Annotated in this window: 44 protein-coding genes, 1 tRNA gene and 1 pseudogene; 3 read left to right on the plus strand and 43 right to left on the minus strand. The window is 42.4% G+C overall.

The window, feature by feature from the left end; translation table 11 throughout:
* The 29 genes and pseudogenes from PGY05_RS12025 to PGY05_RS12165 form a co-directional block, all read right to left on the minus strand.
* On the minus strand, positions 1-1679 hold a 1679-nt coding region (locus tag PGY05_RS12025; protein ID WP_270475988.1), incomplete at its 3' end, for a CD3337/EF1877 family mobilome membrane protein.
* The gene (locus tag PGY05_RS12030; RefSeq protein WP_003060327.1) at positions 1679-4129 is read right to left on the minus strand and encodes an ATP-binding protein; all 2451 of its coding nucleotides are present in this window, start codon (positions 4127-4129) and stop codon (positions 1679-1681) included. The genes PGY05_RS12025 and PGY05_RS12030, both read right to left, overlap by 1 nt.
* Complete coding sequence (locus PGY05_RS12035) at positions 4107-4505, minus strand: conjugal transfer protein (RefSeq protein WP_003061368.1); 399 nt, start codon at positions 4503-4505, stop codon at positions 4107-4109. Before PGY05_RS12035 ends, PGY05_RS12030 begins: the two co-directional genes overlap by 23 nt.
* Positions 4506-4612: 107 nt before the next feature.
* On the minus strand, positions 4613-5116 hold the full coding sequence (locus PGY05_RS12040) for an antirestriction protein ArdA (protein WP_002323345.1): 504 nt from the start codon (positions 5114-5116) through the stop codon (positions 4613-4615).
* Between the two features lie 17 nt (positions 5117-5133).
* Positions 5134-5637: an antirestriction protein ArdA gene (locus PGY05_RS12045; protein WP_003062492.1), complete on the minus strand. Its 504-nt coding sequence runs from the start codon at positions 5635-5637 to the stop codon at positions 5134-5136.
* Positions 5556-5852 (minus strand): hypothetical protein, encoded by a 297-nt coding sequence (locus PGY05_RS12050; protein WP_008687105.1) that lies wholly within the window; start codon positions 5850-5852, stop codon positions 5556-5558. Before PGY05_RS12050 ends, PGY05_RS12045 begins: the two co-directional genes overlap by 82 nt.
* A gap of 90 nt (positions 5853-5942) precedes the next feature.
* A complete protein-coding gene (locus tag PGY05_RS12055; protein ID WP_003060053.1) occupies positions 5943-6362 on the minus strand; it encodes a nuclear transport factor 2 family protein in 420 nt (139 codons plus the stop codon).
* A 67-nt stretch (positions 6363-6429) separates the two neighbouring features.
* On the minus strand, positions 6430-6651 hold the full coding sequence (locus PGY05_RS12060) for a hypothetical protein (protein ID WP_003060793.1): 222 nt from the start codon (positions 6649-6651) through the stop codon (positions 6430-6432).
* Position 6652: 1 nt separating this feature from the next.
* Complete coding sequence (locus PGY05_RS12065) at positions 6653-6787, minus strand: DUF3789 domain-containing protein (RefSeq protein ID WP_003061156.1); 135 nt, start codon at positions 6785-6787, stop codon at positions 6653-6655.
* A gap of 13 nt (positions 6788-6800) precedes the next feature.
* On the minus strand, positions 6801-7997 hold the full coding sequence (mobT, locus tag PGY05_RS12070) for a MobT family relaxase (RefSeq protein WP_003062030.1): 1197 nt from the start codon (positions 7995-7997) through the stop codon (positions 6801-6803).
* Between the two features lie 183 nt (positions 7998-8180).
* Positions 8181-9575: an FtsK/SpoIIIE domain-containing protein gene (locus PGY05_RS12075; protein WP_270475989.1), complete on the minus strand. Its 1395-nt coding sequence runs from the start codon at positions 9573-9575 to the stop codon at positions 8181-8183.
* Between the two features lie 208 nt (positions 9576-9783).
* Positions 9784-10371, minus strand: a complete 588-nt coding sequence (locus PGY05_RS12080) for a helix-turn-helix domain-containing protein (protein ID WP_003061262.1) — start codon at positions 10369-10371, stop codon at positions 9784-9786.
* Positions 10372-10539: 168 nt separating this feature from the next.
* Positions 10540-10923, minus strand: a complete 384-nt coding sequence (locus tag PGY05_RS12085) for a YdcP family protein (protein WP_003062614.1) — start codon at positions 10921-10923, stop codon at positions 10540-10542.
* Positions 10924-10938: 15 nt separating this feature from the next.
* On the minus strand, positions 10939-11265 hold the full coding sequence (locus tag PGY05_RS12090) for a YdcP family protein (RefSeq protein ID WP_003059926.1): 327 nt from the start codon (positions 11263-11265) through the stop codon (positions 10939-10941).
* A 235-nt stretch (positions 11266-11500) separates the two neighbouring features.
* The gene (locus tag PGY05_RS12095) at positions 11501-14551 is read right to left on the minus strand and encodes an SrtB-anchored collagen-binding adhesin (protein WP_003060618.1); all 3051 of its coding nucleotides are present in this window, start codon (positions 14549-14551) and stop codon (positions 11501-11503) included.
* A gap of 574 nt (positions 14552-15125) precedes the next feature.
* On the minus strand, positions 15126-15587 hold the full coding sequence (locus PGY05_RS12100) for a DUF2752 domain-containing protein (RefSeq protein ID WP_270475990.1): 462 nt from the start codon (positions 15585-15587) through the stop codon (positions 15126-15128).
* A 19-nt stretch (positions 15588-15606) separates the two neighbouring features.
* Positions 15607-16197 (minus strand): hypothetical protein, encoded by a 591-nt coding sequence (locus PGY05_RS12105; protein ID WP_270475991.1) that lies wholly within the window; start codon positions 16195-16197, stop codon positions 15607-15609.
* A gap of 249 nt (positions 16198-16446) precedes the next feature.
* Positions 16447-17238 (minus strand): RnfABCDGE type electron transport complex subunit B, encoded by a 792-nt coding sequence (locus PGY05_RS12110; RefSeq protein ID WP_008375116.1) that lies wholly within the window; start codon positions 17236-17238, stop codon positions 16447-16449.
* Positions 17239-17256: 18 nt separating this feature from the next.
* Complete coding sequence (locus PGY05_RS12115) at positions 17257-17832, minus strand: electron transport complex protein RnfA (RefSeq protein WP_055155598.1); 576 nt, start codon at positions 17830-17832, stop codon at positions 17257-17259.
* Between the two features lie 14 nt (positions 17833-17846).
* Positions 17847-18548, minus strand: a complete 702-nt coding sequence (gene rsxE / locus PGY05_RS12120) for an electron transport complex subunit RsxE (RefSeq protein ID WP_022220472.1) — start codon at positions 18546-18548, stop codon at positions 17847-17849.
* On the minus strand, positions 18541-19143 hold the full coding sequence (locus PGY05_RS12125) for an RnfABCDGE type electron transport complex subunit G (protein ID WP_022220471.1): 603 nt from the start codon (positions 19141-19143) through the stop codon (positions 18541-18543). The genes rsxE and PGY05_RS12125 overlap by 8 nt, the downstream gene beginning before the upstream one ends.
* Positions 19143-20114, minus strand: a complete 972-nt coding sequence (locus tag PGY05_RS12130) for an RnfABCDGE type electron transport complex subunit D (protein ID WP_022220470.1) — start codon at positions 20112-20114, stop codon at positions 19143-19145. The genes PGY05_RS12125 and PGY05_RS12130 overlap by 1 nt, the downstream gene beginning before the upstream one ends.
* A gap of 25 nt (positions 20115-20139) precedes the next feature.
* Positions 20140-21459, minus strand: coding sequence for an electron transport complex subunit RsxC (rsxC, locus tag PGY05_RS12135; RefSeq protein ID WP_022220469.1), 1320 nt, complete (start codon positions 21457-21459; stop codon positions 20140-20142).
* 325 nt (positions 21460-21784) lie between these two features.
* Positions 21785-22864, minus strand: a complete 1080-nt coding sequence (gene rpsA, locus PGY05_RS12140; RefSeq protein ID WP_008375104.1) for a 30S ribosomal protein S1 — start codon at positions 22862-22864, stop codon at positions 21785-21787.
* Complete coding sequence (gene ispH, locus PGY05_RS12145; RefSeq protein ID WP_055155600.1) at positions 22845-23699, minus strand: 4-hydroxy-3-methylbut-2-enyl diphosphate reductase; 855 nt, start codon at positions 23697-23699, stop codon at positions 22845-22847. The genes rpsA and ispH overlap by 20 nt, the downstream gene beginning before the upstream one ends.
* Positions 23700-23746: 47 nt before the next feature.
* The gene (locus tag PGY05_RS12150; RefSeq protein ID WP_156330618.1) at positions 23747-23884 is read right to left on the minus strand and encodes a hypothetical protein; all 138 of its coding nucleotides are present in this window, start codon (positions 23882-23884) and stop codon (positions 23747-23749) included.
* A 41-nt stretch (positions 23885-23925) separates the two neighbouring features.
* Positions 23926-24681 (minus strand): metallophosphoesterase, encoded by a 756-nt coding sequence (locus PGY05_RS12155; RefSeq protein ID WP_270475992.1) that lies wholly within the window; start codon positions 24679-24681, stop codon positions 23926-23928.
* Between the two features lie 2 nt (positions 24682-24683).
* Positions 24684-25224 (minus strand): annotated as a pseudogene (locus tag PGY05_RS16700) (RNA 2'-phosphotransferase).
* Positions 25225-25379: 155 nt separating this feature from the next.
* A complete protein-coding gene (locus tag PGY05_RS12165; RefSeq protein ID WP_211133263.1) occupies positions 25380-25766 on the minus strand; it encodes a site-specific integrase in 387 nt (128 codons plus the stop codon).
* Here PGY05_RS12165 and PGY05_RS16800 point away from each other — a divergent pair.
* Positions 25760-26116 (plus strand): zinc-ribbon domain-containing protein, encoded by a 357-nt coding sequence (locus tag PGY05_RS16800; RefSeq protein ID WP_211133262.1) that lies wholly within the window; start codon positions 25760-25762, stop codon positions 26114-26116. The genes PGY05_RS12165 and PGY05_RS16800 overlap by 7 nt on opposite strands.
* 181 nt (positions 26117-26297) lie before the next feature.
* Here PGY05_RS16800 and PGY05_RS12175 read toward each other — a convergent pair whose 3' ends face one another.
* The gene (locus PGY05_RS12175) at positions 26298-27482 is read right to left on the minus strand and encodes a C40 family peptidase (RefSeq protein ID WP_270475993.1); all 1185 of its coding nucleotides are present in this window, start codon (positions 27480-27482) and stop codon (positions 26298-26300) included.
* 242 nt (positions 27483-27724) lie between these two features.
* Between PGY05_RS12175 and PGY05_RS12180 the strand changes: the two genes are divergently transcribed.
* Complete coding sequence (locus PGY05_RS12180; RefSeq protein ID WP_117556070.1) at positions 27725-28093, plus strand: VOC family protein; 369 nt, start codon at positions 27725-27727, stop codon at positions 28091-28093.
* Between the two features lie 104 nt (positions 28094-28197).
* Here PGY05_RS12180 and PGY05_RS12185 read toward each other — a convergent pair whose 3' ends face one another.
* From PGY05_RS12185 to PGY05_RS12210, 6 genes are all read right to left on the minus strand, one after another.
* A complete protein-coding gene (locus PGY05_RS12185; protein WP_270475994.1) occupies positions 28198-29697 on the minus strand; it encodes a glutamate synthase subunit beta in 1500 nt (499 codons plus the stop codon).
* Between the two features lie 12 nt (positions 29698-29709).
* Positions 29710-34245 (minus strand): glutamate synthase large subunit, encoded by a 4536-nt coding sequence (gene gltB / locus PGY05_RS12190; protein WP_195412869.1) that lies wholly within the window; start codon positions 34243-34245, stop codon positions 29710-29712.
* Positions 34246-34392: 147 nt separating this feature from the next.
* A complete protein-coding gene (locus PGY05_RS12195) occupies positions 34393-35172 on the minus strand; it encodes a CPBP family intramembrane glutamic endopeptidase (protein ID WP_173689826.1) in 780 nt (259 codons plus the stop codon).
* 19 nt (positions 35173-35191) lie between these two features.
* The gene (locus PGY05_RS12200; RefSeq protein WP_195487905.1) at positions 35192-36337 is read right to left on the minus strand and encodes an alanyl-tRNA editing protein; all 1146 of its coding nucleotides are present in this window, start codon (positions 36335-36337) and stop codon (positions 35192-35194) included.
* 51 nt (positions 36338-36388) lie between these two features.
* On the minus strand, positions 36389-38155 hold the full coding sequence (gene argS / locus PGY05_RS12205; RefSeq protein WP_195487922.1) for an arginine--tRNA ligase: 1767 nt from the start codon (positions 38153-38155) through the stop codon (positions 36389-36391).
* 252 nt (positions 38156-38407) lie between these two features.
* On the minus strand, positions 38408-39031 hold the full coding sequence (locus PGY05_RS12210) for a hypothetical protein (protein WP_270475995.1): 624 nt from the start codon (positions 39029-39031) through the stop codon (positions 38408-38410).
* Positions 39032-39289: 258 nt separating this feature from the next.
* Here PGY05_RS12210 and PGY05_RS12215 point away from each other — a divergent pair.
* Positions 39290-39361: transfer RNA gene (locus PGY05_RS12215), tRNA-Arg, on the plus strand.
* Between the two features lie 198 nt (positions 39362-39559).
* On the opposite strand, the gene PGY05_RS12220 is transcribed toward PGY05_RS12215, so the two are convergent.
* The 7 genes from PGY05_RS12220 to efp form a co-directional block, all read right to left on the minus strand.
* Positions 39560-41956: an FtsX-like permease family protein gene (locus tag PGY05_RS12220; protein WP_270475996.1), complete on the minus strand. Its 2397-nt coding sequence runs from the start codon at positions 41954-41956 to the stop codon at positions 39560-39562.
* Positions 41953-42618: an ABC transporter ATP-binding protein gene (locus tag PGY05_RS12225; protein WP_270475997.1), complete on the minus strand. Its 666-nt coding sequence runs from the start codon at positions 42616-42618 to the stop codon at positions 41953-41955. The genes PGY05_RS12220 and PGY05_RS12225 overlap by 4 nt, the downstream gene beginning before the upstream one ends.
* Before the next feature lie 69 nt (positions 42619-42687).
* Positions 42688-43848, minus strand: a complete 1161-nt coding sequence (locus PGY05_RS12230) for a sensor histidine kinase (protein ID WP_172676443.1) — start codon at positions 43846-43848, stop codon at positions 42688-42690.
* A complete protein-coding gene (locus tag PGY05_RS12235; protein WP_008375063.1) occupies positions 43835-44548 on the minus strand; it encodes a response regulator transcription factor in 714 nt (237 codons plus the stop codon). The genes PGY05_RS12230 and PGY05_RS12235 overlap by 14 nt, the downstream gene beginning before the upstream one ends.
* Positions 44549-44895: 347 nt before the next feature.
* A complete protein-coding gene (locus PGY05_RS12240) occupies positions 44896-45273 on the minus strand; it encodes a PBECR2 nuclease fold domain-containing protein (protein ID WP_022220388.1) in 378 nt (125 codons plus the stop codon).
* 15 nt (positions 45274-45288) lie between these two features.
* Positions 45289-46122, minus strand: a complete 834-nt coding sequence (locus PGY05_RS12245) for a DUF5688 family protein (protein ID WP_008375058.1) — start codon at positions 46120-46122, stop codon at positions 45289-45291.
* A 251-nt stretch (positions 46123-46373) separates the two neighbouring features.
* Positions 46374-46931: an elongation factor P gene (gene efp / locus PGY05_RS12250; RefSeq protein ID WP_022220387.1), complete on the minus strand. Its 558-nt coding sequence runs from the start codon at positions 46929-46931 to the stop codon at positions 46374-46376.
* Between the last annotated feature and the right edge of the window lie 159 nt (positions 46932-47090).

The following is a 47090-nucleotide window of genomic DNA, read 5'->3' on the forward strand; positions in this document are numbered from 1 at the left end:
CTGGACTTTGCCTTTTCCTTTGCGGAATACACCGCATAAGCGGTCTGTGTCGGCATATCCTTGATATTCTCTTTGACAGCGTTTGCCTTGTCTTTCACTTTATTTTTCGTATCTAAAACAGCACCGACTTTTGAACCTGCACGCTGTCCCATGCTGGAAGTGGTATTGCCCCGATTTTCTTTAGAAGCCGTATTTTTTCTTTCGGCTCTCTTGCCAGCAACGGCACTTCCAGCCACCGCACCAGCTACACCGCCCGAAATACCGCCAGCACTTACCGCCCTTGCAATACGGTGTTCCATACGCCTAGCCCGATGTCGCATAAACAGATACGGTCTGCGGAATATGCGTCGTCCCATGCTTTGACTGTCGCCAGCATTAAGTGAGAACATACTCATTAAGTCGCCCAGCTTCATGTAGATACCAGCGAAACATACTATCTGCAAGAACGCCACCATAAAGAATGGGTAGTCTGTGGAAATGTTGTAAAACATACTGGAAATACTAAATGCCACCGTTACAATGAGCGTTATTCCTGCCCGTGTCATTATGGTATTAAATACTCTCACGATTGCCTGCTTTGCCATGCTTTCATAGCTCGGTATCATGGAAAGTAAAAAACTGATAGGTAAAAACATTGCAAAGATAATAAAAAGTATCTGGCTGAACAACATCATGCCCGTAAGCAAGAATACAAATATCGTGATACCCAAGTTAAAGAACAAGAGGAAGAACACCATACCCAAACGGTTCACGACCTGCGGTATTGTCAGATTGTTATTGTCGTTGTCCTCGATTTCTGTTTTCACGACTTCCTCTCTGGTTTTCCCGTCCTCGTCCTCTGGACTTGCCGATACGAGAGCTTCTACACGGTCTGTCCCGATTTCTTCTGCGTTGCTGTTCCCAAATTGAAGCAAGAGCCACGGCTGTTCCACTTGAATAGAAAATAGGCTGTCCCGTATCAAGTCCACGCTGTCCTTACCCTCGCTGTCGGAGTTAGGGAGCATGATTTTTGTTCCCAAATCCAAAGAAGCGGTACTGATGTCTGATGAAAATTCATTTATCTTCTTGATATAGTCGGGAGCATAAGCAATAAATGAAGCGGACAGCACGAACACCACCACAAAGTTGATAACAGCGTGAAGTGCTTTGCTGGTTTCCCGTTTTATCAGTCCCGTATAAGCAACGTACATTCCCACCACTAAGATAATGAGAAGCAGGAAACCAACATAGAAGCCCGTAGAAGAAAAGCCGTTCTCGGTAACGCCTGCAAGGGTCTGTATGCTTTTTCCGATACTGTCTGCCATATCATTGATGAAGTCCAGCTTATAGGCTTCCTGCACCACATAGCCCGTTGCATTACTCAAATACAAACTGATAGTCCAGACAAAGTTGGTAATGCAGTACAGCCCGTATTGTACCGATTTTCCGATACCGTCGAGCCAGTTCCACGGAAGCCACGACCAGCTATTATCGACGAAAAAATCAAGCTGGTAGTTGGAAAGGGGATATTTTGAATAAAGATTTTCTGCGTTTATGGTATCGTCTACAAGCCCCGTCGCATGAGCCACCGTCCCCAAAAGTGAAAGCAGGATAAGGGAGAGTGCCACCACGAACAGAGCCATTTTGAGAAAGTGGAAAATCTTCTTTTTTGTGAACACACCTTTTATCCTTTCTTTCATCACTCCACCTCATTTCTCTGTACGGGCGGTCTGGTATCAAAGGCGTGTAGCAGTTCTTCAAAGACTGGGTGTATCTGCACCACACCGACACGCCCGTATAAGTCCTGCAATAAGCATTGTCCGTTCTCCAAATCACGCAAGCGTTTCTGGTTGTTCTCATCGTCCTTGTCGATACCGAAAAACTCTAAGGTCTGCTTTATCTCGTTTATATCCGTGCTTCTAAATGCAAACTTTAAGCCGATATTGTTTTTCAGACTTTCCTTTGACACGTCATAGGCAGACTGGGTAACGAAATAAACGCCTGCCTGCATAGCTCGCCCAGCACGAACCAGCTTATTTGATAAGGTTTCTCCTTGTGCCACATTTAAGAACGCCCACGCTTCGTCTAAATCGACAATCTTAAAAATGCTTCTGTCCGAATGGATAAAATCAAGGGCAAAGGTACTAATCACAATCAGCATAGACACAGACAACAATTCAATGGTCGTGTATTCTTCAAAAGTGGTATCTTTATCTGGCAGTACAAGGTCGGCTACTTGAATGATATTGAGCTGATTATCCAGACTGATAGCATTTTCTACCGTACCGTCTGAAAACAGCAGGTGTGCAAAGTCGTAGTCCGTGAAGCTGTCGATATGGTCTGCGATATTTCTTGATATGGGCGTATCTTCACGGCGTAGCTCGTCTATCACATGGAGCAAGCCCCGACTGTCGCTCTGGGTAACGGAGCGTACTGCCTTACGAAGTACGGGGAATTTTTCGCCGTCCCTTGAAGAAATACCCGTAAGGAATGTTAAGATGTCGATTGCCAGACTTTCAGCGTCTTTTACATTCTTCATAATCACAAACGGGTCAAGAAGCCCTGCATTGTCCTTATCGCTGGTAAGATTTACGATATTGATTTCATGTGCAATCTCTGGGAGCGTTTCTTTCCAGTTACCACGCTCACTTTTAGGGTCTAACAGAAGTGCTTGACCGCCAAACAGCACCGCATAATATACCAGAAGATTGTTACAGAACGATTTCCCACCGCCAAGCGAACCGACAAAAGCAGACGCTAAAGCGTTGGTAACTGTACCTTTTACACCTTGACTGGCAAGGGACGGTTGCAGGTACACATTTCTTCCCGTATCAACAGAATAGCCCATATAGATACCCGTAGTTTCTCCTAACTGCTGTGTCGCACCAAAGCCAAGCCCAGCTAAAAAATCTGATTTTACATACTGCACATAGTCATTGATATATCGCTTGCTGGCTGGTAAAAATTCAGAATGAAGCCCCAGCATATCCCCAGCAGGACGCACCAGCTTTACATTGAGGTCGTCGTAAAAGTCCTTGACTTCATCACAACGGCGTTTCAGCTCGTCAAGATCGGGTGCAGACACCCGTATGACGTAGCTTAACTTATACATACTTTCTTTTGTCTGGTCTAAATCAGTTTCCAGCTCGTCCACGCTGTCTAAAGCGTCCACCACATTTGAGCTGGTTTCACTTCCTGCTTGATAGGCGTGATTATCAAGGTCTTTCAGTTCCTTTTTCTTGTTGCGGACGGTCGTTAATGCTTTCCGATTTTCCACGATTTCTACATTCATGCTCGTATCAACGGGGAATGTGAATTGCTGTTGCTGGAAATAGAAGATTTCAGACGACGGAAAATCAAGCTCTCCTACAATCGCATTGACGGTAAAATAGGACACATAGCTTTCCTTGTCCTCATGTTCCAATCGTAAATACCGCTGGCTTTCCTCAATCACACACCTTGTCGGACGGATAAGGTCGTAGTATTTTATCAGCGTCTCTTTGTTCAATTTTTTCTTTGGTAGCTGGTACTCATAATCTTCATAAGCGATACCGTCCCTGCCGTAAAGATGTTCCATGAGATACCCAAAATCATGGATTTCCAAGCGACGCACCTTAAAGCGACGGGAGATTTTATTTTCCAGTAACTTTTCCATTTTTATGTAACGGTTGATTTCATCATTCGGCATGGAAACAAAATCATTCATCAGCGTGTGGTTCACTTCATGGAGAAATTCTGTGAACGTCAGCCACACCGATTTTTTGATGTTCTTCAGATTGAGCTGTTCTTCCGTAACCATGAGCTTAAAGCCAAGAAAAAAGCGGTAGTCCACTTGATTGTCCCCAATCATAGATACTAACGCTTCGGTCTGTTCGTCTATCTTCTGGCAGGCAACTTCCTTTAATTTTCCAGTTACCAGCTTCTTTGACTGTTCCTGCATACTGCGGATTGAGCTTTCTGTGGCAATCTGCAACGCATGAATTTTACCCTCACGGGACTGTGCGATAAGCTGTCGGAAACTGTCATGCACGATAAATTTCTGCTCTGCGGATAGAAAAGAATAGTTGTATGGTATCAGCTCATAGTAGGCGAACACCTCATTGTCCTTGTTCCAGACAAGGTTATTGTCAATATATTTTATCGGGAACATAGTTCACACTCCTTACTGCCGTGATTGTTTCATTCAATATCTGCTTATGCAGTTTTACGGCTTTTCCTGCATAAGTGATTTTTGGTCGCAGGGCATAGGTTATCTGTGATTTCAAAAAGCTGTACGGCTTCTTTCCGTCAAAGGTTTTCTGCGACATGAACCAAGTGAGAGCAACGGGAATACCAAAGTATTTGAGAAATGCTCCCTCAATCATGGAAAGTGGGGGAATATCCCCAAACAGAATGATGATAAATTCCGTAATCACAAACCATGTAATCTGTGTAAAAGTAACGGGAAAGGGTAAGTTAAAGTCATTGATTGCATACAAGACTTTTTCCACGTTCCAGATACCCGTGTAGCTTTTAATCTTTTTCAAGTTCTTTCAGCTCCTTTCAAAATAGAAAAGGACAGCCATTTTCAGACTGTCCCTTAAAGAGAAATACGCTGTCAGTAGCAACAATGCTTGTCGCTGATCTTCCAGCGTTAATATGGTATCTCGCACATACCTCGGCTTGTTTCAATAAAGCAACCGCCCATATCCAAATCTCGCCCGTAGGCTTCATAGTCAATGTAATTCTGTAAGCTGGGTGGAATGTCCCCAAGTGCCTGCAATTCGTCTATGTAGTAGTAGGCAACATCTGTCATGGTTTCACAGTCGGGATAATAGTAAATATCGTCCTTATGTTCCACGACTTCTTCCAGCGTCCCATAGTGGCTGATAAATTCGTCCAGACACTCTACAATATAGTCGGGAAGTTCCTCTATCATTTCATACATCTCATTGAGTTCTTCAATGGAAACATACTCGCCAATCGCAATGGGAAAGTTGTCGGTATCATGGATAGCGTATTCCTCATACTGTTCATTCAAGCCGATTTTTTCTTTCACATCTTCCTCGTCAATGGGGAACGTGAACCAAGCACCGACTAAATAGCCCTCATTGTATTTGCCAAGATTAGCAATATAAACCGCCATATCATCAATCATAAGCACCACCTCATTTCCTACTCTGGCAGTTCAAAGATACCGTGTTCTGTTACTAAAAATTTCCCGTGTTCCTGCAAGTGAGAAGCGTAGGCTTCAAAGTCAAAGTAGTATTCTTGACAGTCCTCGGATAAATGCTTGAACATCGGGTCGTTCATCAGCTTTTGCCTTGCAACATCTATCATGCTTTTACAGTCGGGATAAACAATAATCACGTTCCTGCAAATATAAAGTGCTTCTAAATTTTCAAACACCGTAAGTAGTGATACATATTCTTCCTGCATATCACTTGAAAGCTGGCGGTACATAAAATCTAATTCGTTGAGCTGGTACACGCTGGTGTGTTCGTGGACTTCATCAGCATAAGGCAACACCTTTTCGATAATACGATAATCCCCACTTTCTGCACCGATACCTAACTTTTCTTCAAACTCGGCAACATCTATCGGCAGGTCGAACCAGTATGATATTGTTTCTTCGCCAGTTGTTCCTCTCGTTTCCACCAGCACCCTTGTTTCCTGCATTGTTCCTCACGTCCTTTCTGTTGCTTCATCACATCTTTTAAGCTCTGGTACGACATACCAAACACATACTTTGAAAAATCTTCTAACTGTTTTATATCATAATTCGTAAGCGGTAATCGCTTCATTTCATGCCACACTTTACGCTTGTAAGAGGGCAGGTTAGAAATATAATCACAGCCGACGTTTGCCTGCATATCCTTAAAAATATCGCTCATTTCATCACTCCAATCTGATTTTAGGTAAGAAAAAAGCAGTCAATCCTAAGACTAACTGCTTTATGTATATGGATATAATTTGATTAAGTTTTAAAACCAGTTTGTTTTTTCATCTCTAAATTGAGGGTTATCGCTGTGTTGATATGGATTATAGTTATTCAGATTGCAACCATATTCTTTTAATGATTTGATTTTGTTATCTTCTGTCCATTCAATTAAGGAAATACCGTCAAATTCTTCAACGCTTCCCGTATTCATTTCATTTTTAAAATACCATTCTACGACAGTTTGATTTTCTTTATGAAAGAACTGTTTAATATCCCAAATAATGACTTTACCACGAGTATTCCATTCATTAAACCAATGTTTTACTGTTTTAAGATTTTCATATTTAGGACACCAGCTTTCCGTATAAACAACATCTTCTGTAAAAATTTTATCTATTCCTAAGTCTTGCTGTTTCAACCACATATCAAACCATAAACGAATAATTTTTTCTCTCTCATTCAAAATAGAACACCTCGATTACTTCTTTTTTCACATTATAGCACCCATACATCAGCCCCACAATAAAATTTTATGCACCGATAATCTTATTGAACAGCTCTAACAGTACATCTTTCACACCGCCAGCATTGAATACCAAGCCGACAGCAATCAAGGCAACTACCAAGAAACCGATAAGTTTTGAAAACTCACGCTTGAACCCTAAGTAGATACCGATAACCACAATCGACATAAGCACTAAGCTCTGTGCGTTGCTTAAAAACCATTGATACAAATTTTGCCCGAAATTCATGTTATTTGTCCTCGCTTTCTTTTAATTTCTTCATTTCATAGTCAGCTCCTTTGCCAACACTTAAAATACACATCAAGGCTACGCCGATACCCGTTCCAACAGATACCAGCAGGAAGTCTTTCAATAATTCCCACATTTTTTCATCACTCCTAACTTTCTACTAAATCTTTTGCAGGGGTCGTCTGCTGTTTGATTATCATTTCATGCTTTTCTGTGAGCTTTGCCTGCTGTTCGATAGTTTTCATGTAGTCTGTTCCGTTTCCCTTATCAATCCTTTTCAGCATTTTCAAGGTCGGTGCTACCTGCCGTTGTACCCACCGCAATGTACGGTCTAAGGTGTAAGGCTCTGGCTTTGTCGTCAGCTTCAAGCTCTGTCTGTTATCGCCGATAAACCACGCCCAGCGGTCATTGAGTTTCCAGTCATTTTTTCGCTTGTCTGCTTCTTCATCAACAAACCGCACATACTGGTTGATGATAGAAAAGGCAGTCTGCTCTGCGTCATAATAGGTCAGCAAATCTCGTACTGCATAATAGGCACGTTCATTTCTAAGCCGTATCTCAAAACGGTTGATAATGTCGGCTTCTTCCAGCGGTGTCCCTAACTTGACGTACTGCTCATAGTCCTTTTCATAGATACAGAAATACACATCTGATTTTAGCGAACCAAGATAAAGGGTGCGTCCCATATATTCTCTGTCGTCCTCTCTATGCTTGATAAGCTCGCCCGACTGATAAAACTTATAACTTCTGGACTTTCCGATATATTCCCGTTTCCTGCATTTTTCCGCAAGCTCTGGAATATCCAAAATACCCGTATGGTCGTTGATAGCAAGGTCGATACGCTTCATCACGCCACCGTCTATGAGTGCGTCCATGAGAAAGTCATACCAACTTCTTTGTTGTGCCAGCAGGTAACTTTCAAACTGTCGGCAACCACGCCCCTTTAACTCTAAAAGGACACCTTTTTCTTCGTCAGCCGACGTATAGATAAAGATGTCCCCTAAAGAATAATGCTCCGTATAACTGTAATGTCCGTAATCTTCATGGAGCATATAATTGATATTCAGTTTTAATATATCTTTGATGATGTGCTGTATATCCAGCGTGGGAAAACGAATTTTCACATAATCAAACAGCATGGTAAGCGGTACTTCTGGATTGAACCTTGCCAGTTCCTTATGCAGAGTTTCCAGAAGTTCCTTTGACGGCTTCATTTTTCCACTTTCTATCTTGTTGAAATATTCCCTTGTGATACCAGAAGCCACCGCCAGCCTGCCTTGTGAGATACCGTAAGCAATCCGTTTCTCCCGTAATTCTTTTATCCGTTGTTCTTCATTCAGAACCATACCCCCAATCTGTAAAGTGTGAAGTTTTTTAAGGCGACTTCACAGCCGATTTTTGCTAGAAAACCATGCCAGAAGCCTTATGTTTCCTATGTTTTTTGTCTATTGTCTATTTGCAAACGTACCCCTCTGTTAGATACCGAGGGGTTTTACCTGCTGGCGTGGCTGACGCCACACCAGCAACGGCTAGTCCGTGCCGTCGCCTTTCGCTTCGCACGTCGCCGTCCCGTCCTGCCTTGCTTGTGCAAGAGAGCTGATAGTCTGTAAAAAATCATGTCCTTTTGGGACTAAAGGCGTGTAAAACTCACTTATGACGCTTGTTCCCACATCACAATAGCCACGCCCCTTGATACGCTTCTGGAAAAACTGCTTTTTCACATCTGAACCACCCAGCATACCGTAACCTAATTCGCTGATACGCCCAAGTCCCACACGGAAATTGAAGTTATCTCTGATACCATCTGAAAAATACTTTGCGTCTGGACGCTGGCAGGCAACAATAAGGAAATAACCTGCTTGTCGCCCTAACATAACGATTTTCTTTAACTGGCTAAGTAAGCTCACGCTTTCTTTTGTCCCCAACATTTCAAAAAACGCTACATATTCATCAAAGATAAGAAAGCAGGGTGGAAGTCCCAGATAGGCGTAGTTTTCGCCCGTCTTATAGTTCGGGTGTTGCTTCATTTCCTCACTTCGCCGTACCATGCCCTCATAAAAGGCATTGACGCAATCAATCATTTCTTCTTTGGTGTGATAGACATTAGGCATGACTGTTCCCAAGTCTGCAAGGTCGCTGTTCTTTGGGTCTAAGATATAAAGGACAGCGTTGGTATGCAGTAAGGCTTCAATGAGCGTCAGCAGAAAATAAGTTTTACCGCCACCAGTCCCACCAGCAATCAAAGCGTGAGGGAGTGCGTCATATTCCCACACAAGATTTTTCATCAGCCTAAGACAGCCGTTTTCTGCCCATACTTCATCAATGGTAATGCGGTTTGCTATCATGTCATAAAGCAGGGTGTATTCAATATAGCCGTCATGTAAGGTCTTGTCGGTCAGCTCGCAATACAAGCCACTTTCCAATTTATCCTCTAACCGTAAAAGCTGGTCTTGATATTTTCCTAACGTGATTTCACAGCGGATATGGAGCAATCCCTTTTCCATTTGATAATAAATCTTTGGAAACCAGACGATTTTTTCCCTTGATCTGCTTTGCAGGTCAGTAAAAAAACCGCTGTCTTGTACGGTATCGGCTTCATACCACTTATTTTCCAGTATCATTCGTGCCAGCTTTTGACGGTGCAATAGCTTCTTGAAACTGTCGTAACAGAAGCGGTAATACAGAAAAGCGACCAATGCACAAACACCAGTCGCTATCAGCACAGTTATGAAGTTGTAAGGGGAAAGCGTCAAGCCGTTTTCTAACAAGCTGAAATGTTCCCAGTCGGTACGCATGAGCTGTTTGATGTTCAGTAGCAGAAGAACCGCCATGAATACAAACAGAAGCGTCCCTATGGAAAAGTGGTAGACAAGGTGCTTGTCGCTGGCTCTGATACGGTGTCCTTTGTTCCAAATCATACGCATAAATCAATCCTTTCTAGGTATGAAAAAAGCAGTCAATCCTAAGACTAACTGCTTAATCAACAATAAAGTGTAAATTTTATTGTTTCTTTTCTTCTTTTTTATCTTTTTTATTTTTTCTATCCCACCAAGTACCTGCTAATGAACAACTTCCGCCCATAACTATAAAGCCAATCATAATAAGCCAAAATTCCATGATTTCTCCTCCCTTTTAATTTGTTAAATGCTGGCAAATAAAAATTACAACAAAACATATAATAAGTGCGATTACACCTGCAATGAATGCAAATATGATTTTTTGATAATTTCTTTTTCCTATTTCTTGTTGTGTTTCATCATGCGTTAATTGCTTTCCGTCAATAAATGCCAAAATTTCTTTATAGGTTTGAATGTCATGGCTCTTTTTGAATTTTTCAATCTTACTTGCCGTATAGAGCGTTATTGCAAACAAGCATAACCAAATAATAATTCCTATATTTCCCTTAATACTAAATAAAGGATAGGCACTTATGGCTACGACTATCAATTCAATTAGGAAAACTACACTTATCACATTAAACTTTTTAATAGTTGCTTTTTCTACAATCTCCCTCATCTCCTTTATATCTTCTTTTATAAAATTATCTAAAGACACATTGAAGATATTAGATAAAGTAATTAAACTTTTAACATCTGGACAACTTTTATTTGTTTCCCAGTTAGAAATTGTTTGTCTTGAAACAAATATTTTAAGAGCCAGTTCTTCTTGAGAAATTTTTTGTTGTTCCCTAAATTTTTTGATTTGTAATCCAATATCCATCTTGAATCTTCTCCTTTATTGTATATGAATATAGCTATTTTGTCTGTCAAAAGCCTTTGACATTGCCATTTTCCCTTGTCAAAATAGTTTTACATGGCTTAAAACAGAACTTTTCAACTAATTATATCGGTTCTATATATAAGTTACAAGAAAAATATGGGCTCACATTTATTTTTTCATCTGTCCTTGCGGTACATGGTTCTGTGGATTGCCTGCGTTCTGATTGCCTTTATTCTTCAACACAATATCCTCTGCCTTTACATACCAGTCCACATCTGCACCCGTATAGGTTTTTCGTGATACCGTATCGGCTACTGGATTGACAAGCTCCACAACTGCATTGTACGGAAATTCCCTTACTGGTACTTCTGGCGGTACAGACACGGGGATAATTCCACCATGCAGACTGCACTTCAAATCATAGATACGCTTTTTAAGCTGGGTACTCGGTGTCCCGTCCTCATTCTGCAAGAATACATCACGCACTGCTGTAAATTTTAATTCTCCAAATGTTTTCTCTTTGTCAATAACAAAACCGTTTGATAATCTCATAATATTTTCACTCCTTTACTTTTCTTCAACTGCTACAATATCATCAGCAAGTAACACATAATCGGTATGTCCCATATCCCCAATTGCGTAACCTCTGCCGTATAATTTCGGATTGACAAGTTTTACTTTCTGTTCATACTTGAAATGCTTTTCGCCAGCCTGCACGGGAATTTCCACGACAACATTTTCGCCTTTCTGCACATCAGAATAAAGGTTGTAGCTTCGTCTGGCTAAGACCCTGCGGTTATTTTTATCTCTTTCAAAGATAGGCTCGCTTTCGCCTGCAAATTCAAGTGTTCCAAAAGACTGTGCCATATCTGGCACGACATATTTCATTTCCATATTGTTTTACCTCGTTTCTTTCTATATTTGATAAGTTTTTGATAGTGATTTCTTATTCTGGCGGTTAGGGAAGTACCAGCAAGTCCCCAGATAGTAAAGGGTAAAATAAATGCTTACGCACCCTTGACTATCCGTGTTCTTGCAGGTAAGTAGCAGACAAGCCAGAATAAGCGGAAGTCTGCCGACACGGTATCGGCGGAGAACGTGATTTTTCTTTTCTCATATCGTTACCGCCTTATGATTTCTTCATTTTACGGCGTTTGCAGAAGAAGATACCTGCCAGTCCAGCACCAGAAGTTAGTAATAATGCAAGCAGTCCGTAAAGGTTCGTGTTATCGCCCGTTTTTGGACTGTCTGTTTTATGCGGTGTATCTGGTGTCTGTGGTGTTTTGGGTTTCTCTGGTTCTTCTGGGACTTCGGGTTTTTCCTTAAAGGTAATCGTCTGTCCCTCGTTGTCAATGTCTTTATGCTCGGTAACTTTCTTCGGCTCGTCTGGATTGCTTAAATCGTACAATTCTTCAAAAGTTACAAGCTGTTTGCCGTCAAGAGAAGTAGCGTCAAAGGTAAAGGCAACTTCCGCTTTCATAGTTTCGCTGTCTGCGGTAAAGGTGTAATCACTTTCCACACGTTTTCCATTGATAAGAAGCTCTGCATTTTCTTCTTTCAACATCTGCCAGCCTACAAGTTTGTACTGTGTGCCGACTTCTAAGCCCTCTAAGGTTATGGTATCAATGATTGTTACCTCTTTTCCAGCTTCAAGCTCTTTGTTGCCGTCCTTATCGGTAGCAGTCGTATGAATTTTGATGATACGCTCTGTGATAAGTACCGTCTGTCCGTCGTCCTCAATGTCTTTATGTTCCGCAACTTTTACGGGTTCTTCTGGATTGCTCAAATCGTATAATTCCTCGAATGTTACCAGATTTTTACCGCCAAGCTCGGACGCATTGAATGTATAAGTAATTTCCACTTTCATAGCTTCATCATCAGCGATAAAGGTATAGTCATTTTCTACACGCTTTCCATTGATAAGAAGCTCGGTGTTTTCTTCCTTTAACATCTGCCAGCCTTTGAGCTGATATTTTGTGCCTTTTGTAAGTCCGTCTAATTTGACGGTATCAACGATTGTTACCTCTTTTCCTGCAAGGATTGTCTTTTCGCCGTCCTTACTGGTCGCTGTGGTATGGATAGAGATTTCTTTTTCGTATTCATCAGTCAAAGTACCTAAATCAATCACAAGGTTATTTCTTGATACCACGATTTCAAAAGGTGGGATAAGCTCAAAGCCTTTGTTACTATCGCAACGCATTTCTTCAATGATGTAGGTATCATAAGGCAACGCCCCTTTGCTGTCGTCTGGTTTAGAAGTTCCAAACCATACACCGTCCTCGCTGGTCTTTCCTGCGTTGGTATTATGCTTATGAGAAGCCCAGTCAGAAGAAGTGGAGAATTGCCCGTTATCATCAGTTACCACAACATGACTTTCGCCCGTTGTCTTGCTTGTGATCCTAAAGGGAACATCAGCAAGACGCTTGTGTGTGCCTGCTCCGATTTTTACGCCCTCAATATCTCCACGCTTAATCTGATTGTAGATAGAATGGGCTTCGTCGGTTAAATCAACGATTTTTCCATTCTCTGTGATTGCAAAATCAATCGGTTTTGCACCGTCTGTCAAATATCCGTTTGGAGCTTCACTCTCAACGATACGGAATTTTCCATAAGGTAAAAGGTCAGCAGACGTAGAAGCGACACCCTCAATGTCTGTATGGATTGTCTTTACCACTTCATTTTTCTTGTATAGCTTGCCCTCAACCAGTACCGCATTATCATTTAAGGAAATGATGTCAAAGGCAGTATCTTTCAAAGTGGCACTTCCTTGTGGTTTTGTATCGCCCGTTTCTAAATCTCGTTTCTGAATTTTCACACCGCCACGGATAACCTTGTCTGATACAGAAAACTGGTTACTTCCAGTCAATACGGCAAGGTCGCCGTCCTCGGTAATCTGTGTTACATATAAGCCCTTAATCTGTTCGGACTTATCGCCAGCCTGCATATATGCACCGTCCAGCAAGTAACCGTTTGGAGCTTTTGTTTCTTCTACGGTTAGTGTTCCAAGTGGAAGAACGGCTTTGCCGTCCTGCATATAGAAACTGTCGCCAGATACCTTGTATGCGTCCGCTAATTTTGTAACATAGTGGATTGTACCGTCGCTGTCTGTTTCGGCGATTGTCTTTGTAACCCATGTTCTTGTAGCTTCGGCAGGGAGATTGTCTTTATTGTAGAAGCCAGTATAATACTTCCATGTAAATTCCGCACCTGCTAAAGAAGCGTTCCCCTGCGGATTGTCTTTCTGTGTTTCCATATCAATCTTGAAGAGTTCAATCAAAGTGTCTGTTACCTTTGGTGTATCTGATACGTTCAAGGTCGCTGTCTTTCCAGCTTCAACCTTTAAGGAATATATATTTGTATCAACCTTATATCCTGCTGGTGCGGATAATTCCTTGATATAGACTGTGTCAGCCGTTACCTCTACGACATCTGTATTTCCGTTTTCATCAGTCGTAAGGGTGGCAAGCTGTTTCGTGCAGTCCTTATCAGCAAAGACACCGTATGTCGCACCAGCGATAGAGTAATTCCCGTTACCGTCTGTAATGCTGGTATTACTGGAAGTCTTTTGAAGTTTCGCATTTCCAACATTGAGTTTCGCCCAGAATTGTCCCAATTCCTGCCCCTCGCCAGAGTAGATATAACCGCCACATTCATAGCGTCCTTTATTCTCTTTGACAAAGGCTTTTGCACCAGCGAAAACTTCGTCCTGCGTTGCCTTTGGAATTTCATCATAAGAAGCTCGCACGTTATCGCATTGCCAGCCAAGATGTACGCTTAATCTCTGCCAGACAACAAGCTGTCTTAAAAGGTAGGCGTGGTTTTTGCTTATTCCGTTGTGGCTGTCTGTGTACTGTTTTACATATTCGATAGATAAGGCAACGTCGCTTATCTGGTCGGCACTCATACGGGTGCTTGCGTCAGCTCTGGTCTTGTAGCCATTCTTAAAGTCTGTGTTAATGTCGATACAGTAAGCGTCCTCGCCCTCAACGGTCAAATGTCCCTCATTAAAGGTAGAACCAATCGAACCGTCATTCATTACTTTTTCAACGATACCGACACGCTCTTTTGACTCCGTCCAGTATTGCTTACTTTCTGCATGAACGGGTGTAGTCGGCAAAGCAGTAACGACAGTTGCAAGAGCTAAGAAGCCCGTACACAATCGTTTTAACATCTTTTTCATAAATCTAATGCTCCTTTCATTTTTGGTAATAAAATAACCGTCCATAATGAACGGCTGAAAATAGAAAAGGAACGTCATTTTAGGCGTTCCATAGTCTATGAGTTATTCAATTTTTCTTGTTTCAATACTGATGTGCTGTACCATATCTTTGCATATCTAGGAAAACTTGCGTATCAAGGCTCATTCAATGGTAGTAAATAAGTAGTAAATTGATGTGTTTGTTTCCTTGAAAATGCTGATAGATACTGTGTTTTAGCGGATAATCAGATTTTTATTGTGTTTTTATACGAAAAACTGAGAAAATTTGAAGGAAAAACTGCCTAGAAAAAAATGCGGCTGAAAAAATCCAAACAAGGATTTTTTGCGGCCAAAAACAGAAAGTATTTATCAAAATAAAAATATCCTGAACAAGTTGCAGAGTCAGAAAGCTCTGTAACTGTCAGGATATTTTGTTTGGTACTGTCAGCTCTAAAAAACGTTATTTACCGACAGCTCCATTTGTTTTTATGATTAATCCAAAAAAGTGCCGCTCCATCATCGTTTTGATGACTTCGCGGCACTTTTATATACTCTACTATAAATAATTTCTTCCACTTCTAATTATCTCCCACACCCGGTATCCCACGCTTCCATAGTAATAACTCATCGGAGCATCTCCCGGAAAATACCTTACCATTCGGTACACATAATATAGAATCAGTCCTACGCACAGAAGAATCACCCATTTCCCAAGACTCTTCGTTTCTTTTCTCTGTATGTATCTCCGCACGCCAAACCATCCCACCAGAATAATCACACCATAAATAAACGGATGCATTTTCCATGCCCCGGCAAAGTCCCCTCGTAGCACCATAAACATCGCTCTTGTAAGCCCGCATCCCGGACAAGGAAATCCCGTCATGATCACCATTGGACACAGACTGTATAAAAACTTTCTTCCTATAACAAAATAAATTGCAAATACAAGAATCGCAATGCGGATATTCCATAAGTCCTGTAAAAGCATCTTTATTCCTGCTATTAATCTATTTTTCACAAAAGTGTTCCCAACTTTCTTATTGAGGTGCATCTTTTTTCAAAATATCCTGCACATAATCAATCGGTCTTTTTACTGCTTCCGAAATCATTTCATCTGTGCATTTCATTTCATGTAAACTCCAGATAAATTTAACCGTTGTCTCCTCCTGTCCTATCTCTCGCCCTTCTATTCTACCTTCTTCTCTTCCCTCTTTTCTTCCTTCTTCTCTCCCTCTTCTAACTAATATATCACTAAACCCTGTCATCGTCATAGCCACATCCTCCTTAAATTCATCTTCCCATTCAATATGTGAATATGTCTCTATTTCTTCTATATTTCCCACAAATATCTGATTAAGATAATCAAATATCCCTGCATCTTCGCCCCGTATCCGATATTCATCCGTCTCCGAAACCGGTGCGTCACTGACAACCTCATCCGATGTAATCGATGCAAGGTCCAGACAATTCAGGATCTCTTCCTGCGAACACCCTTCAAATTCCGGAATCACCATCTCCATAATCGGCACAATGATCTCTTTGCTCTTAAAGAGTTTCTTCACGCCCTTGTCATACTCTGCGCCAATATTTACAGATGATGCAATGTCGTATTTTGTCTCTATTTTCATTTCTATTTTGGATGATTTTCCACCTAACCGTCAACCAATAAATTTTTTTCTTCTCCATTTTTTCTATTATAACATACCCCACGATATTCTAAAAATTAAATTTTCCTAACTTTCTCTTTCCATCCTTTCATCCTTCCACAGTCGAATGAACTCAATAAAAAAAAGAATCCGGATGCATTTGCAGAAGCCTAAGAAAAACTTGTTCTTAGCCTCCGAAACAGCATCCGGATCCTTTTTTTCATTATTTATTTACTTAATGATCTTCTTCGGACATTTCTCCGCACATTTTCCACAGTTTGTACATTTTTCCGGATCAATGTGTGCGATATTATCTACTACATGTACTGCATCAGATTCACATACTTTTTCACACATCTTACATCCGATACATCCTACGGAACATACGCTCATAACGTCTTTTCCTTTATCTTTTGAGCTGCACTGTACAAGATGCTTCTGTTCATAAGGTACAAGCTCGATCAGATGTTTTGGACAGGTGGCGATACATTTACCACAGGCTTTACATGCTTCTTTGTCAACTACTGCAATTCCGTCTACGATATGGATCGCATCGAACGGACATGCCTTTACGCAGCTTCCGAAACCAAGACATCCGAAAGAACATCCTTTTGGTCCGCCATTCTGCATCATGGCTGCCATCTGGCAATCTGTAATTCCTGTATAATCATATGCCTGTTTTGCTTTTTCGCAGGTTCCTGCACATTTTACAAATGCAACTTCGTGTACGCTTTCACCGGCTTCTTCGCCCATGATCGCTGCGATCTTTGCTGCTACCGGAGCACCGCCGACCGGGCACTGTCCGACCGGAGCTTCTCCTTTTGCGATAGCTGCTGCAAGACCGGAACATCCGGCATATCCACATCCACCACAGTTGTTACCCGGAAGTTCTGCGAGAATCGCTTCTTCTTTTTCATCTACTTCAACTGCAAATTTCTTACCTGCAATTCCAAGGAAGACACCGATGAATACGCCGGTACCGCCTACGATAAGTGCAGCAATCAATACTCCTGTTATACTCATAACACGGTCCTCCTTCTGTTAAATGATTCCTGAGAATCCAAAGAACGCGATGGACATCAGTGCTGCTGTAAGCAGTACGATCGGAGTTCCCTGGAAAGACTCACTGATATCGTTGTATTCGATCTTCTCACGGATACCAGCCATGATCACGATCGCGATCGTGAATCCGACTGCTGTAGAGAATCCGTATACAACACCTTCAAGAATGTTATATCCTTTTGTTACACAGTTCAGTGATACACCAAGTACTGCACAGTTTGTTGTGATCAACGGGAGATATACACCAAGTGCATTATAAAGCGGAGGCATAACCTTCTTGAGGAACATTTCTACAAACTGAACGAGTGCTGCGATAACCAGGATAAATACGATGGTCTGCAGATACTCAAATCCTGCCGGATGTAAGATGAACTGGTAGATTGCACCGGTAATAAAGGATGCAATCGTGATAACGAAAACAACTGCGCCGCCCATGCCGGCTGCTGTCTCAATTTTCTTAGAAACACCAAGGAAAGGACAGATACCGAGGAACTGGCTGAGTACGACGTTGTTAACAAGCGCCGAACCAACTGCTATAATAAGTAATTCTTTCATCTCTTATCTCCCTCCTATTCCTTTTCCTGACCTGTCGGGAACACGTGTCCGTCGCATCCGCCGCATGAAGCACATCCGCCTTCACAGCATCCCTGCGCTTTGACAACTTTCTTTCCTTTTGCTTCCAGTTTCTTCATGATCTTGTTACGTGCCGCAACAAGGAATGCAAGGACAAGGAATGCACCAGGAGCAAGGATGAAAATAGTAACAGGTTCGTAGATATCAGGCATAACCTGAAATCCGAATAATTTTCCGGAACCAATCAGCTCTCTGACGATACCGATGCAGGTAAGACCAAGTGTGAATCCAAGTCCCATACCAATACCATCAAATACAGATGGAAGGACCGGGTTCTTTGATGCATATGCTTCTGCACGTCCGAGGATGATACAGTTAACTACGATCAGAGGAATATATACACCAAGTGATGCATAAAGACTAGGTACAAAACCTTCCAGAAGGAACTGTACCACGGTAACAAGTGTTGCTACGACTACGATAAATGCCGGCATACGAACCGAATCCGGAATAATCTTACGCAGCATGGAAATCAAAAGGTTTGAGAAAATCAGTACCACTGTGGTAGAAAGTCCCATACCAATACCGTTGATTGCGGATGTTGTAACCGCCAGTGTCGGACACATACCAAGCATCATAACAAAGGTCGGGTTTTCTTTTACAAGACCGTTATAAAGTCTTTCTGTACATTTATTCATTTCCACTACCTCCTAACGCTGTCTGGTAATATCCAAGTGCTGTGTTGACAGCTCCTGTGACTGCACGGGAAGTGATGGTTGCACCACTCAAAGCATCGATCGGCTGTCCGTCTCCGCCGTCTTTGGATACATAGAATTTTTCAGCCTGCTGTCCTGCAAACTGATTGTAAAAGCTTGGTTCTTTCGCACGCATACCAAGACCTGCTGTCTCGCTGATGGAAAGGAAAGAAATGCCATTTACCGTACCGTCACTCATGATACCGACTGTAATCTGGATATCTCCGCCGTAACCATCTTTGTCGGTTACTGTTATAACATAACCAGCTTCGCTTCCATCCATAACAGCAGAATAGACTTCATCTACTGTTGCATTCGTTCCCATCTTTTTGATTGCTTCTTTGGCAGCTTTCTGATCTACGTCCATTGCCTCAAAGGAATCTGCTTCCGGATAAACGGCCTGACACGCTTCCTGTTTCTGCTTTGCCTGTGTCTGTGCGATTGGACCTTTTGTTACTTCGTAAGCAGCTCCAAGTACCAGACCGGATACAACGGTGATTGCTGCAAGGATCAGTGTATTTTTGATAATCTTATTCATTATTTTTCTCCTCCTTTACCGAAAGGCTTTGGAAGAGTAACTCTCTCGATCAGCGGTACAAGAAGGTTACTGAAGATGATCGCATAAGATACACCTTCTGCTGAACCACCGAACAGACGGAACAGACCAGTCAGACATCCAAGAAGGATACCATATACGATCTGCCCTTTTTTGGTGATCGGGGAAGTTACATAATCGGTTGCCATAAACCATGCTCCAAGCATCAGACCACCACCGCAGAGTTCTGCTGTCATGTACTGAACATTGAAGAATCCAATTCCATCTACAAATCCACCGAAGATTCCGATGAAAAGCGCAAATGTCACAATATATGTACCCGGGATACGAAGATCAATGATTCCTTTGAGGATCAGGATGATCGCTCCGATCACGATTGCGATAACGGATGTCTCACCGATGGTTCCGGCAATATTTCCGATCAGCATGTCCATGCTGTTCACACCGTCAAGTGCTGCATTTCCTGCTTCGATATTAGCACGGATCGTTGCCAGTGGTGTTGCACCAGATACGCCGTCATATACGAAGCTTGTCATTCTTCCTGTGAAGGAAATAAGAAGGAAACATCTTGCTCCAAGTGCAGGGTTCATGAAGTTCTGTCCCAATCCGCCAAAGAGCTGCTTTACAACCAGGATCGCGAATACACTTCCGATGATTCCCATCCAGATCGGGGCTGTCGGCGGAAGGTTGAGTGCAAGCAGAAGTCCTGTAACTGCGGCACTGAAATCCTTGATCGTAATCTTTTTATGCATCAGTTTTTCGTAAATGTACTCCGTAAGAACTGCTGCTGCTGTTGTCACAATAACAAGCAGCCATGCATGTGTGTCACGGAAGTTGTAAATTCCAAAGAAAGTTGCCGGTAACAGAGCGATGATAACCCACAGCATGATATTGCCGGTTGTCTCTTTAGAACGGATATGTGGTGAAGATGATACTTTTAACTGTTCACTCACTTTTGTTCACCTCTTCCTCTCTATTCTATTTTTTCTTTTTGTTGGCAAGTGCGGTTTTTCTCATCGATCCGATTGCCTGCTTCAGTTGTCTCTTAGCCGGACATACATAACTGCAGGATCCACATTCTACACATTCAAGACCATTGAATTTGAGGAACGCTTCTTCGTCATGGCGTTCTGCAAAATCAGCCAGTCTTGACGGAATAATGCGGCTTGGACAGGCGTCAACGCACCGTCCGCAGTTGATACATGCTGTCGGTTCACAGGCTGATACTTCATCTTTTGACATGCAAAGAATAGATGAAGATGTCTTGGTGATCGGTGTATCTGTCGTATACATCGCAAATCCCATCATCGGTCCACCTGAAATAACTTTTTCACAGCCTTCTTTGAGTCCGCCGGCGGCTTCGATCAGTTCGTTCTGGTTGGTTCCGAAAAGTACTTTGTAGTTACCAGGATTTACAACTCCATCCCCTGTTACAGTAACGACACGTTCCATAGAAGGAATGCCTTTTACTACTGCATTGTAAATGCTGATGATGGTCTCTACGTTGTCTACTACACATCCAGCATCTGCCGGAAGCATGGTAGAATTGATCGCACGTCCTGTATTTGCAAAAATCAGCTGACGTTCTGCGCCCTGTGGGTACTTGGTCATCATCTCTCTGACTTCCATACGAGGCTCGTCCTTGGTCAGCTCTTTTAATTTTGCGATACAGTCCGGTTTGTTATCTTCGATTGCAAATAAACCTTTCGCATTGTCAAAAAGCTTCAGGATCACACGCATACCTTCTACCAGAAGTTCCGGATTCTCCAGCATTCTTCTGTAATCGGCAGTAATATACGGCTCACATTCCGCACAGTTTGCAATGATATAATCAATCTTGTCTGGCTCTTTTGGTGAAAGCTTCACTCTGGTAGGGAAACCTGCTCCACCCATACCTACTACGCCAGCCTCTCCAATGATATTCAGAATCTCTTCTTTTGTCAGTTCAGAAAGAGGTTTTGGCTGTGGATATTCTACTTCTTCGTACTGACCGTCATTTGCAATGATGATACTGTTCACTTTAGAACCTGTTGGATTCACACGTGGTTCAATCGCTTTTACAGTACCTGATACGGATGCATAGATCGGCGCAGACACGAAGCCCCCCGCTTCGGCAATTTTCTGCCCTTTAAGCACATGGTCACCTTTTGCTACTACTGGCTTAGCCGGTGCTCCGATATGCTGGGATAACGGGTATACAAGATCACCCTGTGGCAGAAGTTCTACGATTGCCTTGTCTTTCGCAAGACTTTTTCCGTCGTTCGGATGAACTCCGCCTTTAAATGTCAAAAGTCCCATTTTGATATCCTTCCTTCCTATTTTCTCTCTTATAAATATACTAAAATAAATCCTACACTTCCAGTAACTTTCGTCATTTTATTGTATATTTTCCAGTACATCTTGTCGTTTTTTTAACACAATAGTCTCCTTACGCAAAAAAGAGAGGCTACTACGACCTCTCTTTGTGAATTTTCTGATTATTCGGTAAAATTTTTCATCTTACTTATCGAGATCACTTATGGATCCGAAAACATTTTTCAGCTGTAGTTAGTTATATCTACCAGTTTTTTCAAACAAAAGATAGAGACTTCAATCAGTCTCTATCCTTGTATATCTTATTTAATTATTCTTCAGTTTCTTCCTGAGCTTCTGCATTTTCAAGTGCTTTCATGCTAAGGCTGATCTTCTTGTCAGCTTCGTTAAGATCTACGATCTTAGCTGTAATCTCCTGACCTACAGAAAGTACGTCTGAAGGTTTTTCAACATGTGCTCTTGAGATCTGTGATACATGAAGGAGTGCATCTACTCCAGGAGCAAGTTCTACGAATGCACCAAAGTCTGTCATTCTTGCAACTTTTCCTGTTACAACTGTACCTACAGCGTACTTCTCAGCTGCGTTAGCCCATGGATTTGTCTCCGGGAATTTTAAGCTGAGTGCAACTTTTGTATCATGGATATCTTTAACAAGAACTTTAAGAGTTTCACCAACTGTGAATACTTTCTTCGGATTGTCAACTCTTCCCCATGACATCTCAGAGATATGAAGAAGTCCGTCTACTCCGCCGAGATCGATAAATGCACCGAAATCTGTTACGTTCTTAACTGTTCCTTCGATCACATCACCGACTTTAAGTTTAGCGAAGAGTTCTTTCTGCTTTTCTGCTCTTTCAGCAACAAGAAGCTGTCTTCTGTCACCGATGATACGATTTCTTCTTGGATTGAATTCGCTGATAACAAATTCGATTTCCTGATCTTTGTACTTAGAAAGGTCTTTTTCGTAAGTATCTGATACAAGACTTGCCGGGATGAATACTCTTGCTTCATCTACAACAACGCTTAATCCACCGCCAAGAATCTGAGTAACCGGTGCTTTCAGGACTTCTTTGTTCTCGAATGCTTCTTTTAATCTTTCGTTACCTTTTTCTGCAACAAGTCTCTTGTATGTAAGAAGAACCTGTCCTTCTCCATCATTGACTTTCAGTACTTTAACAGTCATCGGATCACCAACAGAAACAACAGTTGTAAGATCTACACTGTTATCATTGGTATATTCACTTCTGGTGATGATACCGTCTGCTTTGTATCCTATATTTAAGATGATTTCATCTGGCTTAACATCAATTACAGTACCATCTACGACCTCTCCATTATGAATTGTTTTAAATGACTCGTCTAACATTTGTTCAAAAGTTAATTCTGACATTATTTTGAACCTCCTCAATTATATTGTTGGGCGTGGATGCCCCTGCTGTAATACCTACTGTTTCCACGGACCTTAATTGATTCATATCAAAATCGTCAAGTGTCTGTATATAGTACGTATTGTGACATTCCCTGCTGCATATTTCATACAGTTTCTGGGTATTGGAACTATGTTTGTCTCCGATTACAATCATAGCATCCACCTCTTTTGCAATGCTCCTTGCTTCTGTCTGACGCTCTCTGGTTGCATTACAAATCGTATTTAAAACACTTATATCATAACCCTTTTCTGAAATAATTTCAACTAAATCTTTGAATTTATTGTAATTAAATGTCGTCTGAGACACAATACAAATTCTTTCGGATGTAGTATTTTCAAATTTTTCTGCTTCTTCTGCATTTTTTATAACGGTTACATTTTCTCCTGCCCAGCCCCGGATTCCTTCAACCTCAGGGTGATCCGGATTACCAATGATAATGATCCGGCTGCCTTTTTTACTTTCTTCGGCAACAATTTTATGGATTCTTTTCACAAACGGACAGGTTGCATCTACATATTCGATGCCTTTTTCATCCATTAGATCACAGATTCTCTTTGGAACACCATGAGAGCGGATAATCACCAGTCCTTCTTCCAGACCTTTCAGTTCTTCCTCACCGCGCAGGACTTTTACACCATGTGCTTCCATGTCCTTTACAACCTCTTCATTATGGATGATCGGACCATAAGTATAGATCTGTTTTCCCATTTGTTTTTCAACCTGCTCATATACTGTATCGACAGCGCGTTTTACACCAAAGCAGAATCCGGCACTTTTTGCGCGTATTACTTCCATTTTTAGTTTCCTCCTGTTGTTTTTATTTTTCTGATAAGTGATTCTTTTTACATACCTAGAAATTTGAAACATGCATAGCGCAGATTCATCCGCATCTTCAGATTACATTTTTCGCCCGGAACAGTAAGTTTTTTCATGAACCGGTTCAGTGTACGTTTCTCATATTCTTCCATCAATTTACACATAAACCGAAAATCTCCCTTCGTCATACACAAATTATAATTTCTCACAGTATCCGAATAATCTGCTCATATATCAGTATTTCTTTCGGTCCAATATTCTTATTATCATGATAATGACCAAAGAACCACTTCTTAAAATTTACCCGCTGCTTTACAAGCTCCAGATAATCTGTCATGGAATCTGCTGAAAAAGTCTTATCTACAAATTGTTTCTGGGTACTTGTAGCACAACAATGACTGATAATAAAATCTACCTCATTGTTATTCTGAGATAAATTGCTTAATCCTTCTTCCATTTCCTCTTTTGAAGCCATTTCTTCTTTCCACCAGGAAATGTGATTCACACGATACGGCAGCCATTCCTTATCCAGTTCTTTCTTTTTCTTCTTGAAATCCGGGGCTTCTGGTTCTAAAATCCCACCGTCTGTATCATGACTTTTTGCTCCGCCAAATACAAAGAATTTCTTTCCGCAAAGTTGAAAAACCTGTCCTCGCATAAGATGGATCACCGAAGGTCTAATCTTATGTACATTTCCACCATTCCATTTTTCTATAGGATAGCTATAAAGCCTGTCAAAATTCTCATGGTTCCCCTCACAAAAAAGAGTTGTAAAAGGACGATCTTCCAGCCAGTCCATCCAATGCTTCTCATGTTTATTTTCTTCAAAGCGATTCCATACTCCGCCAAAATCACCGCAGATAATGACATAATCATCTTTGGTCATTTCATATTGTTCCGGGAAAATTTTAGTATTGAACCTGGTAAAATCAGCGTGACAGTCGCCAGTTGCATAAATCATCCTTACTGCTCCTCTTTGATTAAATATTTTACGGGGATTTCTTTTGTTAACCATACTCCATTTTTTGATAAGAAAAATGAATATCCATCGTCATACATTTCTTTTGTTTTTACGATATAAAGCACTGGTTTTCCGTGACGTGAGCCGACTTTCGTAGCTGTAGCTGCGTCTGATGATAAATGCACATATAACCTACCCTTTGGAATCAATCCTTGTTGATCAATGGATGCAACATATTTTTCTCCAGTTCCATGCCAGAGTCTGTCAGGGGGGTACTGCTTCTGGTAATTCTACATCAACAGGAATCGAATGTCCCTGATTTGCCCGAATCTTTGTTTTATCTTCATTAAAGGTAAATCTTTGCTTATTATCTGTCCGAACAATTTCTTCCAGCATTTCTCTATTAAATTCACGTGTTTTCGAAATTCCGGCAATCAGCCCGTCTACATTTGCCCATCCATGTTCATCCAACTGGATTCCAATTGTTTCTGGTTTATGGCGTAAGATTAAACTAACAAATTTACTTGTACTTGTTAAATTCATTTTCATTCTCTTTTCTTTTGGAAAATTCATATCTTTATATTACCATAATCAAATATACTGCACAATAAATGACCCAACTTATCTATACCAATTTTTGTATAAATAAATCAGGTCATTTTCTTATCACTCTTAATCAACGCAAGCCGTGTAATTCGTTAACTTAAACTTGATAATGAACGCATAACTAAATCAATATCTTTATTTTCCAATTCCTGAATAATATGTAAATATGTTTTCTGTGTTGTTGTCATACTCGAATGTCCCAATCTTCTTGCTACACTAGCAATAGATACACCTGTAAACAGCAGCAAAGACGCATGCGTATGCCGCAATCCATGAATTGATATTACTGGTATATTGCATTCTTTACAGTGTCTTGCAAGTATATTGTTTACTGTTAAATTGTATACTGCCCCATCAACAAAAATTGGCTTATCCTCTGGCAATTGCTTAATTAGTTCAGAAAATCTCATTCCTGTTTTTGCAACCAACAAAATAAAATAGTCCCAATTCACCTTATCTTTCAGCTCTAGTGATGCCAATAAATTGTTGCCCTACTTGTCACGGTAATTATCCTGCTCGAATCATCGATGTTATAAACGGTGAAGCGGATTGTCCTTATTGCTCTGGTCATAAAGCACTTCCTGGAAAAACATCCTTTGCCGCGCTTCATCCTGATTTAATGGAAGATTGGGATTTTATTGCAAACTATTGCCTTGTAAATCCCGATGAAATATTAGATACATATTCACAAAAGGTTTGGTGGAATTGTAAAAGAAGTTCTGAACACAAATATCCGTTAAGTCCTGCTGATAAAGTTTTCTATCAGAAGAGACACCGAGAATCCTGCCCTTATTGCAAAGGACGTCTCAGAAAAAAGAAGTTTTTTTAGGTTAATAAAATAGTTTCAAAAAAAGAGATTTTCAAATGGCTTTTGCCAAATGAAAATCTCTTTTATTTTGTACGTTTTTCAAGTTTTTAGCAAAAATCAGTATTTAACTTCTCATGGAATTATGTACGTTTTCGTCGATTTCCGCAAAAATTTTTTTTACTTACTTCAGTTACTTCGTTTCTTACCAGTATCTTCTATACCAGTGGTATGCATAATTAACACTTGTATAACATACGACCTCACCCGGCTGCGGTGCATGAATCATCTGTCCGCCTCCTGCGTAGATTCCCACATGTCCTCCGTAACACACAACATCACCCGGCTGTGGGTCTGACACTGCCTGTCCGCCACTTCCCTGACTGTATGAGTTACGTGTAATTGGAATACCACATGCCTGATGTGCCAGGTATACAAGACCTGAACAATCAACACCACTTCCCGAAGTACCGCCCCATACATAAGGAACTCCAAGGTATGCTGCTGCTGCACTTAAAATAGCGCTTCCGTTGCCATATGTACTTCCACCGTTATCACTACTGCTGTTATTATTACTTGTATCCGGAGTCACTGTCGGGGTACTTGGTGTACTTGGCGTACTTGGCGTACTTGGTGCACTCGGTGTAACGGTTGTGTTGTTATTATTGTTATTTGTTGTATTACCTACAGTCTGTGAACCACTGTTGCTTGTCGATGCAACGGTCGAATTTGACTTTGTTGACTCAGCTGCTTTTGCTGCCTTTGCAGCTTCTTCTGCCTGCCTCTTTGCTTCAGCTGCTGCTACAGCTGCCTGAAGCTGTTGATCCAGATCTGCGACTTCTTCTTTCTTAGATTCCAGCGTATTACTCAGCGTCGTCTGCTCTGCCTCATAATCAGACTGCATAGACTCCAGATTCGCCTGATCTTCTTCAAGCTGTGCTTTCAGATCTGCAATCTGCTGCTTGGTATCAATATATTCCTGAAGCTGCTTTCTGTCATAACTATGTACGTTCTGAACATACTCTGCTTTGTTAAGCAAGTCTGAGAAATTCTCAGCACTGATCAGAGTCTCTATCGCAGTCGAGTTGCCTTCTTCATACATATACTTGATACGCTTCTTCATATCTTCGTACTGCTGATGTTCTTTTTCTTTAGCAACAGTAAGATCATCCTGTGCCTGTGTGATCTGCTGACCTGTTGACACCAGATCATCTTCCAGCTTACTCATTTTTTCAATTAGTGTCTGCAATTCTGACTGAAGAGAATTCACTTCACTCTGTGCTGCATTTTTACTATTCTGCAGATTGCTGACATCATCTGCAAATACTGGCGTAACTACCATTGAACTTGCAAGAACAGATGCCAAAAATACTTGTTTAAATTTTATCATAATCACCCATCCTATATTTTTTACTAATTATTTTCCTAACCCTGTGGTCGATTATATACCATTTTTCTATTTTTTGCAATACAATTTAACATTTTTGTAATATTCTACTAGGGTATCATAATATACTGATATTTTCGTTATCACTCCTAATAACCATTCCTTGCGTAATCCTTATTATTTATGCTAAACTGACTTCATAATCAATAAATCTAGAATACTAAATAAGAAAGAAGGATTCCACTATGAATTTCAAATTCAACCATAACAACTTAAATGTACGTGACCTTGAAAAATCAATTCAATTCTACAAAGATGCACTCGGACTCACCGTAGTCCGCGAAAAAGATGCTGCTGACGGAAGTTTTAAGCTCGTCTACCTCGGTGATGGAAGCTCCGTTCATCAGCTCGAGCTCACCTGGCTTCGCGACATGGACCGCCCATACGACCTCGGCGACAACGAAATCCACCTCGCCTTCACCGTAGACGACATGGATGCCGCCCTCGCACACCATAAAGAAATGAACTGCGTCTGTTTCGAAAATGAGTCCATGGGCATCTACTTCATCGAAGACCCAGACGGCTACTGGTTAGAAATCGTACCTGAAAAATAAATCTATTGCACATTTTCATTAAAGGCGTAGCCCGCCGCAAGGTGCAGGAACCACTTCCTACACCTTGCGGCGGGTTACGCCTTCATAAAATCAAACGCCACTAATTACTGTACTGACAGATTCGTATACCCCATCAGATCCAGATCTATCTGCTGTGCCGCTTCTCTTCCTTCCCGGATTGCCCACACAACCAGTGACTGTCCTCTGTGCATATCTCCTGCCGTAAATATATTCGGCACATTCGTTTTATACTCACCCGGAGCTGTTTTAACATTCGTGCGCTCATTGACTTCCACACCGAATGCCTTTGTCACATAATCCTCACTTCCGAGGAACCCCGCTGCGATCAGCACCAGTTCTGCATTTACCGTGTACTCACTTCCTGCGACCTCTGCCATCATCATACGTCCGGTCTTTTCATCCTTCTTGCTTTCCAGTTTCACAAGAACCACCTTGCAAAGATTTCCATTCTTATCTTTGACAAATTCCTTTACCGTTGTCTGATAAACCCTCGGATCATGTCCCCAGAGAGCAATTGCTTCCTGCTGACCATAGTCTGTCTTGTAGACTCTCGGCCACTCCGGCCATGGATTCATAGCGCTTCTCTCATCCGGAAGTTTCGGCATCATTTCCAGCTGAAGAACGGATTTTGCACCATGACGGATCGACGTTCCAACACAGTCATTTCCCGTATCGCCACCACCGATGACAATTACATTTTTGCCCTTTGCAGAAATATATTCGCCTTCTTTCAGCTGCATCTCATTTTTCCAGAGACATTTCGTAGTTGATTTCAGAAAATCTACTGCAAAGTAGATTCCTTTCGCATCTCTTCCGGGTACTTTTATATCACGCGGATGGGATGCACCGCAACAAAGCACCACCCGGTCAAACGCTTTCAGAAGTTCTGCAGATTTCTTATCTTTTCCAATATTGCAGCCAGTTTCAAAACGGATGCCTTCTTCTTCCATTACTGCAAGTTTCCGGTCGATGAACTGTTTTTCCAGCTTCATATTCGGGATTCCATAACGGAGAAGTCCACCCGGCTTATCTTCCCGCTCAAATACTGTTACCAAATGTCCTCGTTTATTTAACTGATCTGCGACTGCGAGACCGGAAGGTCCGGAACCGATTATCGCTATCTTTTTGCCGGTACGCGCTTTCGGCGGACATGCTTTTGCATATCCCTTTTCGTAAGCATTTTCAATAATCCCATATTCATTTGCTTTAGTCGTCACCGGGCTTCCGTGCAGGTTGCAGGTACATGCCGCCTCACAAAGTCCCGGGCATACCCTGGAAGTAAATTCCGGAAAATTGTTTGTCTTTTTCAGCCGGTAATATGCCTCTTCCCAGTTGCCGTGATAAATCAGGTCATTCCACTCCGGCACCAGATTATGCAGAGGACAGCCGCTTGCCATCCCTGCGATCATCTGTCCCGCCTGGCAGAACGGGACGCCGCATGCCATACATCTGGCGCCCTGTATTTCCTGCTCTTCTTTTGACAGAGGCGTGTGGAATTCCCGGAAATGCTTAATTCTCTCTTTTGGAGATTCGCACTCTGCATCGCATCTGTCATAATCCATAAATCCTGTTGCTTTTCCCACGTTTTTGGCCTCCTATCTTCCTTCTTTGATCGCATAAAATGCTTCGGTTTTTGCCTGTTCGCTGCTGAGACCTTTTTCTTCCAGCTGAAGGATGCGGGTCAGCATTCTCTCGTAATCACGCGGAATGATCTTCTTAAACTTCGGCAGGTATTCTTTGAAATGATCCAGGATTTCTTTTCCCGTCTCGGAATTGGTTGCTGCTACATGTTCTTCGATCATACCTTTCAATTCAGATACATCGAACTTAGATGTTACTTTTTCGATATTAACCATCTGTTTGTTGACTTTTGTATAAAGATCACTGTCCATATCCAGAACGTAGGCAACACCGCCACTCATACCTGCTGCAAAGTTCTTTCCGGTCTTGCCAAGAATTGCAACCCGTCCACCAGTCATATATTCGCATCCATGATCACCGACCCCTTCTACAACTGCTGTTGCTCCGGAGTTACGGACACAGAAACGTTCGCCTGCCACACCATTGATATAGACTTTTCCGCTTGTTGCACCATAAAGCGCTACGTTACCAATAATAATATTTTCATCAGCTTTAAATTTCACACCAGTCGGCGGATAAACGATCAGTTTACCACCGGAAAGTCCTTTACCAAAATAATCATTGCTGTCACCGGTCAGTTCCAGTGTCAGACCTTTTGGTATAAATGCTCCGAATGACTGTCCGCCTGCGCCCTTACATTTCAACACATAGCTGTCTTCTTCCAGTCCGTCCGGATAACGTCTTGTAATCTCAGAACCGAAGATTGTGCCGAATGTACGGTCTGTATTTTTTACATCCAGCTCCAGGATTCTCTTCTGTTTCTTTTCCAGTGACGGAAGAAGTTCCTTTACCAGAACTCTTTCATCCAGTGTTTTATTTAGTTCAAAATCAAAGACTTTCTTCGGATTGAAGATCATGCCTTTCTTCTCTTTTGCATACGGATTATTGAGGATTCTGGAAAGATCCAGTGTTGCAGCACGTTTGGATGTCGGCACATCTCTCACTTTCAGAAGGTCTGTCCTTCCCACCAGTTCATCCACAGTACGAATGCCAAGTTTTGCCATATATTCTCTTAATTCTTCCGCGATAAAACGCATGAAATTGATGACATATTCTGGTTTTCCGGCAAATCTCTTTCTCAGTTCCGGATTCTGGGTTGCAATTCCGACCGGGCAGGTATCCAGGTTACATACACGCATCATTACGCACCCCATGGTTACAAGCGGTGCCGTCGCAAATCCAAATTCCTCTGCACCGAGAAGTGCTGCGATCGCCACATCACGACCACTCATCAGCTTACCGTCTGTCTCGATACGGACTCTTTCTCTCAGTCCGTTCTGGATCAGTGTCTGATGTGTTTCAGAAAGTCCAAGCTCCCACGGAAGTCCGGTATTATGGATAGAACTTCTCGGTGCTGCTCCTGTACCTCCGTCATAACCGGAGATCAGAACCAGTCCGGCTCCAGCTTTTGCAACACCCGCTGCAACCGTTCCGACACCGGCTTCAGATACCAGTTTGACAGAAATTCTTGCATCCTTGTTTGCATTTTTACAGTCATAGATCAGCTGTGCCAGATCTTCGATCGAGTAAATATCGTGATGCGGCGGCGGTGAGATCAGTCCCACACCCGGCGTAGAATGTCTGGTTTTTGCTACCCAAGGGTAAACCTTTCCCCCCGGCAGATGTCCACCTTCTCCAGGTTTTGCTCCCTGCGCCATCTTGATCTGGATCTCTTTTGCACTGACAAGATATCTGCTTGTAACACCAAAACGTCCACTGGCAACCTGTTTGATTGCAGAGCCTCTGTCGGTTCCAAGGCGCTCGATATCCTCTCCGCCTTCACCGGAGTTTGACTTACCGTGCAGTGCATTCATTGCAAGGGCAAGGGTTTCGTGTGCTTCCTTTGAAATTGATCCGTAAGACATTGCACCGGTCTTAAATCTGGTCACGATTGAATCCACACTCTCTACTTCCGAAAGCGGAACTCCTTTCTTTGGATAATTGAAGTCCATCTGTCCACGGAGTGTAATTCCTTTGGATTCTTCATCAACCATCTGCGTATACTGCTTGAACATTTCATAATCCCCGCGCCTTGTGGACTGCTGGAGCATATGGATCGTTCTCGGGTTGTACAGATGCTTTTCACCACCGCTCTTCGACTTGTGCTGTCCCACACTGTTCAACGTCAGATCTACGGAAAGTCCCAGCGGATCAAAGGCCTCGGAATGCCTTGCCATATAATCTTTTGCAATTTCTTCCAGTCCGATACCACCGACACGGCTGACAGTTCCGGTGAAATATTTTTCAATGAATTCCGGTTTTAATCCAATCGCTTCAAAGATCATGGATCCCTGATAAGACTGGATTGTGGAAATTCCCATCTTCGATGCAATTTTGACAATTCCGCTTATAACAGCTTCATTATAGTCATTGACTGCTGCATAATAATCTTTCTGAAGCATATCTGTATCGATCAGCTGTTTGATCGATTCATGTGCAAGATACGGATTGATCGCAGATGCACCATATCCCAAAAGCGTTGCGAAATGATGTACTTCTCTTGGTTCTCCGGTCTCAAGGATCATGGCAACCTCTGTTCTTCTCTTAGTTCTTACCAGATGCTGATGAACCGCTGAGGTTGCAAGCAGGGACGGGATCGCAATATGATATTCATCCACACCTCTGTCACTTAAAATCAGGATATTCATGCCTTCACGGATTGCACGGTCTACCTGGATAAACAGATAATCGATCGCTTTTTCCAGGCTGGAGTTTTTATAATAAGTAGTAGAAATTTCTGCCACACGGAAACCGTCGACTTTCATGTTACGGATCTTCAGGAGATCGGTATCTGTCAGGATCGGATCATTGATCTTCAGTACATGACAATTTTCCTCTTTCTGTTCCAAAAGGTTTCCTTCTTCTCCGACATATACCGTTGTCGAAGTCACGATTTTTTCACGGATTGCGTCGATCGGCGGGTTCGTTACCTGTGCAAATAACTGTTTAAAATATCCAAACAGAGACTGATGCTGCTCAGAAAGAACGGCAAGTGGTGCATCGATACCCATGGCTCCGATTCCTTCGCTTCCATTCATTGCCATATTTAAAATAGAAGTCTTCACTTCTTCGTAAGAATATCCAAATGCTTTCTGCAGTCTCTGGCATTCTTCTCTAGAATACTGCGGTACTTTTTGATTCGGGATCTTTAAATCGCTTAAATTGACCAACTGACTGTTCAACCATTCGCCATAAGGCTGTCTTGCCGCATATTCTTCTTTCAGTTCCTGGTCGTCGATGACACGCCCCTGAACGGTATCAACAAGAAGCATCTTACCTGGATGGATTCTTTCTTTGACTACGATCTTCTCCGGCGGGATATCCAGAACACCAACCTCAGAAGAAAGGATCAGTGTGTCATCATCTGTGATGTAATATCTGGAAGGTCTGAGTCCATTTCGGTCAAGTACGGCTCCTAAAATATCTCCATCTGAGAACAGGATGGATGCCGGTCCGTCCCATGGCTCCATCATCGTTGCGTAATACTGATAGAAATCCTTGATCTTCTGTGACATCGTTGCATTCTGTGCCCATGGCTCCGGGATGGTGATCATAACTGCCAACGGAAGCGGCATACCACTCATCACCATGAATTCCAGCGTGTTATCCAGCATGGCAGAATCGGAACCTGCGGTATTGATTGCCGGAAGGACTTTATAAAGCTCTCCTTCCAGATGCTCGGATTCCATGTTTTCCTCTCTGGCCCGCATCTTATCTGCATTGCCACGAATGGTATTGATCTCTCCGTTATGTACGATGAAACGGTTCGGATGTGCTCTTTCCCAGCTTGGATTAGTGTTTGTACTGAATCTGGAATGTACAACTGCGATCGCAGATTCATAATCCGGGTTCTGCAGATCTTCAAAGAACATCCGGAGCTGTTTTACAAGGAACATTCCTTTGTACACGATGGTTCTGCTTGACAAGGATGCTACATAGGTATCATCACTGCTCTGTTCAAAGACTCTTCTTACCACATAAAGTCTGCGGTCAAAATCCAGTCCTTGTTTTACTTTTTTCGGTCGTTCGATAAATCCCTGCATAATGCACGGCATGCATTCGAGTGCTTTCTTTCCAAGGATCTCTTTACGGATCGGCACTTCCCTCCATCCAAGGAATTTCAGTCCTTCTTTTTCGACAATGACTTCGAAAATATTTTTTGCCTGATTCCTTTTCAGTTCGTCCTGTGGGAAGAAAAACATTCCCACACCGTAATCTCTCTCAGAACCTAAAAAGATGCCGAGGGGACGACAGACATTTGTAAAGAACTTGTGCGAAATCTGTAACAGTATTCCTACACCGTCTCCTGTCTTCCCTTCGGCATCCTTGCCAGCTCTATGTTCAAGATTTTCTACGATTTTCAGCGCATTTGCGACTGTATCATGACTCTTTTGCCCTTTGATGTTCACAACAGCTCCGATACCGCAGTTGTCATGCTCAAAATCAGGGCTGTATAAGCCTTGTTCTGTATTTTGTTGTATTACACTCATATAACCTGCCCTTTCTATAAAACGGTTTTGTTGTTGCTTTTATGATTTAACACTATACAGCATTTGTCTGCAAAAGTAAACCCCTAATTTTACAGAAATTGTCAGATATTATTTATTTTGTGAACTTTTTTAGTATTTTTCAGTTAATTATCGTATTTCTTGTCTTATATTTTTTATTTTTACATAAATTATAACAGTAATCAACGTAGCCAGTACAGTAATTCCAACTGCTTTTCCCTCTGTTCCCAGAATCCATTCAAAGCCCCCATACCACGAAAGCAATAATGACGTAATATTCACAACAATATGGAACAGGACCGGAGCTGCAATATTCCGGAATTTCTCATAAATGCAGGCAAGCAGAAGTCCGAGTACCATTGCATAAAGTCCCTGTGGCAGATTTCCATGACCGACACCGAACAAAATGGATACAAACACACCTGCCTGCACAGCGGTAAGGCTCTCGCGCATCCGCCGGTAGATCATCCCGCGGTAAACAAGCTCTTCTGCGACCGGAGCCAGAATCCCGGCTCCCGCCAGCTGAAGCCAACGCGGTGCACTGTAAATGATCTGCTCTGTGCTCTGATAAACCTGGCTGATCCTCTGCATATTCATCAGCATGACGATATCATTCATCGCCACACACGCAGTCACTGCACCGACGATCATAACAAGCCACATTCCATATCGGGAAGCCGCTTTATATTTCCACCAGGATTCCTGCTGCTTTTCATAGCGTCCCTGATCTTTCCGGTAGATCCACGCAATCATTGGGATCGTGATGATCGAAGAGACTGCCCCAATTCCCATATTGCTGCGTAGACCGCAGGAAAGTGCAAATGTCGCTACTGCGATCTCCACACCCCATTTGATCAGAACCGCACTGAACAAATACCAGATAATTCTCCCTGTTTTCCTGTCTCGCATTCTTCATCTCCGCCTTCTCTTACTCAAAAACTTTTCGGATTGCCTCTTCACTTCCATTTACAGAACCCTGTACCATGACCGGTTTTCCACCGCCTCTTCCGTCAAACTGTTCTTTGAGGATCTTGCTGTACGGGCGCACATCCTCTGTCTCACTGCCGATCACATAACGATATCCACTCTCTTCGTTTCCTGCAAATACCGCACATACTTCCGTTCCTTTTTTCAGTACAAGGTTCATAAGCTCACGTGGTTCATTCCCACTTAATTTGCTATCAAAAATACAGACCTTTTTCTGTCCCTCCGGAATTTTTTCTGCCTGTGCTTCAAGAATCTGATATCTTGTCTCTGCAAGTTCACTCTTCAGCTGTGTACATTCCTCTTTTACGCGTTCAACTGCTTCAGAAATCAATTCTTCCTTCGCTGAAAGGCTTCCCATGATCGCCTTCACGCTTTCTTCTTTCTGCTGATAATCCTTCAGTGCCCTTCTTCCGCACAGCATAGTGATCCGGATACCGCCTTTATAATTCTGACTCTGCACCAGTTTGATAAGACCGATCTCTCCGGTAAAATACACATGCGGTGCACAACAGGCACACACGTCATATCCCGGTATCGTCACGATACGCACCTGTCCGTCAATCTCTATCTTACTGCGGTAATCCAACGTCTTCAATTTTTCTTTAGACGGATAACTTATCTGAACCGGTACATTTGCAAATACCGCTTCATTTGCCGCATTTTCCACCTCGCGAAGCTCCTCCTTCGTGAGCGGACCACTTAAGTCCAGAGTGCACAGCTCATCATTCAAATGGAATCCCACATTATCATATCCAAAACGTGCATGAACGATTCCCGATACGATATGTTCTCCACTGTGCTGCTGCATCCGTGAAAAACGTTTGTCCCAGTCGATCTGACCGGTCACGGTCTTTCCTTCCTCCAGTTCTCCTTCCAGATAGTGAAAGATCTGGTCTCCTTTTTCCTGTACATCATATACTCTGATCCCGTCAATCACTCCGATATCTGCTGCCTGACCGCCGCCTTCTGGAAAAAAGGCAGTTCTTGAAAGAACTGCCTCATATCCGTTATCACACGGGCGGCAGGACACAACCTCCGCAGTAAATTCCTGCAGATGACTGTCTGTGTAAAACAATTTCTCTGTCATATGTCCTCGCCTCTTTATCGTATTGTCATTACTTCTGATGCTTCTGCCTTTTTACATTCTTTCCGGTGCTTCAAATCCAAGCAGATCGATGCAAGTTGTCAAAATGTCTCTTGTCAGTGTAAGAAGGGCAATGTAGCTCTTCTGCTTCTGTTCATCCTCTTCTGCCAGGATCTTTGTCTCATGGTAGAAACGGTTAAATGCATTTGCAAGATCATAAATATATGCGCAGATCTTGTGTGGTGCAAGTTCTTCGTATACATTCTCCATCACACTGCCAAACTTCGCAGCTTCCAGCATCAGAGCTTTTTCGCTCTCACTTGTAGCCGAAAGGATCTTGATATCGTCCATACTCTTTCCTGATTCTTTGTACTTGTTCAGGATTGATTTGATACGAACGATGGTGTACAGGATGTACGGACCTGTATTTCCTTCAAAAGAAGTGAATCTGTCTACATCGAATACATAGTCTTTTGCTGCCTGGTTGGAGAGGTCTCCGTATTTGATCGCAGCCATTCCGACCATCTTCGCTGTTGCTTTTGCCTCTTCTTCCGATACTGTACGGTTCTCTGTGATCTTTTCATACATCTTTTCTGTGATCTCGCGGATCAGGTTCTCAAGACGCATAACGCCGCCTTCTCTGGTCTTGAACGGTTTTCCGTCTTTTCCGTTCATCGTACCAAATCCAAGGAAAGTAAGTTTTGTATCCTCTTTTACAATGCCGGTCTTCTTCGCGCAGCGGAATACCTGTACAAAATGCAGTTCCTGACGTTTGTCAACTACATAGATGACTTCGTTCGGCTGGAACAGTTCTTCACGCTCTACCAGTGTTGCAAGGTCTGTGGTATCATAAAGTGCTGCACCGTCGGACTTCAGGATCATACACGGTGGGATCTCTTTGGTATCGGTCTCTTCTTTGACATCTACCACGAGTGCTCCATTATCAATATGCGCATAACCTTCCTTCTTCAGCCTTTCCACCATATCCGGGATGTATTTCTGTGCGTCAGATTCCCCTTTCCAGAGGTCAAATTCGACATTCAGGTTCGCATAGTTTTTCTTTAAGTCAGTCACAGACACATTCATAATGTGATCCCAGATTGCACGGTAGCCGCGCTTTCCGCTCTGCAGCTGGAAGGTCGCATCCAGTGCTTCTTCTCTGTAATCATCATGCTCTTTTGCATAAGCGGACGCTGCCGGATAGATTTCCTCCAGGTCACTGATGGTAAATGGTGCTTCTTTTGGATATTCTCCGGTGAAATTATCATCAAAATACGGAAGCTCCGGCTGGCGCTTCTTCAGTTCTGTGATGATCAGTCCCATCTGATATCCCCAGTCTCCAAGGTGGATATCACCAATTACTTTATTGCCCATAAAACGGGTGATTCTCTTTACGCTTTCTCCGATGATCGCGGAACGGAGATGTCCGACGTGAAGCGGTTTTGCCACGTTCGGTCCGCCGTAATCAATGACGATTGTCTTTGGATTCTCTACTTCTTCCACGCCGAGCTTTTCGTCTGCTTCCATCTGGTTCAGATAATCTGCGACTGCTGCCGGGTTGGTCTTCAGGTTGATGAAACCTGGCTTAACTGCTTCTGCTCCGCTGATATATCCGTTCTCCGGAATCTTTGCCACAACTTCTTCTGCGATCATGATCGGTGCTTTGTGGTACTTTTTTGCACCTGCCATCGCACCATTGCACTGATATTCACATAAATCCGGGCGGTTGGAAAGTGTAACACGCGCCAGTTCTTTCTCGTATCCGGCATCTGCAAATGCCTGTTCCATTTCTTCTGTAATCAGATCCAGGATCTTCTTCATAGTATCGATCGTTCCTCTCTTTTTCATCATAAACGTTAGCGCAGACTCTTTGCCTGCGCCGCTTTATTTATTATATCTGAATCCTTATGTAAGCGCAATAGAAAATCGCAATCCGGAGACTGGATGTTGCCTGAAATTCTGCATTCTTTATGAATTTTTGGCAAGACAGCATCCACTTCTGCTGACGCACAACATTTTTTCATAGACTTTACCGCTTTTTTCAGACGTTACTGGCTCGCTGTATTTACAGTGTTACTGATTCACTGCATTTTTCAGATCTTCCACCGCCTGTGCGAGCAGTGCATCTGAACCAAGTGCCTGTTCATAATCCGCTTCTACCTGTGCAAACAGCTCCTGCACATCTGTCTGTGCGGAGACTTCTTCAATTATCGTCTGAATCTGCTCGTCAGAGATCTCTGCCTGAATATCGAATTTTCCATCTTTGTCCTTGACCGCATATAAGGTTTCAAGTCCCGGTACTTCAGTGTAAATTCCACGGATCTTCATATTGTACCGTACATACAGGATCCTGCTGCCTTTTGCTTTGCCGTCTTTCGTGTAAATCGCAATCCCATCGTATGCTTCGGCATAGGCTTCTTTTCCGGAAAGTTCCTGATAGTATGCTTCTACTGCACCCGCAAGCTCTTCGTCCCGGTTCTCCAGAAGTGGATTGGTTTCCATCGCTGCGTATCCGGTATTTACTTTTGGCTCTTCTGTAACAACTGCACTTACTTCTTTTACCTCATCTTTTTTCTCTTTCGTAAGAAAAGCGGTGACTCCCGCCGTCATAAAGCAGACCAGCAGATACACAAGACCAGTGTAGAAAATCTGCTTCTTTTGGCCTGTAAGGACGGGCATCCTTTTTTCTTCCGACATGGCATTTCCTCCTTTGTCACCTATCATACGCAATGCCCGCTTTTGCGTCAATAGCGAAGGAAGACTTGTTTTGACTGGTTTTGTCGAAGCGATTATTTATTCTTTTTCTGCATTAAAATTACTTTATGCTAATGCCCACTCTGTGTATCAAATCACTTTCAAATGGTATTCCGGCTGCTATTCTGTTCATCCCGTTTTACTTGTCCTGTTCGAAATTTCTTCTTGATTTTTTTCTGGGCAAGTGCTATATTAGTAAATGTCCTTGTAGCTCAGTGGATAGAGCACCGCCCTCCGGAGGCGGGTGCGTCAGTTCGATTCTGATCAGGGACGTGAAAAGACTGTGAAGCTTTTATGGCTTGACAGTCTTTTTTATTGCCACTAATCCAATTCCCACCTGAATCCGTTCTTTTGCTTCTATACGCTTTGCCTGAATCAGCAGAACACCAATAATGATCAAGAAAAATCCAGCCTATATTACAGCCATTTCCGGCTGCTTTCAACTAATTTATTCTTTCTTCAAAGCCTCCTCTATATCAGTCGGCAAGCACCCCATAACGTAAGAACTCCAATCACTCCTGCGCATCCTGTCATCCAAAGAACTTCTATCCGATGCATTTTCTTCAGGAACTTTTCTTCCATTCCAAGTGACTGTAAGATTTCCCCTTCTCTTTTTTCTTCCTGCTTCTCCGCAAGAAACATCTGATACAAAACTATGGAAATCAGAATCATGTAAAACACTGCAAAAATGCTGTACATTCCTATAAAGGAATATAATTCCTGACGTATTTTCTTATACTCTTCATGGTTATTCTGCACATTTACAGCTGTTCCCTGTTTTAAAATACTTAGAATATGCCCTTCCGTATCATACGCGTCCGCATCATCCGATACCAGAATTTTTACGATCTGATCATATTCCATAATTCTGCTTTTCCCAAATTTCTTCCAGAAATTCTTTCCAACAATCATCGATATACCAGATCCACCTATCTGTGGATTCCGCACGTCTTCTTCCTTCATGCCACGTAAAATCGCTGTTACTGGAATCGGATTTTCGTTTCTACTTCCATTCTCATTCAATGTATAAACCGGAAGTTCATCACCAACCTGTACCGTATCTTCTGATATTCCTTGTCCGTCCGGGCTGACTGCACTCAGATATTTTCCGTCATATTCCTGCAACTCTGTAAGATCCAGAATGCAAAAATCTCCCTGTTCAAATTCTTCTTTTGTCAGGCTGCCTTCATCCAGATTTCTCAGAAAACGCTGTATATCCTGCCAGCTGTCTATTGTAAGCAAAGACAATCTTACTTTCTCAATAGATATCTTTTCCTTTATTGATGTCTCATTCAGATATGCCACCAATGTTTCGACTACTTTCTGAAAATACTCGCTTTCAGCATATTCTGACAGATCAATCCAGAACTCCTCTTTTTCATTGTTATGATATTGTTCTACAGAAATTACTCCGGCAACCTGTTCCAGTTTATCAACTGTCTGCCTGGAAATTCCCGGAGAATTCGTAATCTCCATTGTACTCAAATAGTATCCATTTCCTGTCAGCCTTTGATATACTTTCAGTTCTTCCTGTCTGGTTGATATTTCCATCTTTCCAAATCCCACGATCAGCAAAGCACTTGCCAGAAGAACAATTTCTACACTCTTACGCACACGATGCATCTGCCATTTATGAAGTAAAACTCTTCCCGGCGTGAATCGGACGATCTTCCTGTACTTTCCCCTTCTTTTCTGAACTTTCTTCTTTTTTTCTTTCAGAAGTATGCAAAGCTGTACTGCACTGAGTCCATAACTTGCAGCAATACATAAGATACTGAAGCCAGTTTCAAAAAGGACTCCTTCCCATGCAATCGCCTGTGGTAATGTCTGCTCGGTTATCTTTTCAAAAGCAGGGATAACCAGCTGGTAAATCCCAATCCCTGCAAGATTTCCAACAATAACAGCTCCTACACCAAACAGAACTGCTTCCCAGAAAATAATCTGGTACATCTGCCCTCTTCTCATTCCAAGTGCATCCAGGAACCTCCAGAACTGTTCTCTTGAGATAATCGAACGCGATACCGTAAGAAACAGGATACAGATCGACGCACCACCAATCAGCAAACGGATATTTTCCAGAAAATCCATATACGGAAGACTTACATCAGAAAGTTTGTCCTGTTCCACATTGTCATCCATGCCGCAGGTAAATTCTTCGCTGTCTTTCAGATCTTTATAAACACTTTCACTGCCTTCTTTCGCTTTTACAAGCATATGCATATCCTGAACAGAGCCGATCCTGTTCCCGCCTTCCTGTGTCACAATTCCAGTTGGAAACCGATGCCGGTTGCAGATTTCCCAGTTTATCTGATAATCTTTTAGGATCCCGCATAAAGTATACGAATAGCTTTTTGATTCCCCCTGATCCAGAATGGAAAGCGCCGGTGTAATATCCAGTGTAATCTCTTTTCCAAGCATCTCCTCATATCCAAGTGAGCGAAGTGTACTGTATTCCATTACGATCTCATGCTCATTTTCCGGCAGGCGTCCTTCTTTCATTTCCAGTCTGCCAAGCTTCCACGCCGTCTCGTCCATTGTCCCGATATTCATCTGACGGTTTTCCAGATAATCTCCGGCGATCGCCCCATAGATACTTATTTCCCCGGTCTGTGCAAGAAATGGATTCTCTTCTGCCACTTTTACCGAGCTTTCATCCATATCCAAAAATACCTGTTCCCACTCCCCATATACTGCTTTACGATTCTCGACATATGCGGCTTTCAATCCTTCCGACATCTGAAAACCAATCTGAATCAGTGTGCAGGTAAGAAGCAGGACTGAGACTATCAGGATACTGTATTTCTTCTGGCTGCGGATTCTTTTTATACTGAGTTCCCGTTCAATTCCATGTCTTTTCTCTCTTTTCATCGCAATGCACCATCTTCCATATACACAATCCTGTCCGCATAATTGGCACTGTCCATATCATGTGTCACCATGACAATTGTCTGACGGTAAAGCTCTCTGGATGCGCAGATCAGTTTCATGATCTCCTGTCCAGTCTGATAGTCCAGATTCCCGGTCGGTTCATCCGCAAGGATCACTCCCGGCTTTGCTGCCATTGCACGGGCAATTGCCACTCTCTGCTGCTCTCCACCAGATAACTGATCCGGATAATCTCCGTTCCTGTCCCATAATCCGACCTTTTCAAGAAGCTGTCGGATATAAGCTTTATCCGGTACCGTATGCGCGATATAAAGCGGCATGCATACATTATCCCAGATCGTATACTCCGGCAGTAACTGATACTGTTGGAAAATAAACCCGATTTTCTTCTGCCGGATCTTGCAGATCTTCTTTTGGGAAAGCCCGTTAATCTGTATTCCATTCAGGAAGACTGCTCCGGCATCTGGCTTTTCCAGTGTTCCTGCAATCTTAAGAAAAGTAGATTTCCCGGATCCGCTTCGTCCCATCACTGCCACAAATTCACCGCTTTTCACTTCAAAAGAAAACTCCTTTAATGCTGTGATTTTCTTTTCACCAAGGGTATAGCTTTTGCTTACCTTGTCCAGTCTGATTACGGTTTTCATCTTCTGCCACCTCCTTCATTTGTTAGTCTTACTATATCAGATCAGTCTTTCGATTCACTTACCCTAATCTTACGAAATCGTAAGATTTATTTCTTCCTGTGCATGATCTTTTGCGATCATCTTCGGCAGTATAAACTGGAAGGTTGTCGCCTCCTCCAAGCCGCTTCGATCCACAACCTTCAGCGTTCCCTGATGGAGCGTGACAATTTCCCTTGCCAGATGCAGACCAATTCCGATTCCACTTCCCTGTTCCATCTGGTAGAAACGGTCAAAAATCAGCTCTCTTTTCTCTTCTTCAATCCGTTTTCCCCGATTGGTGATATACAGCTTATAATAGTCCGTATCTTCTTTCAGCAGAATCTGAATCAGGCTTCCTGTATCTGCATATTCTACGGCATTTTTCAGTACATTTTCCATTGCCTCTTTCAGCCAGAATCCGTCGCAGGAAAGCAGGCATTCTTTTGGAACATCCATTTCAAATCCAACTCCTTTTTCTTCCGCTAAAGGCTGTGTTCTGTCTATACATTCTTCGATCAGTCCGGTCAGATTTTCTTTTTTCCGCTTCATCCAGATTTTCCCGGAATCAATCTGCGCAAGCCTAAGAAGCACGATCGTCATATCGGACATCCATTGCACCTTTTTCACACAGTCTTCCAGCTTCTGATACCGTTTTTCATCCTCTTCTGTCACAAGAAGCACCTCCAGATTCAGAAGTGTTCCCGCAATCGGTGTTTTTAGCTGATGGGAAATATTTTCCATGTAAGTTCCCATTTTCTGCCGGTCACGATGCAGAAATTCTTTTTCTTCCGCCAGCTTTGCTTCCAGTTCCCTGTCTTTTTCTGCCAATTGATTATCCAGTGCTTTTTTCCGTCTTTTCTCCATGTGCAATTCTGTCAGCAGACCAACAATGCAGATGATGCCGATCGCAGCCACAAACACACCTATTCCGTAACTTCGGATTCTCTTTTCCAGCCAGATTTTTCCTGTCTCTTCATACCCTGCCTCTTTCAATGCCTCGCAGCCCTTCTGATATGCTTCTTCATCCGGTTCTGTAAAGGCAGAAACCGTTCTGTCTTTTTCTGTCTGTCCGATCCAGGAAACAACCTGTCTTTCATAATTTTCTGCAAGAATATTCTGGTATCCATAAAAAGCCAGCAATATCAAAAGAAAAATCAGAGTCCATTTTCCCGGTATTCTCCATTTCTCCGTCTTTCTCTCAGATCTCATCATACACATCCTCAGCTTTCAGCGTCCATGCATAACCAACTCCACGCTTTGTCTCAATCGGATCCTGCTCATTTTCTGCAGTCAGCTTCTTTCTCAGCCGGTTCATATGTACAGACAAGGTATTGTCATCGATATAATTTTCATTAAAATCCCAGATAGTGTCCAACAGGAACTCCCTCGCAACAAGATTCGGTGCGTTTGCAAGAAGGCTGCACAGAATCTGATATTCGGTCCTTGTAAGATCGATTCGGACACCATCCTTCTGCAAAATCTGCTTCTGCAAATCCAGTTCATATTCTCCGCTTTTGATTCCTTTTTTCACTTTCTTGCCGTTTTGCATACCGGTACGTCGCAGCAAAGCCTTGATTCTCGCAATAAATTCAAATGTGCGGAAAGGCTTGATCACATAGTCATTTGCTCCCGCTTCAAATCCTTCTACGATAAATTCTTCACTGTCATAGGCTGATAAGAAAAGAATGGGATTGTCTGTATATCTGCGGATCTCCCTGCAGAGCATGATTCCGTTCCCGTCTGGCAGCTTCATATCCAGTACATACAGCATATATTCTTCTCCCCGGATCCTTACGAGTGCTTCGCTACAAGACTTCGCTGCAACCGCATTCCATCCCTTTAGTTCCAGGATGTCTACGATTCCCTGTCTTACCAGGTCGTCATCTTCAATTACTAAAATTTCTGTGTTCATGCTCGGAATTCCTTTCTTTATTTCTATTGTATGATTACGTAAGCTGACTCCTACTTGATTCGTATACTTTGTACACCATCTCGCTTAACAGCCAGGTGATGTACATTCGCAAAATACAGATTCTTGTGCAAGCACAAATCTGCACTTGGCTCATCGTATACACAAAAAGGTGCCGCAAACCTGCGACACCTCTTTAAGTCTTCTTCAAATGATTATCCAGCAGGCGTGCGCTTCTCCTGCATCTCTCAGGTTTCCCCTGTCTATACCATCGGCGTGTGGATCGCACGAAATCTTCCACCTTAGATAATCATATGAATGAATTTTTCTCTACATTCAGTATATCAATATTATTCTCTTTTGTAAAGAATTTTCTTGTTGCGCAGCAGCCTGTTCCATTCCTTATCATCTATTTTCATAAATGTGATAATTGAATTTTTGTAGTCCAGATTATCCTTTGATGTAATCAAACGTAAAACCATTTTAAATACTTCTTTAACGTCCTTAATTTCTTTTAGTATCAACGCTGTATTGGGTTTCTTCGCTTCAATTATATAATCCAGATCCCGTATTATCTCGTCAAAGTATGTAGAAAAAAGTTCATAATCATTGGGATGTCTTTCCCGAATATGCATAATCTGCACAACAGTTATAATAACTTCATCTGTTACTATATCCTCTGCTATACAATGGTATATTTCCCTGTCAATTTTCCCTACTCTATACACGTTTATAATCTATCCCTACTTCGCCACGATCCGAATCTCCTCCCCATCAAAGTAATACACAGAATCCGAAAGTACTTCCTCCGGTGCCACTCCGGTCTGATTGATCTCTTTTACCATTTCCTGCATCCGCTCCGGCTCCAGTCCAAAGCTTTCCGGCACCAGTATCACTTCATGGATACTGCTTGGCAGGATATAGAAATCCCCTCTGATCATCCCCCTGACCTTTTCCCGGAAATCCGGATACCGCATCACTGCTGCCCCCAGACTGCACTGCTCGTTCGTCGCCACATACATAAAGCGCACAATCTGCCTGATCTGCACCGGATAGATCCGCGGTGTATTCTTCTCGGCAAGACGGCGGATCTCTTCCTTTTCCACACGCCAGTACCGCAGATGCTCGTTGCGGATCTGGATCGCCGCCGAGCCAAAGCGTGTGTTGTCTATCTGGATATAATAGACCACTGCCAGATCCAGGAACGGCTCATAAGGAATCTGCTTTAACAGTTCTTCGTTGGCATCCCGCCGGATCAGTTTGTACACGATATGCTCTTTTACATGATTAAAATCAAACAGATTCTGACAATCACAGGTCTTCTTCACCCGTATCTCCTGATAAATACTGCAAATGGAATCCGCCAGATCCGGTACCTGCTGCCCCTTCAGATACTTCTGGTAAAATTCCTCCAGATAGATCGTCGGTGCAAGGTTGCTGTCCTCCTGCTTAAAAAGAATCCCTGTTCTTCTGGTTCCATTATTCTTCGTCACGGTGTACAACTCCGTCCTCACCTGCGCATCTACCTGTCCTCTGATCTCGCATAACATAGCATTCATAAATTCTGTATAATTCATCCGTTCTCCTTCCTGAAAGCCATGCACCGCAAAGAACCTTTTCTGCCATCTTAAGGCAGCTTATGATTTGAATATCACCTGCATTCAAGCAGGTGTGTACTGCCAATTATATCTGCCCTTTTTTCAGATTACAAGAACATTCTTTTCCCCTCCAAAATGGCATTGACATGCAAAAAAGCCGAAAGCATGAGGACTTGCCTCTGCTTTCGGCTTTTATCTCTGTCTTAATTTTGTGAATTATGACGAAAGGATTATGCTCTTGAGCTGTACTCTCCTGTACGGGTATCAATTTTGATCTTGTCACCCTGGTTAACGAAAAGCGGTACAAGAACACTTGCTCCTGTCTCAACGATAGCCGGTTTGGTAGCACCTGTAGCTGTATCACCTTTTACTCCCGGCTCTGTCTCTGTAACTTCAAGTTCCACACTGATCGGCGGCTCTACTGAGAATACGTTACCTTCATGTGAACATACTTTAACCATCTCGTTCTCTTTTACAAACTTGAGGGAATCTCCTACTGTATCTCCATCAACTGCGATCTGGTCGAATGTCTCAACATCCATAAAGTGATAGAGTTCACCATCAGAATACAGATACTGCATATCTTTTCTGTCGATATGAGCGGTATCGAATTTCTCTGTCGGACGGAAAGTCTTTTCTACTACACCACCACTGATGATGTTTTTAAGTTTTGTTCTAACGAAAGCTGCTCCCTTTCCCGGTTTTACATGCTGGAATTCCAGAATCTGATAAATGTTACCTTCGATCAGTACTGTAAGACCATTTCTAAAATCGCCTGCTGAAATCATTGTAATATCCTCCTTATATATGCCCTGGGGCATTCCTTTTACTTTTTATATACATTACTTATAATTCTATAATAAAAAACTCTATTTTTCAACAAAAAATTTCAATCAATTACAGATTTCCCTGATTTTCCGTATTTTTTTGCTATTTCATATAGGCAT

The organism is Coprococcus sp. AF51-11b1 (assembly GCF_027682785.1).
Lineage (GTDB): Bacteria > Bacillota > Clostridia > Lachnospirales > Lachnospiraceae > Allocoprococcus > Allocoprococcus comes.

Bases quoted from the DNA above. Each gene is read 5' to 3' on its own strand.
- PGY05_RS12030 (WP_003060327.1), bottom strand. From the start codon at position 4,129: ATGTTCCCGATAAAATATATTGACAATAACCTTGTCTGGAACAAGGAC.
- PGY05_RS12040 (WP_002323345.1), bottom strand. From the start codon at position 5,116: ATGATTGATGATATGGCGGTTTATATTGCTAATCTTGGCAAATACAAT.
- PGY05_RS12045 (WP_003062492.1), bottom strand. From the start codon at position 5,637: ATGCAGGAAACAAGGGTGCTGGTGGAAACGAGAGGAACAACTGGCGAA.
- PGY05_RS12050 (WP_008687105.1), bottom strand. From the start codon at position 5,852: ATGAGCGATATTTTTAAGGATATGCAGGCAAACGTCGGCTGTGATTAT.
- PGY05_RS12060 (WP_003060793.1), bottom strand. From the start codon at position 6,651: ATGAATTTCGGGCAAAATTTGTATCAATGGTTTTTAAGCAACGCACAG.
- PGY05_RS12065 (WP_003061156.1), bottom strand. From the start codon at position 6,787: ATGTGGGAATTATTGAAAGACTTCCTGCTGGTATCTGTTGGAACGGGT.
- mobT (WP_003062030.1), bottom strand. From the start codon at position 7,997: ATGGTTCTGAATGAAGAACAACGGATAAAAGAATTACGGGAGAAACGG.
- PGY05_RS12075 (WP_270475989.1), bottom strand. From the start codon at position 9,575: ATGCGTATGATTTGGAACAAAGGACACCGTATCAGAGCCAGCGACAAG.
- PGY05_RS12080 (WP_003061262.1), bottom strand. From the start codon at position 10,371: ATGGATATTGGATTACAAATCAAAAAATTTAGGGAACAACAAAAAATT.
- PGY05_RS12085 (WP_003062614.1), bottom strand. From the start codon at position 10,923: ATGAGATTATCAAACGGTTTTGTTATTGACAAAGAGAAAACATTTGGA.
- PGY05_RS12090 (WP_003059926.1), bottom strand. From the start codon at position 11,265: ATGGAAATGAAATATGTCGTGCCAGATATGGCACAGTCTTTTGGAACA.
- PGY05_RS12095 (WP_003060618.1), bottom strand. From the start codon at position 14,551: ATGAAAAAGATGTTAAAACGATTGTGTACGGGCTTCTTAGCTCTTGCA.
- PGY05_RS12105 (WP_270475991.1), bottom strand. From the start codon at position 16,197: ATGAAAATAGAGACAAAATACGACATTGCATCATCTGTAAATATTGGC.
- PGY05_RS12110 (WP_008375116.1), bottom strand. From the start codon at position 17,238: ATGAGTATAACAGGAGTATTGATTGCTGCACTTATCGTAGGCGGTACC.
- PGY05_RS12115 (WP_055155598.1), bottom strand. From the start codon at position 17,832: ATGAAAGAATTACTTATTATAGCAGTTGGTTCGGCGCTTGTTAACAAC.
- rsxE (WP_022220472.1), bottom strand. From the start codon at position 18,548: ATGAATAAATGTACAGAAAGACTTTATAACGGTCTTGTAAAAGAAAAC.
- PGY05_RS12125 (WP_022220471.1), bottom strand. From the start codon at position 19,143: ATGAATAAGATTATCAAAAATACACTGATCCTTGCAGCAATCACCGTT.
- rsxC (WP_022220469.1), bottom strand. From the start codon at position 21,459: ATGGGACTTTTGACATTTAAAGGCGGAGTTCATCCGAACGACGGAAAA.
- rpsA (WP_008375104.1), bottom strand. From the start codon at position 22,864: ATGTCAGAATTAACTTTTGAACAAATGTTAGACGAGTCATTTAAAACA.
- ispH (WP_055155600.1), bottom strand. From the start codon at position 23,699: ATGGAAGTAATACGCGCAAAAAGTGCCGGATTCTGCTTTGGTGTAAAA.
- PGY05_RS12150 (WP_156330618.1), bottom strand. From the start codon at position 23,884: ATGTGTAAATTGATGGAAGAATATGAGAAACGTACACTGAACCGGTTC.
- PGY05_RS12155 (WP_270475992.1), bottom strand. From the start codon at position 24,681: ATGATTTATGCAACTGGCGACTGTCACGCTGATTTTACCAGGTTCAAT.
- PGY05_RS16800 (WP_211133262.1), top strand. From the start codon at position 25,760: ATGCCAATAAATTGTTGCCCTACTTGTCACGGTAATTATCCTGCTCGA.
- PGY05_RS12175 (WP_270475993.1), bottom strand. From the start codon at position 27,482: ATGATAAAATTTAAACAAGTATTTTTGGCATCTGTTCTTGCAAGTTCA.
- PGY05_RS12180 (WP_117556070.1), top strand. From the start codon at position 27,725: ATGAATTTCAAATTCAACCATAACAACTTAAATGTACGTGACCTTGAA.
- gltB (WP_195412869.1), bottom strand. From the start codon at position 34,245: ATGAGTGTAATACAACAAAATACAGAACAAGGCTTATACAGCCCTGAT.
- PGY05_RS12195 (WP_173689826.1), bottom strand. From the start codon at position 35,172: ATGCGAGACAGGAAAACAGGGAGAATTATCTGGTATTTGTTCAGTGCG.
- PGY05_RS12200 (WP_195487905.1), bottom strand. From the start codon at position 36,337: ATGACAGAGAAATTGTTTTACACAGACAGTCATCTGCAGGAATTTACT.
- argS (WP_195487922.1), bottom strand. From the start codon at position 38,155: ATGAAGAAGATCCTGGATCTGATTACAGAAGAAATGGAACAGGCATTT.
- PGY05_RS12210 (WP_270475995.1), bottom strand. From the start codon at position 39,031: ATGTCGGAAGAAAAAAGGATGCCCGTCCTTACAGGCCAAAAGAAGCAG.
- PGY05_RS12220 (WP_270475996.1), bottom strand. From the start codon at position 41,956: ATGAAAAGAGAGAAAAGACATGGAATTGAACGGGAACTCAGTATAAAA.
- PGY05_RS12225 (WP_270475997.1), bottom strand. From the start codon at position 42,618: ATGAAAACCGTAATCAGACTGGACAAGGTAAGCAAAAGCTATACCCTT.
- PGY05_RS12230 (WP_172676443.1), bottom strand. From the start codon at position 43,848: ATGATGAGATCTGAGAGAAAGACGGAGAAATGGAGAATACCGGGAAAA.
- PGY05_RS12235 (WP_008375063.1), bottom strand. From the start codon at position 44,548: ATGAACACAGAAATTTTAGTAATTGAAGATGACGACCTGGTAAGACAG.
- PGY05_RS12245 (WP_008375058.1), bottom strand. From the start codon at position 46,122: ATGAATTATACAGAATTTATGAATGCTATGTTATGCGAGATCAGAGGA.
- efp (WP_022220387.1), bottom strand. From the start codon at position 46,931: ATGATTTCAGCAGGCGATTTTAGAAATGGTCTTACAGTACTGATCGAA.